The 54,909-nt window shown below is 70.4% G+C and carries 55 protein-coding genes, 1 tRNA gene, 1 other RNA gene and 2 pseudogenes (2 of these 59 only partly in view); 23 read left to right on the forward strand and 36 right to left on the reverse strand.

Features of this window, described 5'->3' with window-relative positions; translation table 11 throughout:
* Positions 1-603: the 3' portion of an SDR family NAD(P)-dependent oxidoreductase gene (locus ACTJJZ_RS07670; protein ID WP_440720585.1), read on the forward strand. It extends 153 nt beyond the left edge of the window; only the last 603 of its 756 coding nucleotides appear in the window; its start codon lies off the left edge, out of view; it ends in the stop codon at positions 601-603.
* A gap of 78 nt (positions 604-681) precedes the next feature.
* On the opposite strand, the gene ACTJJZ_RS07675 is transcribed toward ACTJJZ_RS07670, so the two are convergent.
* Complete coding sequence (locus ACTJJZ_RS07675; RefSeq protein ID WP_440720586.1) at positions 682-1,347, reverse strand: FadR/GntR family transcriptional regulator; 666 nt, start codon at positions 1,345-1,347, stop codon at positions 682-684.
* Between the two features lie 74 nt (positions 1,348-1,421).
* Between ACTJJZ_RS07675 and ACTJJZ_RS07680 the strand changes: the two genes are divergently transcribed.
* The 4 genes from ACTJJZ_RS07680 (at position 1,422) to ACTJJZ_RS07695 (ending at position 6,146) form a co-directional block, all read left to right on the forward strand.
* Positions 1,422-2,294, forward strand: a complete 873-nt coding sequence (locus tag ACTJJZ_RS07680) for an amidohydrolase family protein (protein WP_440720587.1) — start codon at positions 1,422-1,424, stop codon at positions 2,292-2,294.
* A gap of 139 nt (positions 2,295-2,433) precedes the next feature.
* The gene (locus ACTJJZ_RS07685; protein WP_440720588.1) at positions 2,434-3,474 is read left to right on the forward strand and encodes an iron ABC transporter substrate-binding protein; all 1,041 of its coding nucleotides are present in this window, start codon (positions 2,434-2,436) and stop codon (positions 3,472-3,474) included.
* Positions 3,475-3,531: 57 nt separating this feature from the next.
* Complete coding sequence (locus ACTJJZ_RS07690) at positions 3,532-5,025, forward strand: ABC transporter permease (protein ID WP_440720695.1); 1,494 nt, start codon at positions 3,532-3,534, stop codon at positions 5,023-5,025.
* The gene (locus ACTJJZ_RS07695; RefSeq protein ID WP_440720589.1) at positions 5,022-6,146 is read left to right on the forward strand and encodes an ABC transporter ATP-binding protein; all 1,125 of its coding nucleotides are present in this window, start codon (positions 5,022-5,024) and stop codon (positions 6,144-6,146) included. Before ACTJJZ_RS07690 ends, ACTJJZ_RS07695 begins: the two co-directional genes overlap by 4 nt.
* A gap of 64 nt (positions 6,147-6,210) precedes the next feature.
* On the opposite strand, the gene ilvC is transcribed toward ACTJJZ_RS07695, so the two are convergent.
* The 7 genes and pseudogenes from ilvC to ACTJJZ_RS07730 form a co-directional block, all read right to left on the reverse strand.
* Positions 6,211-7,239, reverse strand: coding sequence for a ketol-acid reductoisomerase (gene ilvC / locus ACTJJZ_RS07700; RefSeq protein WP_440720590.1), 1,029 nt, complete (start codon positions 7,237-7,239; stop codon positions 6,211-6,213).
* A 43-nt stretch (positions 7,240-7,282) separates the two neighbouring features.
* Positions 7,283-7,792 (reverse strand): acetolactate synthase small subunit, encoded by a 510-nt coding sequence (ilvN, locus tag ACTJJZ_RS07705; RefSeq protein ID WP_440720591.1) that lies wholly within the window; start codon positions 7,790-7,792, stop codon positions 7,283-7,285.
* 3 nt (positions 7,793-7,795) lie between these two features.
* Complete coding sequence (locus tag ACTJJZ_RS07710) at positions 7,796-9,598, reverse strand: acetolactate synthase large subunit (protein ID WP_440720592.1); 1,803 nt, start codon at positions 9,596-9,598, stop codon at positions 7,796-7,798.
* Positions 9,588-9,902: pseudogene (locus tag ACTJJZ_RS07715) on the reverse strand (hypothetical protein); the annotation flags it as partial. The pseudogene ACTJJZ_RS07715 and the gene ACTJJZ_RS07710, both read right to left, overlap by 11 nt.
* Positions 9,903-10,089: 187 nt before the next feature.
* The gene (gene otsB, locus ACTJJZ_RS07720) at positions 10,090-10,887 is read right to left on the reverse strand and encodes a trehalose-phosphatase (protein WP_440720593.1); all 798 of its coding nucleotides are present in this window, start codon (positions 10,885-10,887) and stop codon (positions 10,090-10,092) included.
* On the reverse strand, positions 10,884-12,302 hold the full coding sequence (locus ACTJJZ_RS07725; protein WP_440720594.1) for an alpha,alpha-trehalose-phosphate synthase (UDP-forming): 1,419 nt from the start codon (positions 12,300-12,302) through the stop codon (positions 10,884-10,886). The genes otsB and ACTJJZ_RS07725 overlap by 4 nt, the downstream gene beginning before the upstream one ends.
* Before the next feature lie 57 nt (positions 12,303-12,359).
* Positions 12,360-13,691 carry an MFS transporter gene (locus ACTJJZ_RS07730; protein ID WP_440720595.1) on the reverse strand — a complete coding sequence of 444 codons (1,332 nt, stop codon included), beginning with the start codon at positions 13,689-13,691 and terminating at the stop codon, positions 12,360-12,362.
* A 147-nt stretch (positions 13,692-13,838) separates the two neighbouring features.
* Between ACTJJZ_RS07730 and ACTJJZ_RS07735 the strand changes: the two genes are divergently transcribed.
* On the forward strand, positions 13,839-14,144 hold the full coding sequence (locus tag ACTJJZ_RS07735; RefSeq protein WP_440720596.1) for a hypothetical protein: 306 nt from the start codon (positions 13,839-13,841) through the stop codon (positions 14,142-14,144).
* A gap of 67 nt (positions 14,145-14,211) precedes the next feature.
* Here the strand turns inward: ACTJJZ_RS07735 and ACTJJZ_RS07740 are convergent, their stop codons facing one another.
* The 4 genes from ACTJJZ_RS07740 to ACTJJZ_RS07755 are packed head-to-tail and all read right to left on the reverse strand — an operon-like array spanning position 14,212 to position 17,349.
* Entirely contained in the window at positions 14,212-14,658 is a 447-nt protein-coding gene (locus ACTJJZ_RS07740) for an N-acetyltransferase family protein (RefSeq protein WP_440720597.1), read from the reverse strand.
* A gap of 30 nt (positions 14,659-14,688) precedes the next feature.
* On the reverse strand, positions 14,689-15,909 hold the full coding sequence (locus tag ACTJJZ_RS07745) for an acetyl-CoA C-acetyltransferase (protein ID WP_440720598.1): 1,221 nt from the start codon (positions 15,907-15,909) through the stop codon (positions 14,689-14,691).
* Positions 15,906-16,559 (reverse strand): 3-oxoacid CoA-transferase subunit B, encoded by a 654-nt coding sequence (locus tag ACTJJZ_RS07750; RefSeq protein ID WP_440720599.1) that lies wholly within the window; start codon positions 16,557-16,559, stop codon positions 15,906-15,908. Before ACTJJZ_RS07750 ends, ACTJJZ_RS07745 begins: the two co-directional genes overlap by 4 nt.
* Before the next feature lies 1 nt (position 16,560).
* A complete protein-coding gene (locus tag ACTJJZ_RS07755) occupies positions 16,561-17,349 on the reverse strand; it encodes a CoA transferase subunit A (protein ID WP_440720600.1) in 789 nt (262 codons plus the stop codon).
* A 105-nt stretch (positions 17,350-17,454) separates the two neighbouring features.
* Here ACTJJZ_RS07755 and ACTJJZ_RS07760 point away from each other — a divergent pair, with 105 nt between their 5' ends.
* The 9 genes and pseudogenes from ACTJJZ_RS07760 (at position 17,455) to ACTJJZ_RS07800 (ending at position 24,904) form a co-directional block, all read left to right on the forward strand.
* Entirely contained in the window at positions 17,455-18,252 is a 798-nt protein-coding gene (locus ACTJJZ_RS07760; protein ID WP_440720601.1) for an IclR family transcriptional regulator, read from the forward strand.
* 90 nt (positions 18,253-18,342) lie between these two features.
* On the forward strand, positions 18,343-18,804 hold the full coding sequence (locus ACTJJZ_RS07765) for a MarR family winged helix-turn-helix transcriptional regulator (RefSeq protein WP_440720602.1): 462 nt from the start codon (positions 18,343-18,345) through the stop codon (positions 18,802-18,804).
* Entirely contained in the window at positions 18,801-20,030 is a 1,230-nt protein-coding gene (locus tag ACTJJZ_RS07770) for an MFS transporter (RefSeq protein ID WP_440720603.1), read from the forward strand. Before ACTJJZ_RS07765 ends, ACTJJZ_RS07770 begins: the two co-directional genes overlap by 4 nt.
* A gap of 135 nt (positions 20,031-20,165) precedes the next feature.
* A complete protein-coding gene (locus tag ACTJJZ_RS07775) occupies positions 20,166-20,441 on the forward strand; it encodes a hypothetical protein (protein ID WP_440720604.1) in 276 nt (91 codons plus the stop codon).
* A gap of 22 nt (positions 20,442-20,463) precedes the next feature.
* Positions 20,464-21,321, forward strand: coding sequence for a transposase (locus tag ACTJJZ_RS07780; protein ID WP_440720605.1), 858 nt, complete (start codon positions 20,464-20,466; stop codon positions 21,319-21,321).
* Positions 21,322-21,416: 95 nt separating this feature from the next.
* Positions 21,417-21,722, forward strand: coding sequence for a DUF7882 family protein (locus tag ACTJJZ_RS07785; protein WP_440720606.1), 306 nt, complete (start codon positions 21,417-21,419; stop codon positions 21,720-21,722).
* A gap of 7 nt (positions 21,723-21,729) precedes the next feature.
* Positions 21,730-22,373, forward strand: a pseudogene (locus ACTJJZ_RS07790) (site-specific integrase).
* A gap of 156 nt (positions 22,374-22,529) precedes the next feature.
* Complete coding sequence (locus ACTJJZ_RS07795) at positions 22,530-23,969, forward strand: hypothetical protein (protein WP_440720607.1); 1,440 nt, start codon at positions 22,530-22,532, stop codon at positions 23,967-23,969.
* A 74-nt stretch (positions 23,970-24,043) separates the two neighbouring features.
* On the forward strand, positions 24,044-24,904 hold the full coding sequence (locus ACTJJZ_RS07800) for a DNA adenine methylase (protein WP_440720608.1): 861 nt from the start codon (positions 24,044-24,046) through the stop codon (positions 24,902-24,904).
* Positions 24,905-25,440: 536 nt separating this feature from the next.
* On the opposite strand, the gene ACTJJZ_RS07805 is transcribed toward ACTJJZ_RS07800, so the two are convergent.
* Positions 25,441-25,513, reverse strand: a tRNA-Lys gene (locus tag ACTJJZ_RS07805).
* Between the two features lie 154 nt (positions 25,514-25,667).
* Here ACTJJZ_RS07805 and ACTJJZ_RS07810 point away from each other — a divergent pair.
* Positions 25,668-26,477 (forward strand): inositol monophosphatase family protein, encoded by an 810-nt coding sequence (locus ACTJJZ_RS07810; protein WP_440720609.1) that lies wholly within the window; start codon positions 25,668-25,670, stop codon positions 26,475-26,477.
* Between the two features lie 42 nt (positions 26,478-26,519).
* Here ACTJJZ_RS07810 and ACTJJZ_RS07815 read toward each other — a convergent pair whose 3' ends face one another.
* Both ACTJJZ_RS07815 and ACTJJZ_RS07820 read right to left on the reverse strand, forming a co-directional pair.
* Positions 26,520-27,506, reverse strand: a complete 987-nt coding sequence (locus ACTJJZ_RS07815; RefSeq protein ID WP_440720610.1) for an aldo/keto reductase — start codon at positions 27,504-27,506, stop codon at positions 26,520-26,522.
* A 1-nt stretch (position 27,507) separates the two neighbouring features.
* Complete coding sequence (locus ACTJJZ_RS07820) at positions 27,508-28,422, reverse strand: helix-turn-helix transcriptional regulator (RefSeq protein ID WP_440720611.1); 915 nt, start codon at positions 28,420-28,422, stop codon at positions 27,508-27,510.
* Between the two features lie 136 nt (positions 28,423-28,558).
* Between ACTJJZ_RS07820 and ACTJJZ_RS07825 the strand changes: the two genes are divergently transcribed.
* Together ACTJJZ_RS07825 and ACTJJZ_RS07830 are read left to right on the forward strand one after the other, a co-directional pair.
* A complete protein-coding gene (locus ACTJJZ_RS07825; protein WP_440720612.1) occupies positions 28,559-28,888 on the forward strand; it encodes a carboxymuconolactone decarboxylase family protein in 330 nt (109 codons plus the stop codon).
* Positions 28,885-29,349, forward strand: coding sequence for a cupin domain-containing protein (locus ACTJJZ_RS07830; RefSeq protein WP_440720613.1), 465 nt, complete (start codon positions 28,885-28,887; stop codon positions 29,347-29,349). Before ACTJJZ_RS07825 ends, ACTJJZ_RS07830 begins: the two co-directional genes overlap by 4 nt.
* A gap of 34 nt (positions 29,350-29,383) precedes the next feature.
* Here ACTJJZ_RS07830 and ACTJJZ_RS07835 read toward each other — a convergent pair whose 3' ends face one another.
* Entirely contained in the window at positions 29,384-29,737 is a 354-nt protein-coding gene (locus ACTJJZ_RS07835) for a metalloregulator ArsR/SmtB family transcription factor (RefSeq protein WP_440720614.1), read from the reverse strand.
* Positions 29,738-29,820: 83 nt separating this feature from the next.
* Between ACTJJZ_RS07835 and ACTJJZ_RS07840 the strand changes: the two genes are divergently transcribed.
* Positions 29,821-31,143, forward strand: coding sequence for an NAD(P)-binding domain-containing protein (locus ACTJJZ_RS07840; RefSeq protein ID WP_440720615.1), 1,323 nt, complete (start codon positions 29,821-29,823; stop codon positions 31,141-31,143).
* Between the two features lie 91 nt (positions 31,144-31,234).
* Positions 31,235-31,546, forward strand: coding sequence for a DUF7882 family protein (locus ACTJJZ_RS07845; protein WP_440720616.1), 312 nt, complete (start codon positions 31,235-31,237; stop codon positions 31,544-31,546).
* Here ACTJJZ_RS07845 and treZ read toward each other — a convergent pair.
* The 7 genes from treZ to hflX all read right to left on the reverse strand — a co-directional run bounded on the left by treZ (position 31,541) and on the right by hflX (position 40,862).
* Positions 31,541-33,313: a malto-oligosyltrehalose trehalohydrolase gene (gene treZ, locus ACTJJZ_RS07850; RefSeq protein ID WP_440720617.1), complete on the reverse strand. Its 1,773-nt coding sequence runs from the start codon at positions 33,311-33,313 to the stop codon at positions 31,541-31,543. The two genes, ACTJJZ_RS07845 and treZ, sit on opposite strands and share 6 nt — an antisense overlap.
* Entirely contained in the window at positions 33,310-35,658 is a 2,349-nt protein-coding gene (treY, locus tag ACTJJZ_RS07855) for a malto-oligosyltrehalose synthase (RefSeq protein WP_440720618.1), read from the reverse strand. Before treY ends, treZ begins: the two co-directional genes overlap by 4 nt.
* The gene (gene glgX / locus ACTJJZ_RS07860; protein WP_440720619.1) at positions 35,655-37,865 is read right to left on the reverse strand and encodes a glycogen debranching protein GlgX; all 2,211 of its coding nucleotides are present in this window, start codon (positions 37,863-37,865) and stop codon (positions 35,655-35,657) included. Before glgX ends, treY begins: the two co-directional genes overlap by 4 nt.
* Positions 37,862-38,122 (reverse strand): hypothetical protein, encoded by a 261-nt coding sequence (locus ACTJJZ_RS07865; RefSeq protein WP_440720620.1) that lies wholly within the window; start codon positions 38,120-38,122, stop codon positions 37,862-37,864. The genes glgX and ACTJJZ_RS07865 overlap by 4 nt, the downstream gene beginning before the upstream one ends.
* Before the next feature lie 227 nt (positions 38,123-38,349).
* Positions 38,350-38,719: a transfer-messenger RNA gene (ssrA, locus tag ACTJJZ_RS07870) on the reverse strand.
* A gap of 183 nt (positions 38,720-38,902) precedes the next feature.
* A complete protein-coding gene (locus ACTJJZ_RS07875) occupies positions 38,903-39,244 on the reverse strand; it encodes a hypothetical protein (RefSeq protein ID WP_440720621.1) in 342 nt (113 codons plus the stop codon).
* 112 nt (positions 39,245-39,356) lie between these two features.
* Positions 39,357-40,862: a GTPase HflX gene (hflX, locus tag ACTJJZ_RS07880; RefSeq protein ID WP_440720622.1), complete on the reverse strand. Its 1,506-nt coding sequence runs from the start codon at positions 40,860-40,862 to the stop codon at positions 39,357-39,359.
* A 75-nt stretch (positions 40,863-40,937) separates the two neighbouring features.
* Between hflX and ACTJJZ_RS07885 the strand changes: the two genes are divergently transcribed.
* Complete coding sequence (locus ACTJJZ_RS07885; protein WP_440720623.1) at positions 40,938-41,579, forward strand: class I SAM-dependent methyltransferase; 642 nt, start codon at positions 40,938-40,940, stop codon at positions 41,577-41,579.
* Between the two features lie 84 nt (positions 41,580-41,663).
* Here ACTJJZ_RS07885 and dapF read toward each other — a convergent pair whose 3' ends face one another.
* Entirely contained in the window at positions 41,664-42,536 is an 873-nt protein-coding gene (gene dapF, locus ACTJJZ_RS07890) for a diaminopimelate epimerase (protein WP_440720624.1), read from the reverse strand.
* A gap of 169 nt (positions 42,537-42,705) precedes the next feature.
* On the opposite strand from dapF, the gene ACTJJZ_RS07895 reads away from it, so the two are divergent.
* Both ACTJJZ_RS07895 and ACTJJZ_RS07900 read left to right on the forward strand, forming a co-directional pair.
* A complete protein-coding gene (locus tag ACTJJZ_RS07895; protein WP_440720625.1) occupies positions 42,706-43,326 on the forward strand; it encodes a ClpP family protease in 621 nt (206 codons plus the stop codon).
* A gap of 1 nt (position 43,327) precedes the next feature.
* On the forward strand, positions 43,328-44,011 hold the full coding sequence (locus ACTJJZ_RS07900) for a ClpP family protease (RefSeq protein WP_440720626.1): 684 nt from the start codon (positions 43,328-43,330) through the stop codon (positions 44,009-44,011).
* Here ACTJJZ_RS07900 and ACTJJZ_RS07905 read toward each other — a convergent pair.
* The 12 genes from ACTJJZ_RS07905 to ACTJJZ_RS07960 form a co-directional block, all read right to left on the reverse strand.
* Positions 43,993-44,346: a helix-turn-helix domain-containing protein gene (locus tag ACTJJZ_RS07905; RefSeq protein ID WP_440720627.1), complete on the reverse strand. Its 354-nt coding sequence runs from the start codon at positions 44,344-44,346 to the stop codon at positions 43,993-43,995. The two genes, ACTJJZ_RS07900 and ACTJJZ_RS07905, sit on opposite strands and share 19 nt — an antisense overlap.
* 114 nt (positions 44,347-44,460) lie before the next feature.
* Entirely contained in the window at positions 44,461-44,910 is a 450-nt protein-coding gene (locus tag ACTJJZ_RS07910) for a GNAT family acetyltransferase (RefSeq protein ID WP_440720628.1), read from the reverse strand.
* Entirely contained in the window at positions 44,903-45,871 is a 969-nt protein-coding gene (gene miaA / locus ACTJJZ_RS07915) for a tRNA (adenosine(37)-N6)-dimethylallyltransferase MiaA (protein ID WP_440720629.1), read from the reverse strand. The genes ACTJJZ_RS07910 and miaA overlap by 8 nt, the downstream gene beginning before the upstream one ends.
* On the reverse strand, positions 45,868-47,418 hold the full coding sequence (miaB, locus tag ACTJJZ_RS07920; protein WP_440720630.1) for a tRNA (N6-isopentenyl adenosine(37)-C2)-methylthiotransferase MiaB: 1,551 nt from the start codon (positions 47,416-47,418) through the stop codon (positions 45,868-45,870). Before miaB ends, miaA begins: the two co-directional genes overlap by 4 nt.
* 54 nt (positions 47,419-47,472) lie before the next feature.
* Entirely contained in the window at positions 47,473-48,306 is an 834-nt protein-coding gene (locus tag ACTJJZ_RS07925) for a regulatory protein RecX (RefSeq protein WP_440720631.1), read from the reverse strand.
* 57 nt (positions 48,307-48,363) lie between these two features.
* Positions 48,364-49,413 (reverse strand): recombinase RecA, encoded by a 1,050-nt coding sequence (gene recA / locus ACTJJZ_RS07930; protein ID WP_440720632.1) that lies wholly within the window; start codon positions 49,411-49,413, stop codon positions 48,364-48,366.
* Positions 49,414-49,680: 267 nt separating this feature from the next.
* Positions 49,681-49,905 carry a DUF3046 domain-containing protein gene (locus ACTJJZ_RS07935; protein WP_440720633.1) on the reverse strand — a complete coding sequence of 75 codons (225 nt, stop codon included), beginning with the start codon at positions 49,903-49,905 and terminating at the stop codon, positions 49,681-49,683.
* Between the two features lie 4 nt (positions 49,906-49,909).
* Positions 49,910-50,218 carry a helix-turn-helix domain-containing protein gene (locus ACTJJZ_RS07940; RefSeq protein WP_440720634.1) on the reverse strand — a complete coding sequence of 103 codons (309 nt, stop codon included), beginning with the start codon at positions 50,216-50,218 and terminating at the stop codon, positions 49,910-49,912.
* Between the two features lie 120 nt (positions 50,219-50,338).
* Positions 50,339-50,875 carry a CinA family protein gene (locus ACTJJZ_RS07945; protein WP_440720635.1) on the reverse strand — a complete coding sequence of 179 codons (537 nt, stop codon included), beginning with the start codon at positions 50,873-50,875 and terminating at the stop codon, positions 50,339-50,341.
* Complete coding sequence (gene pgsA, locus ACTJJZ_RS07950; RefSeq protein ID WP_440720636.1) at positions 50,872-51,459, reverse strand: CDP-diacylglycerol--glycerol-3-phosphate 3-phosphatidyltransferase; 588 nt, start codon at positions 51,457-51,459, stop codon at positions 50,872-50,874. The genes ACTJJZ_RS07945 and pgsA overlap by 4 nt, the downstream gene beginning before the upstream one ends.
* Positions 51,459-54,293 (reverse strand): DNA translocase FtsK, encoded by a 2,835-nt coding sequence (locus tag ACTJJZ_RS07955; protein WP_440720637.1) that lies wholly within the window; start codon positions 54,291-54,293, stop codon positions 51,459-51,461. Before ACTJJZ_RS07955 ends, pgsA begins: the two co-directional genes overlap by 1 nt.
* A 118-nt stretch (positions 54,294-54,411) precedes the next feature.
* Positions 54,412-54,909, reverse strand: partial view of a ribonuclease J gene (locus ACTJJZ_RS07960; protein ID WP_440720638.1) — the 3' portion only. It continues 1,179 nt past the right edge of the window; the window shows 498 of its 1,677 coding nt (coding positions 1,180-1,677); its start codon lies off the right edge, out of view; it ends in the stop codon at positions 54,412-54,414.

Raw genomic sequence — 54,909 nt, forward strand, 5'->3', positions numbered from 1 at the left:
TTCACCGCCGACGTCTCGGACCGCGCGAGCGTGGACGCCGCGGTCGCCGCGATCGGCGAGCGCTTCGGCCGCATCGACATCGTCGTGAACAACGCGGGCATCGGCGCGCAAGGCGACGTCGCCGCGAACGACGACGACGAGTGGGCGCGCGTGCTCTCGATCAACGTCACCGGCATCGCGCGCGTCTCGGCCGCGGCATTGCCGTGGCTGCGTCGCTCCCCCTCCGCCGCCATCTGCAACACCGCGTCGATCGCCTCGACCACGGGCCTGCCGCAGCGCGCGCTCTACTCGGCGTCGAAGGGGGCGGTCTCGGCGCTCACGCGCGCGATGGCCGCGGATCACCTCCGCGAGGGGATCCGCGTGAACGCGGTCAACCCCGGCACCGCCGACACGCCCTGGGTGAGCCGGCTGCTCGACTCCGCACCGGATCCCGAGGCCGAGCGCGCCGCACTGAACGCCCGCCAGCCGCACGGCCGCCTGGTCTCGCCGGACGAGGTCGCCGGTGCCGTGCTGTACCTCGTCAGTCCCGCATCCGGGTCCACCACCGGAACCTTCCTCGAGGTCGACGGCGGCATGGCGCAGCTGCGCCTGCGTCCGGAGTAGCCGCCACCGGGCCCGTGCGCGCCGGCCCAGACGCCCACGCCCGGCCGGGCGCAGGGCACGGGGCGGACGACCTGCGGCTCAGGCCTGGGCTGCCTGGCGCAGCCAGCGCTCGACGCCCGCGATGTGGGCGGTGGCGAGCGAGGTGGCGAGGGCCGGATCGCGCTGCGCGANCGCGCGGTGCTCCGAGAGCGTGCGCTCCACCGCGCCCTGCTCGGTGAGCCCGCGCCACACGCGGGCGCGGATGGTCTGGCTGGAGAGGCTCTCGATCAGGCCGGCCAGGTAGCCGTTGCCCGTCATCCGCACGATGTCCTGATGGAAGCGGACGTCGTGCGCGACCAGATCGTCGATCGAGACGCCCGCGTCGACTCCCGCGACCTCCTCCTGCAGCGCCGCGATGGCCTCGTCGTCGCCGTGCGTGGCGGCCAGACCCGTCGCCTGCGACTCGAGCATCCGCCGCACCGCGAACAGCTCGAGCAGCGAGTCGTCGTCGTGCATGTCGATCACGAAGCTGATCGCCTCGAGCAGCAGGTGCGGTTCGAGGCTGGTGACGTAGGTGCCGTCGCCGCGGCGCACGTCCAGCACCCGGATCACCTCGAGCGCCTTGACCGCCTCGCGCATCGAGTTGCGGCTCAGGCCGAGGCGCTCGGCGAGCTCCTTCTCCGGCGGCAGTCGATCCCCCGGGCCGAGCTCACCCGACACGATCATCGCCTTGATCTTCTCGATCGCCTCGTCGGTCACTGCCATGGCGTCATCCTAAGGTCTCCGCGGACATCGGATGTCTGTGGCGCGCGGCGACCCCGATGCGCGAGGATGGCAGGATGCGCGTCCTGGACTCCCATCTGCACCTGTGGGATCCGTCCCGCCTCGACTACGAGTGGCTCGACGGCGCCCTCGCCCGGCGCTTCGCCGACGCCGAGCTGGCGCAGGCGGCGATCGACGGCACGGAGCGCACGGCAGCGGTGTTCGTGCAGGCGGAGTGCGTCGAGGCCCAGTTCCTCGACGAGGTGCGCTGGGTCGCCGAGAGCGCGCCCCGTACCGGAGTCGTCGGCATCGTCGCCGGGGCGCGGCTCGACCGCGGTGCGGCCACGAGTGCGCAGGTCGCGGTGCTCGCCGGGATCGCCGAGGTGGTGGGCGTGCGGCACAATCTGCAGGACGAGCCCGACGGCACGGCGCTCAGCCCGGCGTTCCTCGACGGCGCCGCGGCCCTCGTCGGCCACGGGTTGCGGTTCGACGCCTGCGTGCGCGCGCACCAGCTGTCCGATGTCTCGGCGCTCGCCGGTGCGGTGCCGGAGCTGCCGATCGTGCTCGACCACCTCGGGAAGCCCGCCGTCGGCACGGCCTCGGAACCGTTGCGCCCCGCGGCCGCCTGGCGGAGGGATCTGCGGGAGCTGGCCGAGCATCCGCAGGCGTGCGTCAAGCTGTCCGGGCTGCCCGCGGAGGCCGGCGGGCAGTGGAGCGCCGCCCAGCTGCACCCGTTCCTGGACGAGGCGGCCGAGGCGTTCGGCGCCGACCGTCTGCTGTGGGGCAGCGACTGGCCCGTCTCGGCCGTCGGCGGGGAGCTCTCCCCCTGCTACCGGTCCGACAGCCGCAGCGCCTGGGCACGGGCCGTAGCGGACTGGGCCGTGCAGCGCGGCATCGACGCGGATGCCGTCCTCTGGCGCAACGCGGCGCGGTTCTACGGTCTCGCGTGACGCTTCCGACAAGGCGGTGAGGCGGCGCCGCGATGCGCGGCCGCCGTTCACAGGAAGATCATCAGGTTGGCGAGTGAGGCTTGCCTTACCTATCATGTGATGCGCGGCTTCCCGCGCCACCCCGTTCGAAGGACATCCTGTGCATCGTTCCCTCCGTCTGCTCTCCGCCGCGACCGCGGCCGCCGTCGCCGCCCTCGCGCTCGCCGCCTGCAGCTCCGCGAGCCCTTCGCCGTCGGGCAGTGCCGGCGCCGGTGACACCATCACGGTCTACAACGCGCAGCACGAGGAGCTCACGCAGTCCTGGATCGACGCGTTCACGAAGGCGACGGGCATCAAGGTACAGGTGCGCAACGGCGAGGATCCCGAGGTGGCCCAGCAGCTCATCCAGGAGGGGGACCGCTCCCCCGCCGACGTGTTCCTCACCGAGAACTCGCCGTCCATGTCGGCGGTCGAGAAGGCCGGCCTGCTCGGCTCCCCCGGAGCAGAGGCGCTGAAGAACGTGCCCGCCGAGTACCGGCCGTCCTCCGGCAAGTGGGTCGGGATCGCTGCCCGCTCCACGGTGCTCGCGTACAACAAGAGCAAGCTCACCGAGGCGCAGCTGCCGGCCTCGCTGATGGATCTCGCCGACCCGTCCTGGAAGGGCCGCTGGGCCGCCTCCCCGTCCGGCGCCGACTTCCAGGCGATCGTGTCCGCGCTCGTCCAGCTGAAGGGCGCAGACGCCGCGGAGAAGTGGCTGACCGCGATGAAGGCCAACTCGGTCGCGTACAAGGGCAACTCCACCGCGATGAAGGCCGTGAACGCCGGCGAGGTGGACTGCGCCGTGATCTACCACTACTACTGGTTCGGCGACCAGGCGCAGACCGGCGAGAACTCGAAGAACGTCGCGCTGCACTACTTCAAGAACCAGGATCCGGGCGCGTTCGTGTCGATCTCCGGCGGCGGGGTCCTGAAGTCCAGCAAGCACCAGGCCGCAGCACAGAAGTTCCTCGCCTTCGTCACCGGCGTCGAGGGGCAGAAGATCCTGCAGACCGGCACCTCCTTCGAGTACCCCGTCGGCTCCGGCGTCGCCGCCAACCCGAAGCTCGTCCCGCTCGAGGACCTGCAGGCGCCCACCGTCGATCCGGCTACGCTGAACTCGAAGCAGGTCACGGATCTGATGACCAAGGCCGGCCTGCTCTAGGACAGGACATCACCACCACAGCCGCTTCCCGACGGGCGNCCGCCCGTCGGCGTCGTCCTGGCAGCCGCGATCGTGGCGGCGCTGTCCCTGCTGCCGCTGCTGTTCGTGATCACGACGACCGTGCACATCGGCGCCGCGGACTCGATCGCGTTGATCTTCCGCCCGCGGGTGGGCGAGCTGCTGCTGAACACGGTCCTGCTGGTGGTGCTCACGGTGCCGCTGTGCGCGGTGCTCGGCGTCGGCGGGGCCTGGCTCGTGGAGCGCACCTCTCTCGCCGGTCACGGATTCTGGGGCGCGGTCCTCGCCATGCCGCTCGCGATCCCCGCGTTCGTGAACTCGTACGCCTGGGTCTCCGCGATCCCGTCCCTCGCGGGCCTCGGCTCGGGCGTGCTGCTCGCGACGCTGTCGTACTTCCCCCTCGTCTATCTGCCCGTGCGCGCGGCGCTGGCCCGGCTCGACCCGGCGCTCGAGCAGGCGGCCGCGAGCCTCGGCCGGGGACCGGTGCGGGTGTTCTTCGGCACGGTGCTGCCGCAGCTGCGTCTCGCCCTGCTCGGCGGGGCGCTGCTGGTCGGGCTGCATCTGCTCAGCGAGTACGGCGCGTTCGCGCTGGTGCGCTTCGACACGTTCACGACGGCGATCATGGACCAGTACCGGTCCACCTTCAACGGCTCGGCGGGGAGCATGCTGGCCGGTGTGCTGACGCTGCTCTGCCTCGTGCTGCTGGTCGCGGAGAGCCGCGCGCGCGGGCGCGCCCGTTACGCCAGGGTCGGATCCGGCACCCCGGCTCCGCCGCGCCGCGTGAAGCTGCGCGGCTGGCAGGCCCCCGCGCAGCTCGTCCTCGCCGGGCTGGCGGCGCTCTCCCTCGGCGTGCCCGCGGTCGTGATCGGCGGCTGGCTGGGCTACGGCGGCGGTCGCGTGTGGCAGGCGCCCGAGCTCCTGCCCTCGCTCCTGCAGACCCTCGGGCTGGCGCTCGGCGGCGGCGCGGTCACGGTGCTCGCGGCGTTCCCGCTCGCCTGGCTCGCGGTGCGCCATCCCGGTCCGCTCAGCCGGATCCTCGAGCGCACCAACTACGTCACCAGCTCGATGCCGGGGATCGTGCTGGCGCTCGCGCTCGTCACGATCTCGCTGGGCTTCCTGCCGGCGATCTACCAGAGCGTGGTGCTGCTGCTGATCGCGTACGCGCTGCTGTTCCTGCCGCGCGCCCTCGTGCCGCTGCAGGCCGGGATCGCGCTCGCCCCGCCCAACCTCGAGGAAGCTGCGCAGGCGCTGGGACGGCCGCCGCTGCGCGCGTTCGCGGGCGTCACGCTCCGCCTCGTCGCCCCGGCCACCGCTGCGGCGCTCGCGATGGTGTTCCTCGCGGTCGCCGGGGAGCTCACCGCCACTCTGCTGCTCTCCCCGATCGGGGTGAGCACCCTGGCCACCCGGTTCTGGTCGCTGTCCACCGAGATCGACTTCGCCGGGGCCGCGCCGTACGCGCTGCTGCTGATCGTGCTGTCCGCGCCGATGACCTACCTCCTGTTCCGCCAATCCACGAAGGCGGTGGCTCGATGACCGCGCACAACCTGGGCTCCTCCGGTGCCGCACCCGCGGCGGGCACCGGGCCGCTTCCGACCGCGCATCTGCGGGTGTCCGGCGTCACCGCCTCCTACGGCGGACGCGAAGTGCTGCACGGCGTCGACCTCGCGGTGCAGCGCGGCGGCATCACGGCGGTGGTCGGAGCGTCAGGATCCGGGAAGACCACGCTGCTGCGGGTGATCGCCGGATTCACCAGGCCGGACGCCGGCGAGGTCGCGCTCGGAGCCACCAGGGTCGCCGGCGAGGGCGCCTGGGTGCCGGTGCACCGCCGCGGCATCGGCTACGTCACGCAGGACGGCGGACTGTTCCCGCACCTCTCCGTGGAGCGCAACATCGCCTTCGGTCTGGAGCAGCTGGACCGGCGCGCCCGCCGGGCCCGCGTCGCCGAGCTGCTCGACCTCGTCGCGCTGCCCAGGGACGTCGCCGAGCGCCGCCCGGACCAGCTCTCCGGCGGGCAGCAGCAGCGCGTCGGGATCGCCAGGGCGCTCGCGCGCAGACCCGAGCTGATGCTGCTGGACGAGCCGTTCTCGGCGCTGGACACCGGACTGCGCGCGGCGACCAGGGACGCCGTGGCCTCGATCCTCACCGACGCCGGCACGACGACCGTGCTCGTCACACACGATCAATCCGAGGCGCTCAGCTTCTCGGATCAGGTCGCCGTCATGCGCGACGGCCGGCTCGTGCAGACCGGCCACCCGTTCGTCGTGTACACCCGCCCGGTCGATCGGGAGGTCGCGGAGTTCCTCGGCGAGGCGATCGTGCTGGACGCGTGGCTGGACGGGTCCCTCGCATCCTGCGCGCTCGGCTACGTGCCCGTGCGCAACCCGCCGGCGCAGGGCCGGGTGCAGCTGATGCTGCGTCCGGAGCAGGTGCGGATCGTGGCCGATTCGCCGATCCGCGCCACGGTGCAGGGCGGCGTCTACTCGGGTGCGGAGACGTCGGTCCGGATCCGGCTGGAGCCGCGCCCCGACTCCGACCCGCGCCTGCCCGCCGAGCCCCCGGCGATCACGATCCGGCACTGGAACGCGGCCCTCGCACGGCACGGGCAGAGGATCGCGCTCCGCGTCGTCGGCGAGGGAGTCGCCTTCCCGGCGTGAGATCCGGCCGGAAAGCGAGAACGGGCGCCCCCGAAGGGACGCCCGTTCTCCGTGCCGCGACGGATCAGCGTGCGGCCGAGCCCTCGACGTAGTCCTCGTCGGTCTGCTTCCACGCGAACAGAGCGCGCAGCTCCTTGCCGGTGGCCTCGATCGGGTGCCCCTGCTCCTTCTCGCGCAGGGCGAGGAACTCGACGGCGCCGTTGTCCTGGTCCTCGATGAAGCGCTTCGCGAACGCACCGGACTGGATGTCCGCGAGGACGTCCTGCATGCGCTGCTTGACACCCGCGTCGATGATGCGCGGGCCCGAGACGTAATCGCCGAACTCGGCGGTGTCGGAGATCGACCAGCGCTGCTTGGCGATGCCGCCCTCCCACATCAGGTCGACGATGAGCTTGAGCTCGTGCAGCACCTCGAAGTAGGCGATCTGCGGCTGGTAGCCCGCCTCGGTGAGGGTCTCGAAGCCGGCCTGCACGAGGTGGCTCATGCCACCGCAGAGCACGGCCTGCTCGCCGAACAGGTCGGTCTCGGTCTCCTCGGTGAAGGTCGTCTTGATGACGCCGGCACGCGTGCCGCCGATCGCCTTCGCGTACGAGAGCGCAGTCGCCCAGGCGGTGCCGGAGGCGTCCTTCTCGACGGCGATGATGTCCGGGATGCCGCGGCCGGCGACGAACTCGCGACGCACGGTGTGGCCGGGGGCCTTCGGGGCGATCAGGATCACGTCGACGCCCTCGGGCGCGTCGATGTAGCCGAAGCGGATGTTGAAGCCGTGCGCGAAGGCGAGAGTCTTGCCCGCGGTCAGGTTCGGCGCGATCGACTCGCGGTAGATGCCGCGCTGGTGCTGGTCCGGCGCGAGGATCATGATCAGGTCGGCCCACTGCGTGGCGTCGGCGACGGTCTTGACCGCGAAGCCGGCCTCCTCGGCCTTGGCGATCGAACGCGAGCCCTCCTTGAGGGCGATCGCGACCTCGACGCCGCTGTCGCGCAGGTTCATCGCGTGGGCGTGGCCCTGCGAGCCGTAGCCGACGATGGCGACCTTCTTGTTCTGGATGATCGACAGATCGGCGTCGGCGTCGTAGAAGATCTCGGTGCTCACTGTTTTGTCTCTCCTTGTTGAGGGGTTCTTGAAGTTCGGGGGATCAGCCGCGCAGCACGCGCTCGGTGATGCTCTTGCCGCCGCGGCCGATCGCGAGCAGACCCGACTGGGCGAGCTCCTTGATCCCGAACGGCTCGAGGGCCTTGAGCAGCGCCTCGACCTTGCCCTTGTCGCCGGTGACCTCGACGACCAGCGCCTCCGGCGCATAGTCGACCACCGAGGCGCGGAAGAGGCTGACGACCTCGAGCACGTTCGAGCGGCTGTTGTTGTCTGTGCGCACCTTGATGAGCATGTGCTCGCGCTGCACGGACGCGCTCTGCTCCAGCTCGACGATCTTGATGACGTTGATGAGCTTGTTCAGCTGCTTGGTCACCTGCTCGAGCGGGAACTCCTCGACGTCGACGACGACCGTGATCCGGGAGATGCCCGGCACCTCGGTCACGCCGACCGCGAGGGACTCGATGTTGAAGCCGCGCCGGGCGAACAGGCCCGCGACGCGGGTCAGCAGACCGGGGGTGTCCTCCACCAGGAGGCTCAGCACATGCGTGGACATGGATCAGTCCTCCTCGTCGAAGGCGGGCGCGTGGTCGCGCGCGTACTGGATGTAGCTGTTGCTGACGCCCTGCGGCACCATCGGCCAGACCATGGCGTCGGCGCTCACGACGAAGTCGATCACGACGGGGCGGTCGTTGGTCTCGAGCGCGAGCTTGATCGCGGCGTCGATCTCCTCCTCCTTCTCCACGCGGATCGCGAGGCAGCCGTACGCCTCCGCGAGCTTGACGAAGTCGGGGATCCGGATCGTGCCGTGCCCGGTGTTCAGGTCGGTGTTGGAGTGCCGGCCCTCGTAGAACAGGGTCTGCCACTGCCGCACCATGCCGAGGGAGGAGTTGTTGATGATCGCGACCTTGATCGGGATCTCGTTGATGACGCAGGTGGCGAGCTCCTGGTTGGTCATCTGGAAGCAGCCGTCGCCGTCGATCGCCCACACCACCCGCTCAGGCTCGGCGACCTTGGCGCCCATGGCCGCGGGGACCGCGTAGCCCATGGTGCCGGCGCCCCCGGAGTTCAGCCAGGAGTTCGGGCGCTCGTACTTGATGAACTGCGCCGCCCACATCTGGTGCTGTCCCACGCCGGCCGCGTACACGGCCTCCGGCCCGGTGAGCTCGCCGATGCGCTGGATCACGTGCTGCGGGGAGAGCAGTCCGTCGTCCGGCTCCGCGTAGCCGAGCGGGAACTCGGCGCGCAGCCCGTCCAGGTACGCCCACCACTCCTCGATGTCGCCCTTCGCGCCGCCGGTGAGGCCGCGGAACGCGGTCTCCAGGTCGACGAGGACCTCGCGCACGCCGCCCACGATCGGCACGTCCGCGGTGCGGATCTTCGAGATCTCGGCCGGGTCGATGTCGACGTGCACGACCTTGGCGTCCGGGGCGAACAGCTCCGCCTTGCCGGTGACCCGGTCGTCGAAGCGGGTGCCGAGGGCGATCAGCAGATCGGCCTCCTGCAGCGCCAGGACGGCCGGCACCGTGCCGTGCATGCCGGGCATGCCGACGTGCTGCGGGTGCGAGTCGGGGAAGGCGCCGCGCGCCATCAGCGTGGTCACCACGGGCGCTCCGGTGAGCTCGGCGAACGCGAGCAGCTCGGCGGACGCGCGCCCGCGGATCACGCCGCCGCCTACGTACAGCACCGGCTTCTTCGCCTCGGCCAGCAGCGTGGCCGCCGCCTGGATCTGCTTGCCGTGCGCCTTCGTCACCGGGCGGTAGCCGGGCAGGTCGTACTTCGGCGGCCAGATGAACGGCGCGGTGGCCTGCTGCGCGTCCTTGGTGATGTCCACGAGCACCGGGCCTGGGCGGCCGGTGCCGGCGATCTCGAAGGCCGCGGCGAGCGCGCCGGGGATCTCGGCGGGGTCCTTGACCAGGATCGAGTGCTTGGTCACCGGCATCGTGATGCCGACGATGTCCGCCTCCTGGAACGCATCCGTGCCCATCAGCCGGGAGAACACCTGGCCGGTGATCGCCACGATCGGGATCGAGTCCATGTAGGCGTCGGCGATCGCGGTGACCAGGTTGGTCGCGCCGGGGCCGGAGGTGGCGATCGTCACGCCGACCTTGCCGGACGCGGTGGCGTAGCCCTCGGCGGCATGCCCGCCGCCCTGCTCGTGCCGCACCAGGATGTGGCGGAGCTCGGTCGAGCTCAGCAGCGGGTCGTAGACCTCCATGATCGCGCCGCCGGGGATCCCGAAGACGTCGGTGACCCCGAGGAGCTCGAGGGAGCGCACGACGGCCTGCGCACCCGTGAGAACGGGTGCGGTCGCCGGGCGGGCGGGCGGACGCGGGACGGCTGGAGCGGTGTCAGCGGTCATGAAGGTTCCTTGCGGTGATGGACGATCGGCGGGGCAGCACCCCGTCGCGGAGGACAGTCCGGCCGGCAGGGCCGTGCACGGGCCTCGCGGGTCGGAGATGCTGGGCTGGAACGCCTCGGGTGCAGCGCGGAGAGATCGGCTCGGCGCGTCGGGAACGCCCTCGACGGCGGGAGCCCGGCTCTGGCTCATCGACGAGTGGGTCGAGAGCGCGAGCCGCGATATCGACCCGAATCAGATCACCATCGCGCCCGGCGGCCTGGACGACGGCCGGAGCTCTGCGTCCGATCCGGGATCCGGTTGTGCCGATCACCGCTCGAACGTGCATCCAGCCTAACGCATGATCCGGGGCGCCCGAGTCAGGGCGGGCACCGTGCCCGACGGCCGCGCGCGCGAAGGCCGGACGGTCGGATCCGTGCAGCGCGCGCATGGAAGCAGTCTATTGCCCGGCGTCGGACGATCCGCGCGCGTCGCCCGGGCGGATCCGCAGGGCCTCAGCCCTGCGTCCGGCGCTCGGCGCGGAGATCCGCGAGAGCCGCGAGCAGGGCGGCGAACGCGTCCGGATCCGGCACGCGAAGGGTCGCGGCGGTCTCCCCCGGCCCGATCCGCACGCCGAGGTCATCGCCGACGAGGGTGCGCATGCCGTCCTCGTCGGTGACATCGTCGCCGGCGAACAGCACCGCCGAGGCGTTCACGTGCTCGCGCAGCCGCTTCAGCGCGACGTCCTTGCCCTCGGAGCGCCAGGAGTACTCGCGCAGGTGATGTCCGGTGCGGCGCCGCCAGGACGGGATCCGCTCAGGCGCCCACTTCTCCACGCGGACGAAGGCGAGCTCCTCCTGCCCAGGGGCGGCGGTGCGCGTGTGCACGCCGAAGCCGAACGTCTTCGGCTCGTACACGACGCCGTCGAGGTCGGCGATCAGCGAGCGCAGCTCGGAGATCACCTCCGCGCGGTCCGCGGGCTCCGTGGAGAGGTCGGTCTCCTCGCCGGTGTCGGGGAACCAGAACTGGGCTCCGTGGGATCCGGCGAGGAGCACGGACGACGCACCGTCGTGCTCGGTGATCTCCTGCAGGTCGTGCAGGCTGCGGCCGGAGACGTACGCGACGAACGTGTCGGGCAGCGCGGCGAGCCGGTCGACCGCCTGCACTGCGGCCGGCAGCGCCCGCGCGGTCATCGGATCGGCCACGTGCGGGGACACCGTGCCGTCGAAGTCGAGGGCGATCAGCAGCCGGGGGGCGTCGGCGAGGGCGTCGAGCGCCTCGTCCTCGGCGCCGGGGGTCCAGTCTCGGGTCATCGGGTCCTCCGCACATCGTCGAGCGCCGCGAGGAAGTCCCGCGACCAGTCGTTCACGTCGTTCTCGAGCACGCGCTTGCGCAGCGCGCGCATGCGCCGGGTCTGCTCGCGCGGGGGCATCTCCACGGCCTGCATGATCGCGTCCTTGAGCCCCTCGATGTCGTGCGGGTTCACCAGCACCGCCTGGCGAAGCTCGTCGGCTGCGCCGGTGAACTCGCTGAGCACGAGCACGCCGCGGTGGTCGCTGCGGGTGGCGACGTACTCCTTCGCGACGAGGTTCATGCCGTCCCGCAGCGCGGTGACCAGCATCGCGTCGGCGGCGAGGTAGAGCGCGACCATCTCCTCGCGCGGGAAGCCCTGATGCAGGTAGCGGATCGCGGTGTGCTCGACGGTGTCGTGATCGCCGTTGATCCGCGCGACCGCCAGCTCGATCTCGTCGCGCAGCTGCGCATACGCGTCGACGCGCTCGCGGCTCGGGCTCGCGACCTGGACCAGGGTGACCTCCTCGACGGAGAGCCGGCCGGCGTCGAGCAGCTCGCCGAACGCCTTGATCCGGTGGCCGATCCCCTTGGTGTAGTCGAGGCGGTCGACGCCGAGGAGGATCTTCTTCGGGTTGCCGAGGCCCTCCCGGATCTCCGCGGCCCGCGCGCGCACGTCGGGCCGCGCGGCGAGCTCGGTGTACGGGACGGTGTCGATCGAGATCGGGAAGGCGCGGGCGGTGACGACGCGGGGGCCTCCGTACGGCACGACGACCGAGGAGCCCTTGACCTCGAGGCGCAGCCGGCGCCGTACCGCGGTGAGGAAGTTGGTGGCGTCCTGGGCTCGCTGGAACCCGACCACATCGGCGCCGAGCAGGCCCTGCAGCACCTGATCCCGCCAGGGCAGCTGCGCGTACAGCCCGTGCGCCGGGAACGGGATGTGGTGGAAGTAGCCGATCGTGAGGTCGGGGCGCAACTCGCGCAGGAACGCGGGCACGAGCTGGAGCTGGTAGTCGTGCACCCAGACCGTGCCGTCCTTCGCGGTGGCCTCGGCGGCGCGCTCTGCGAATCGCCGGTTCACCCGCACGTAGGCGTCCCACCACTCGCGGTGGTACTGCGGCGAGGAGATGACGTCGTGGTAGAGCGGCCAGATGGTGTCGTTCGAGAAGCCCTCGTAGTACTCCTCGACGTCCTGGGCCGAGAGCGTGACCGGAAGCAGCCGGATGCCGTCGGCGCTGAACGGCGCCTGTTCCACGTCGGGCTGGCCGGCCCAGCCGACCCACGCGCCGTCGGCGGACTGCATGACGGGCTCCAGCGCGGCGACCAGACCGCCGGGCGAGCGCCGCCAGATCTCCTCGCCGTCGGGACCCTGCACGCGGTCGACGGGCAGCCGGTTGGCGACGATGACGAAGGACGCGGACGATGAAGCTGCGGACATGGGGTGCTCCTCACTGCAGCGGGATGGCCTCTCCAGGCTAACCAACCGGACGCCGGACTAAGCCACCGAGTCGGCCTGCGGAGCCGGCTGCGACGCTCCCGCCGGGTTCGGGCCGCGCCCCGGCTGAGACGCGCGCCCCGGCTGAGCCGCGTGCGCACGGCGCCGCCCGGCGAGCGCCAGCAGCGCGTCGCCGATCCCGGCGAGCAGCACGAACCCGGCGGCGAGCACCGGCAGCACGAGCGCGCTCTGCGCGCCGGCCGACTCCGAGACCTGACCGGTGACCACGGAGCCGATCGCCTGCCCCACGATCAGCGCGGATCCGAGCATCGTCATCACGGTCGCGGAGCGGTCGACCGGACCGAAGACGGTACCCAGGCTGAACTGGGTGACCAGGGTCGGCCCGATGCCGAAGCCCATGAGCGTGAGCGCGATGAGCATCGCGCTCACGTCGCCCACCGACAGCAGCAGCAGGCTGGCGCCGAAGAGCAGGCCGGCGAACACCAGCCAGCGGGCGGGCAGCGGGAACCGCGCGGGCAGGAACGCCACGCCGAGGGCCAAGATCGCAGATCCGACGCCCATCGCGCCGTACAGCAGGCCCGCCTCCTCGGGGCGTCCGCGCTCCGTCATGAACGCGGTCAGCGCGGTGAGCACCGCGCCGAAGAACAGCCCCACGCCGAACATGCCGGCCACCACGACGAGCAGCCGCGGCCGGAGCAGCGCGGAGGCCTTCGAGGCGGCGCGCCCGTCGGCTCCGCGCTGCACGGACACGTGCGCGGCGCTCGGGTGCAGCGCGAACGCGCCGACGAACACGACGATCAGCGCCGCAGCGACCGCGAGCGGCACCCACGGGGCGATCGTCGTCGCGAGCACGCCGACCAGGAACGGCCCGAACACGAAGACGGTCTCGTCCGCCGCCGATTCGTAGGCCATCGTCGCGGAGGTGGTCCTCGCACGGCGCCCGGCCGGGATCCGCTCGGCGACGATCGTGACCAGACGCGAGCGGGACATCGGCGAGACCTGCGGCGCGGTCGCGCCGATCGCGAAGGCGCTGAGCAGCACGAACGGCTCCGCGGCCGGCGAGTAGACGACGAGGGCGAACGCGATCAGGGCGGCCGCGTTCGCGACCGCCAGGGTCCCGAGGACGGCGCGCTGACCGTAGCGATCCGCGGCGGCGCCCAGCAGCGGTCCGAAGCAGGCGGTGCCGATGCCGACGGACGCGGGGGTGAGCCCGCCCAGCGACAGGGACTCACGGGCGGCGACCGCGAGGGTCAGGGTGCCGACGACCATCATCGCGAACGGCAGGCGCGCGACGAACGCGATCAGGAAGTACGGGAGCCCGGCGAGCCGGAAGAGGGTGGGCGCGGGGACGGAGGGCGGGGCCGGGGTCATGGCGGATCGACTCACGATTCTGCCGCGTGCACGGACGCGGTCCGGGTGCCGCCGCTGTCCGCCGGGGAGCCGGCGGCCGGTTGTTGCACAGCTGGTGCCTCCAGTCTAGATCGTTGCCGTTTCTCCTCGCTCGGGTACCGTGGACGCATGCGCAACTACGTCTTCGCCAGCGGCCTGTTCAGCGCTGTCTCCAGCGGCATCGCGCTCCTGCGCGGCACGCGCGACGCCCCGATCACGTGGCGGGCGGTGCTCGCCTGGCTGAGCTGGGGCATCACGATCGCGCTCGCGGTCGGCGCGATCGTCGACATGCGCAAGGACGAGCGCGGTGAGATCGTCTCCTACGACTCCCCCGTCGCGCCGACGCAGATGAAGCGCGCGAAGAAGACGCTGAAGGCCGAGGAGAAGGCGCTCAAGGCGCAGGAGAAGGCCGTGCGGGGGACGCGCAAGGCCTGACCCGGGGCCCCGGGAACCGGCCTGCCGGATCCGTCTCCGTCCAGCCCGAACTCCCGTCCAGCCCGATTCAGTCCAGCCCGATCTCGTAGTGCAGGAAGCCGGTGCGCTTCGCCACCCGGTCGTAGAGCGCCCGTGCCGTCGCGTTGCCCTCCTGCGTCAGCCAGTACACCTTGCCGCTGCCGCACTCCCGTGCCGCCTCGGCGACCTGCGCGATGAGCGCGCGGCCGACGCCTCCGCCGCGCACGTCCGGATCCACGAACAGATCCTCGAGATAGGTGTAACCGCTCTTCGACCACGTCGCGGGGTGCTCGAGCCAGTGCACGAACCCGATCGCCTGCCCCGCCTCGTCCCGCGCCAGCGCGGCATGCATCGGCACCGCCGGGTCCAGGAAGCGGGCGAAGGTCGTGTCCGTCACGTCGTCCGCCACCGTGGACTCGTAGAACTCGATGTAGGCCGCCCACAGGGGCTGCCAGTCGTCGCGGTCATCGGCGGTCAGCGGGTGGATGGTCGTCATCCGGCGATCCTATGCCGCCACCGCCGCCCGTCAGCGCGTGAGGACCAGCGCCTCGCCCTGCCCGCCGCCGCCGCACAGCGCGACCACCGCGGTGCCGGTGCCGCGCCGCACCAGCTCGTGCGCCACGTGCACGACGAGGCGGTTGCCGCTCGCGCCGATCGGGTGCCCGATCGCGATGCCCCCGCCGTGCACGTTGACGATCTCGGGATCGAGGCCCAGCTCGGTCGCCGACCGGGCGACCACGGCGCCGAACGCCTCGTTGATCTCCACGAGGTCGAGGTCCTGCACGGTGATGCCCTGCTTCTGCAGCGCGCGCTCGATCGCCCGCGCCGGCTGCGCCTGCAGCGAGTTGTCCGGCCCTGCGGTCTGCCCGCTCGCACCGATCGTCACGAGCACCGGCCACCCCTTCGCCTCGGCGTTCCCGCGTGTGGTGACGATGACCGAGGAGGCGCCGTCGGAGATCTGCGAGGAGTTGCCGGCGGTGATGGTGCCGCCCTCGGCGAAGGCGGGCCGGAGCCCGGCGAGGGATTCGACCGTGGTGTCCGGCCGGATCCCCTCGTCGGCCGTAAGCACGATCGGTTCCTGAGCCTGTCGCAGGGCGCCCTTGCGCTGCGGCACCATGACCGGCACGATCTCGGCGTCGAATACGCCCGCCGCACGCGCCGCTGCGGCACGCTGGTGCGAGCGGGCGGCGACCTCGTCCTGCGCCTCGCGGGTGAGCCCGAAACGCGGGTTGTGCCGCTCCGTCGACGCGCCCATGCTCTCGTCGTCGTAGGCGTCGGTGAGACCGTCGTAGGCCATGTGGTCCAGCACCTCGACGGATCCGTACGTCCACCCGTCGCGGGATCCCATCAGCAGGTGCGGGGCGCGGGTCATCGACTCCATTCCTGCCGTGACGACGGTGAGCGCATCACCGGTGCGGATCATCCGCACCGCGTCGATCACCGCGGTGAGGCCGGACAGGCACACCTTGTTCACGGAGTGCGCCGGCACGTCCCAGCCGATGCCCGCGCCGATCGCGGCCTGCCGGGCCGCGTTCTGCCCCGATCCGGCGGCGAGCACCTGCCCGACGATCACGGCGTCGATCTCGGCCGGGTCGATCCCGCCCTGCTCGAGCGCACCGCGGATCGCGAGCGCGCCGAGCTGCGGCGCCGTGAACGGGGCGAGCTGGCCCTTCAGCCGGCCCTGCGGGGTGCGTGCGGCTGCGACGACGACGACGTCCTCGGGGCTGTTCTCGTGTTCGCTGCTCATGCTCGCTCCTCGAGTTCTTCGGCCACGCGCAGTGCGGGTTCGGTGGCCTCGATCACATCCTGCACCGTCACGCCGGGGGCGAGCTCGGTCAGGAGCAATCCGTCCGGGGTGACGTCGATCACGGCGAGGTCCGTGATGATCCTGTCCACCACGCCGCGGCCGGTGAGCGGCAGCGAGCAGTCGACGACGATCTTCGGGGATCCGTCCCGCGCGACGTGCTCCATCAGCACGATCACGCGCCCCGCGCCGTGCACGAGGTCCATCGCGCCGCCGGGACCTTTGACCATCTTGCCGGGGATCATCCAGTTCGCGAGGTCTCCCATCGCGCTCACCTGCATCGCGCCGAGGATGGCCGCGTCGATCTTGCCGCCGCGGATCATCCCGAAGCTCAGCCCTGAGTCGAAGAACGCGGACCCCGGCAGCGTGGTCACCGTCTCCTTGCCCGCGTTGATGAGGTCGGGGTCGACCGCGTCGTCGGCCGGGTAGGGACCGACGCCGAGGATCCCGTTCTCGGACTGCAGCACGACGGTCACCCCGTCCGGCACGTGGTTGGGCACGAGCGTGGGCAGCCCGATGCCGAGGTTCACGTACGACCCGTCCGTCAGCTCGCGCGCCGCGCGCGCCGCCATCTCGTCCCGTGTCAGCGCCATCTCACACCTCTCCGGTCCCGGAGTCCGCCGAGCGCACCGTGCGGCGCTCGATCCGCTTCTCGATGCCGGGTCCGACCTCGACGATCCGGTGCACGTACACGCCGGGCAGGTGCACCCGGTCCGGGTCCAGCTCCCCGGGTTCGACGAGCCGCTCCACCTGCGCGATGCAGACGCGGCCCGCCATCGCGGCGAGCGGGTTGAAGTTCCGCGCCGCCTTGTTGAAGATCAGGTTGCCGTGCCGGTCCCCGACCGCGGCGTGCACGAGGGCGTAGTCCGTCGTGATCGCCTCCTCGAGGACGAACTGCCGGCGCATGCCGCGCACCTCGAACGCCCGCACGTCCTTCGCAGGGGACGCCACCGCGATCGTGCCGTCGGGTGCGTAGCGCCGCGGCAGGCCACCCTCCGACACCTGGGTGCCGACGCCGGTCTGCGTGTAGAACGCGGCGATCCCGGATCCCCCGGCCCGCAGCTTCTCGGCGAGGGTGCCCTGCGGCGTCAGCTCGAGTTCGAGTTCGCCGGAGAGGAACTGCCGCTCGAACTCCTTGTTCTCCCCCACGTAGGACGAGGTCATCTTGCGGATCCGGTGGGCGCCGAGCAGGATTCCGAGCCCCCAGTCGTCCACGCCGCAGTTGTTGCTGACCACGCTGAGGTCCTTGGTGCCCTGCGCGAGGAGCGCCTCGATCAGGGCGATGGGATTGCCGGAGAGCCCGAACCCGCCGACGGCGAGCGACGCGCCGTCGGGGATGTCGGCCACCGCGTCCGCGGCGGACGGCCATTGCTTGTCGATCACTCGCCACTCCTTCGTGAGGGATTCGGTTCCACCTTCCGCCCTCGGTGCCGCCGGCCTCAAGCGCGCGCTTGCGATGTGGGCGGGTTGCTCGCTAGCGTCCACATCATGGAACAGCGGTCCGCTGCACGGCGCACGGTGCCCGGTGCGCAGGCGATCGCCCGTGCCGCCGGGCTGCTGCGGCTGGTGACGGCGTCGGCCGATGGCGCCCCGCTGCACGAGCTCGCCGCGGGCTCCGGCCTCAGTCGCTCCACCGCGCACCGGCTGCTGTCGGCGTTGCGGGCCGAGGGCCTGGTCGATCAGGATCCGCACACCGCACGGTGGATGCCGGGGCCCGAGCTCTATCTCATGGGAACCGTGGCCGCGGCGCGGTACGACATCACCGGGATCGCCCGCGACATCGTGCGCTCGCTCGCGGTGAAGACCGAGGAGAGCGCGTTCCTCTCGGTGCGGCGTGCGGACGAGACCGTGTGCCTGCTGCGCGAGGAGGGAGCGTTCCCGATCCGGTCCTTCGTGCTCAGCGAGGGGGTGCGCTTCCCCCTCGGCGTGGCGAGCGCCGGCCTGGCGATCCTGTCCTTCCTGCCCGACCACGATGTGGATGCCTATCTCTCCCGGCACCCCGACCTCGGCGAGAGCTGGGGGCGCGCGCACGCCGAGACGCCGTTGCGCCGCCGGCTCGCCGAGACCAAGGCCCGCGGCTACGCGGTCAATCCCGGCCTCATCGTCGAGGGCAGCTGGGGCATGGGCGCGGCGGTGTTCGACCGGGACGGCCGGGCGGAGTGGGCGCTCAGCCTGACCGGCGTCGAGTTCCGCTTCGGGCCGGATCGGCTGCCCGCCCTCGGCCGCACCCTGCTCGCGCACGCCCACCAGCTCTCCGCACGGATCGCCGGTCGCGCCGCCCGGTGACGCGATCGGGACGCGCCCCTCTCCCCGGCTCGCCGCCGTCGATCCGGAGGAGCGCTTCCATTTAGATATCAGGTGTTATATACTTTTGGTATGAATCGCGGCGAGATCCTCCAATCGATCGTCTTCTCGACGCACGCCCTCACCCGGATCGCGGCCCATGAGGCCGGCAACGACACGCCCGCGGCGCAGTGGCGGGCCCTCAGCCTGCTGGACACCGCCGCAGACGGCGCCGCGGAGGACCGGGCTGCCGGGCTGCGCGTCGGCGAGCTGGCCAAGGCCAGTCGCACCACCCAGCCCGGCATGACGCGCCTGGTCGGCCAGCTCGAGCACGACGGCCTGGTCCGCCGCTCCGCGGACCCCGACGACTCCCGGGCCACCGTGGTGAGCATCACCGACGCGGGCCGGGAGTCCCTGCACACCTGGCGACAGGAGCTGCAGAGGATCCTCGAGCCGCGATTCTCGGATCTCGACGAGGCGGACTGGGAGCACCTCTCCCGCGCCGCCGAGATCCTGCACACGCATTCGCTTCTTCTGGAAAGGACAGCACGTTGAACTCCACCGGTTCGTCATCATCGATCTGGAGGCAGCCCGCACAGGTGTGGGCCGTGGCCTTCGCCTGCGTCGTGGCCTTCATGGGCATCGGCCTGGTCGACCCGATCCTCCCCGCGATCGCCGAGTCGCTGAAGGCGACACCGGTGCAGACCGAGCTGCTCTTCACCAGCTACCTGCTCGTCACCGGCGTGGCGATGCTGTTCACGAGCTGGATCTCCAGCCGGATCGGCACCAAGGCCACCCTGCTGGTCGGTCTCGCGCTCATCGTCGTGTTCGCGCTGTTCTGCGCCCTGAGCGGCAGCGTGGACGCGATCATCGGCTTCCGCGCGGGCTGGGGCCTCGGCAACGCGCTGTTCATCTCCACGGCGCTCGCGACGATCGTCGGCGCGGCCAGCGGCGGTTCCAGCGCCGCGATCATCCTGTACGAGGCCGCGCTCGGTCTCGGCATCGCGATCGGCCCGCTGCTCGGCGGCCTCCTCGGCGAGATCGCCTGGCAGGGCCCGTTCTTCGGCGTCGTGGTGCTGATGTCGATCGGCTTCATCGCGGTGCTGACGCTGCTGCGCGGCCCGTTCGAGAAGCGCGAGCCGGTGAAGTTCTCCGCGCCGTTCCGCGCGCTGGGCCGCCCGGCGCTCGCCGTGCTCGCCGTCGCCGCCCTGTTCTACAACATCGGCTTCTTCGTGCTGCTGGCCTTCTCGCCCTTCCCGCTCAAGTTCGGCGCGATCGGCATCGGCCTGACCTTCTTCGGCTGGGGCCTCGCGCTCGCGATCACGAGCGTGTGGGTCGCACCGATCCTGCTTCGCCGCATGCCGATCACCCGGATCATCGTCATCGTGCTGCCGCTGCTCGCGATCGACCTCTTCGTGGCCGGCGCCCTCGTGGCCACCGCGACGGCGCTCGTGGTCTGCATCATCGTCGGCGGCCTGCTGCTCGGCATCATGAACACCGTGCTCACCGAGGCCGTCATGGAGGCCACGGATCTGCCCCGTTCTGTCGCATCGTCGGCCTACTCGGCCGTCCGCTTCATCGGCGGCGCCGTGGCTCCGCCGCTCGCCGCGTTCCTGTCGCACCTGTGGGGCGACACGGTCCCCTACGTGTTCGCGGGCGTCTCGGTGCTGATCGCCGCGCTGGTGGTGCTGTTCGGCCGCAGGGCCCTGGCGCACATCGACACCGGATCGCACGACGCCGCCGAGGACGCGGAGGCGATCCTCATCGGCGACGCCGCCTGAGGATCCGCGCCCGGCCCGAGGGCGCTGCAGACGGCCCGTCCCGCACAACGGTGCGCGGGGCGGGCTTCGTCGTGCCGACGGCGCCGTCACGCCTCGCCGATCCGCGGTGTCGCCGGGGCGCTCTACGCTGGAGACATGCTGATCGGTGTCATCCGTCCCGTCGAGTCCAAGACCGCCACCGTGCAGGCCGAGGAGCTGGACGAGATCCAGGACCTGCTCGCCGCGCAGACGCCGGAGGGATGGCAGCTGGCCTCCGCCCCGGTCGTGATGGCGAAGAAGGACACGGTGCTCACCGCCGAGGGCACGATGGTCCGCCGTGACGGCGTGCGGGAGATCGAGGCCGACGACATGACCGCGCTCGTGGCGAAGGTGCCGGAGGGGTACCAGCTGCTCTCCGTGCGCCGGGTCTGAGCGCACGCGCCGGGAGACGATCGTGACCGGTATCGAGCAGATCGCCGCGGAGCTGTACGCCGGCCCTCCCCGCGACTTCGTGGCGACCAGGAACGCGCGCGCCAAGGACGCGGGAGACGCGGAGCTGGCAGCGCAGATCCGGGCGCTGCGGAAGCCGAGCGTCGCCGCGTGGGTCGTGAACCTGTTCGCCCGCGAGCGGGCGAGCCGGCTCGGCGAAGCGCTCCGCCTCGCCGAAGAGGTGCGAGAGGCTCAGGCCGATCTCGACGCGGCCGCGCTGGCGCAGCTCGGCCGGGAGCGTCGGGCCCTCACGAACCGGCTCGCAGCGGATGCCGTCGCGCTCGCGAAGACACGAGGCGAGCGGATCACGGACGCGACCCTCGAGGCGGTGCGGCAGACGATCGCCGTGGCGTTCTTCGATCCGAGCGCCGCGGCGGCCGTCGCGTCGGGACGGCTCGTGCACGACCTGGATCCCTCCGGAGATCCCGCCGACCACGATGCCGCCGTGGCCGGAGGCGCCCCCGGCTCCCCCGCGGCCTCGCCCCCGCCGGCCGATGAGGTGGCGGCGCGGCGGGAACTCCGGAAGGCGGAAAGCGTCCTGCACGACGCGCAGCAGAGTCTCTCCCGAGCCCGGCTCGACCATTCGAAGGCGGAACAGGCCGCGCGAGACACCGAGCAGCGCGTGAAGACGCTGGCCGCGCGGATCGCCGAACTCGAAGCCGAGCTGGACGCCACCCTCGTCTCGGCCGACACCGCACGAGAAGACGTCGCCCGCAGCGAAGAGCGGGTCGCCGAGACGGCCGAGCGCCTCGCCGCCGGGGAGGAAGCGGTGGACGCCGCACAGCGCGCCGTGGACCGGCGACGCGGGAGGACGTCGAGCTGAGACGGCGCTCGCCGGTTCCGCGCACCGGCCATCAGCCGGGCGACATATGGCGTCAGCCGGACGGGCGATCTCCGAGGTCCACCTACTGTTGAAGCATGGGAATACTGTTCTACGGCAGCTCTGAGCACGCCATCGAGATCGACGACACCGCTCTCGCCCACTTGAAGGTCGTCATCGCGACCAAGCTTCGCCGCAACGAGAGCTTCACCCTGTCCTGGCGGCATGACGTCGGTCAGCCCCTCGGACGCTCGACGGTCTGGCTGCACCCGTCCATCCCGCTCCGATTCGAGTTCCACGAGCCGAGCGTGCCCGAGCTCGATCAGAAGCGCATCCAGCTGTACGCGCACTCCGCCAACACCTCGGGAGGCCTCCGCGTCCCGGACAAGCACATCCTCGGCTGACCGCGAAGTGCGGGGCGCGCTGCGCGGCGGAAAGGCTCAGCTTGAGGCGCTGACAGAGGCGGCGAGAGAGCACGCGACGCACTCGGATGCAACGTTGGTCGCTCTCATGGGAAACGCCGGTCTGCGTCCCGGCGAAGCGGTCGCGCTGACGATCGACGATGTGGACCTGAAGCGTCGGCGCGTCTCGGTGACTAAGACGATCACGACGGATGCAGACGGCAAGATGATTGTGGATACCGCCCCGAAGACCGACGCCGGGAACCGTGAGGTTCCGATCCCTCTGCACCTGATCCCCGACCTGAAGCACCTTATGAAGGATCGACCGCCGACCGCTCCCCTCTTCACCACACGGTCAGGTACGGGACTGAACCTGTCCAACGGACCTGGAAGACGATCACGACGGCGGCAGGATCCCCCATCGGTCTGACGCCGAAGGGACTCCGGCACACGGCGGCGTCCCTCGCCATCGACTCCGGCGCGGATTTACTCATGGTGCAGAAGATGCTCGGTCACGCCGACGCGACAGAGACGCTGAACACCTACGCCAAGCTCTTCCCTAACCGGCTGGACGAAGTGACCGCGCGCATGTCGAAAGCGCGTGAGAAGGCGCTGAAGAAGGCGAAGAACCAGAGTGATCCTGAACCTAACTGACCGGACTGCTCGTCAGGACGCATCTGGTTTCCACGGTCTCCTTTGGGCTGTGTCGCGTGCAACGCGCCCAATGTCTACTCTCCGGATGGGTTGCCTCGTCGGTGCACATGCGTATGGATAGGATGCGCGTGACGGCTTGAATGCGATGGGGGAGACATGCCGAAGCGCGTAACGATTGATTGGGCAGACCTTGCCGACCTGGACCTCGACCCAGACAATCCGCGACATGAACCCGGCATGTCTCGACGGGACATCATCCGCTACTTGGTCGAGAAGGAGAGCGTCCTCGGGCTCGCACGTGACATCGCTAAGTACGGGCTGAGCCCGCTCGACATGTTCGGAGCAGTAGCGGCCCCTGAGGGCGGCTACACCATCCTGGAGGGCAACCGTCGCCTCTGCGCGCTCATCCTTTTGCATGATCCGACCCTGGCTCCGCCCAAGGAACGCAAGATCTTCGAACGCCTGAGCCGCGATCTCGATCCCGACAACATCGTCATTGAGCTGACTGTCTTCGATGACGAGAACGAAGCCGATGTCTGGATCGACCGCAAACACGCCGGTCCTGGTAACGGCAACGGCCCGAAGCCATGGAACCCCGTGCAGCTGGCCAGGCGCTATGGCGACCGAACGGGTAACGCCCTCGCACTCGCGCTTCTGGAGTACGGACAGAGCCACGGGATGCTCACTAAAGCACAGTCAACGGATATCCTCACCACGATCACTCGATTTATCTCCAACCCGTTCGTTCGTAAGCACGGTCTCGGTATCACGACAAGCGCCTCCGAACCCGAGTTCAAGATCTTGGGCACCCAGTCGCTGTTCGACCTTCGTCTGCGACGCCTGCTCAGTGACATCGTCGCCCGGGCGAATGGAGCGACATCCCGAACTAACAGCGCCGATCGTGCGAAGTACGCGCAGGAGCACCTCGTAAACATCACCGAGCCGGTTGGCCCGACTCCGGAAGACGCCGAGGCGAGCAACGATGAAACGGTGCATTCCGGGGGCTCTGGCGAGACGACTGCCGATAAGGGCGATGAGCCGGCATCGAACGATCCGTCCGCGGAGAACGGCGCGGCCGAGCCCGAGGGCACTTCAAGCTCTGGAGGCGGGACTCACCCCGACAAGCGACTAAAACTCGTACCGGAAGCATTCGCGCCGAGTCTCCGAGATGAGCGCCTTAAACGAATCCTCGCGGAGCTAAAGTCGGTTCGCCGGTTCAGCCCATTGGCCGCTGCGCTGATCGTGCGTGTTTTCCTGGAGTCGGTCACCGTCAAGTATCTCGAGACTCGCGGCACGCAGATCGGGCAGAACGACAAGCTGCACCTCCTGGTTCACAACGTACTGACGCACATCGAGAAGGAGAAGAGGAGCGGTGCGATCCACCTCACCAAGGCTGAAGCGGGCGCGCTCGGTCTTCTGAAGGGGCAGGTCTCGAATCCCACGTACGTCTACAGCGCCTTCTACCTGGGTCTGATCGCCCATGGGTCTGCTTTCCCTGACTGGGCGACCCTCACCAAGAAGTGGGATGAAGTGGAACCGATCCTCAGTTTCATCGCATCGAACGCTGAGCCGCCAATCGAACCCGACCACCCGTAACAAGTCCGCGCTGGCCAACGTCACCGAGACGCTGTAACGTTCGAGAGGTCCCGCCAGCAACATGAAGTGAGCCCATGCCCATCACGCCTTCACCTCTTCGGTACCCGGGCGGCAAGACCGCGTTGTTCAAGCTCGCGTCACCGCTCCTCGAATGGAACGGCCTCCGCAAGACGACCTATGCCGAGCCGTTCGCCGGGGGCGGAGGGCTCGCTTTGTCCCTCTTATTTGAGGGAGTTGTTCGCCGGATCGTGCTCAACGACATCGACCCCGGCATCTACTCGCTCTGGGATGCGATGCTCAACGACACGGACGAACTCGTTCGCCTCGTCACAGACACGCCGGTCACGATCGATGAGTGGTACAAACAACGCGAGAATTACCGAACGATGAAGCACGAGCCATCGCTCGAACTCGCGTTCGCCACCCTCTTCCTCAATCGGACCAACCGCTCCGGAGTTATCAAGGGTGGTGTCATCGGAGGGACGAATCAGACGGGCAACTACAAGCTGGACTGCCGGTTTCCGAAGGACGTCATCGTAGACAAGATCGAGCGCATCGCCCGCTACAGGCGCTCTATCTCGATCTCGCGGGAGGACGGCAAGGACTTCCTGCGTGGTATGTCCGAGCGGTCAGATCGGGTCGTCCATTTCATCGACCCGCCGTACTACGGCAAGGGTTCTGGACTCTACACGAACTTCTATACGGACACGGACCACGCCGAACTGTCGACGGTCGTACGCGGGCTCACGCAGCCCTGGGTCCTCACGTACGATCTAGTGCCTCAGATTCAAGAGCTGTATGAAGGTTGTCCACAGTATGCGTTTGACCTGAATTACACCGCGGCAGTGAAGCGGGTAGGAACCGAACTTATGGTTACAAGCCCCGACATCTCCATCGCCGGCATTACTCAACTCAGACAGGTGTCGGCTGCGTAAGCTGTGTGAACTCACTGATGTTGACGCACATCGAACCGGATGCCGGTACATCGCCGTCTGAGCCTCACGCGCGAACCGGACAGCGTAGTGAGGGGCCCGCGATAAGCGCCTGGTGACAAAGACAGGACAGACCGCGCCAGAGCCATCCGTGGACGGCCCGGTAATCTCCTGCACGCTCACCGTCGTGAGCGTAGCCGGTCAGCAGACCGGTCATCTTTTCGACCATCGCTCCGCACTTGGGACACGCCAACAGGACACCATAGCCTGGGAAGCGCTCCATACGGACGTCCATTCGTCCAGCGCATGCCGCATCGCGATCAAACCGCTAGACGACTGCCGCTCTCCTCGCCACAGCCCAGGTGATGCGCGCGCAATTGGGGGCCGTTCCTTCAGTCTCTGGTCCGGTACGGCGATTGCCTGCAGCGAAGCGAATCCTGACCAAATCCTGACTGGGCGCAAACGACGCGTCCTTGATTCATGACTGGCCGGCAGCAGAAAAGCCCTGATAGATGGCGAGATCTATCAGGGCTTATCCGTGCACCCCCTGGGACTCGAACCCAGAACCCACTGATTAAGAGTCAGTTGCTCTGCCGATTGAGCTAGAGGTGCTCGGCGTGCCGGTTGCCCGGCCGAGGAATCACATTACCAGCGGATCCGGCGGACGCGAAATCCTGCGCCGGCCGTCCCGCATCCCTGGCGTGTCGGGCGCCAGGAGTGCGCGGGCTGGCCCCGATCGCCGCATCCCGGCCCGTATCCTGGAGGCGTGCCTGAGACCCGCGCCGATGCCGACTTCCAGAGCGACCTCGAGCTCGCTCTCCGCCTTGCCGACGCCGCCGACGCGCAGTCGCTGCCGCGTTTCGACGCCGCCGATCTGAGCGTCTCGCTGAAGGCGGACCACTCGCACGTCACCGATGCCGACCTCGCGACCGAGCGCGCCATCCGAGAGATCCTGCAGGCCGAGCGCCCGGAGGACGGCATCCTCGGGGAGGAGTTCGGCACCTCCGGCGACACGCATCGGCAGTGGATCGTGGACCCGATCGACGGCACCGCGAACTTCCTCCGCGGTGTGCCGCTCTGGGGCACGATGATCGGCCTCGCGGTCGACGGCGTCGCCCGCGTCGGCGTGGTGAGCATGCCCGCGCTCGGACGCCGCTGGTGGGCCGCGCCCGGTCTCGGCGCCTGGGCGTCCACGGACGCGGAGCCGCGCGCGATCCGGGTGTCGCAGGTCGATTCCCTGGACGATGCGAGCGTCAGCTTCCAGAGCATCGCGCAGTGGGACGAGGCCGGTCAGCTGGACCAGCTCGTCGCGCTCTCCCGCCGGGTGTGGCGCGACCGCGCCTACGGCGACGTGTTCTCGTACATGATGCTCGCCGAGGGCCGCATCGACATGGTCGCCGAGTTCGGCGTGAAGGAGTACGACATCGCGGCGGCGTTCGCGATCGTCGCCGAGGCCGGCGGCACGGCGACGGCGTTCGACGGCACCGCCACGCTCGCGGGCCGCTCGGCGCTCGCGACGAACGGCGTGCTGCACGCCGCGTTCCTGGCGCAACTGCACGGCGCGGAGAGCCGCTGACCGGACTCTCCCGGCCGGCGGTCGCCGTCCTCTCCGCCGCCCTCAGCGGTTGATGTGCGCCATGTGCTCGGCGTTGTAGCGGTCGCCCTGCACGCCGATGGTCTGCGTGATCCGGTTGAGGTCGTCCAGCTCGTCCGGAGAGAGGCCGACCTCGGTGGCGCCGGCGTTCTCCGCGATCCGTTCGATGCGCCGGGTGCCGGGGATCGGCACGATCCACGGCTGCTGCAGCAGCAGCCACGCCAGGGCGATCTGCCCGGGGGTGACGCCCTTCGAGGCGGCGAGCAGCTCGACGTGCTGCACGAGCGCGGTGTTGGCCTCGAGGTTATCCTGGGCGAAGCGCGGGATCCGGGCGCGGATGTCGTCCTTCGCGAAGGTCGCGGTCGGCGCGACGGTGCCGGTGAACAGCCCTTTGCCGAGCGGGCTGAAGGGCACGAGTCCGATGCCGAGCTCGGCGAGGGTGCGCAGGATCTCCCCTTCCGGATCACGCGTCCACAGCGAGTATTCGCTCTGCAGCGCCGTCACCGGCTGCACGGCATGCGCCTTCCGGATCGTCTCGGCCGATGCCTCGGAGAGCCCGAAGTGCTTGACCTTGCCCTCGGCGACGAGCTCGGCCACGGTGCCGGCGACCTCTTCGATCGGCACCTCCGGATCGACGCGGTGCTGATAGAACAGGTCGATCACGTCGGTCCGCAGGCGCCGCAGGGACTCCTCGGCGACGCGGCGGATCTGCTCGGGCCGGCTGTTCAGTCCCACGCTCCGCCCGTCTTCGATGCGCCACCCGAACTTGGTCGCGATCACGACCTGGTCGCGGATCGGCTCCAGCGCCTCTCCGACGAGCTCCTCGTTGACGTAGGGGCCGTAGACCTCCGCCGTGTCGTAGAACGTCACTCCCTGATCCACCGCAGCGCGGAGGACCGCGATCATGTCCTCGCGCGTGCCGGGGTTGGGGCCGTAGCTCTGCGACATGCCCATGCAGCCCAGTCCGACGGCCGACACCTCCAGGCCCTGACCCAGTCGTCTCGTGTGCATCTCAGTCCTCCTGTGTGGTTCTCGCCGCGTCGAGCCTCGCTCCGGCTTCGCGGACGTCCGTGTCGTGCTGCTGGTTGGTGGCCGCCCAGCTGGCCAGCAGGTCGAGCCGCTCCTGGCTCTCCGACCCGGGCTGCGCGGTGTAGATGAGGAAGGACAGGCCGGGTTCGGCCGTCAGCTCCAGCCCCTCGTAGGAGAGGGTGAGGTCGCCGACCAGGTGATGGTGGAACCTCTTCGTCCCCGCGCCGTGCCGGCGCACGTTGTGGGCCCCCCATCTCGTGCGGAACGCGTCGGAGCGGGTGGAGAGCTCGCCGACGAGGTCGTGCAGCTGCTTGTCGCGCGGATCCCGGCCGGCTTCCGTGCGCAGGATCGCGACGCTGACATCCGCCGCGGCTTCCCAGTCCGGGTAGAAGTCGCGGGAGCGCTCGTCCAGGAAGTTGAACCGGGCGAGGTTGCCCTGGCCGGGACCGTCGAAGACGCGGTCGTAGAACGCGGCACCGAGCGGGTTGGTCGCCAGGACGTCCATGCGGGCGTTGCGCACGAACGCCGGACCGCCGGTGATGACCTCGAGCGCGCGCAGCAGGCCGGGTCGCGGCACCCACTTCGCCGGTGTGCGGCGCCTCACGGTCTCCGCTCCGTCATGGGCGACACGAGCGAGATCGAACAGGTGCTCGCGCTCGGCGTCGTCGAGCTGCAGCGCCCGCGCGACGGCCTCCAGGACCCCGTCGGAGACGCCCGCGAGATTGCCGCGCTCGATCTTCGAGTAGTACTCGACGCTCACGTCCGCGAGCGTCGCGACCTCGTTGCGCCTCAGCCCCGCCACCCGGCGGTTGCCGGAGACGACCAGCCCCGCCTGCCCAGGCGTCAGCTGGGCGCGCCGGGACATGAGGAACTCCCGCACTTCGGCCCTGTTGTCCATGCCCCAACGGTACGCACAGACGCGTCGTTCAGGGATCCCCTGCCCGTACACCCTTCGCCAGGGACTCCCTGCGCGCCCGGGAAAGGCGTTGTATGGACGCAGTCCCGATGATCCATTGCGAGCTGAGGAGAGAACGATGACCGAGACCACCGGCTGGACCGGCGGGAAGAACGCCTTCGGCGACTTCGCGCCCGGCCTGGTGCACTACACCGACCGGGTCCTCTTCGACGAGGTCTGGGAGCGCGAGGCGCTCTCCAAGCGCGACCGCAGCCTGGTCACCGTCTCCGCCCTGACCGCGCTGGGCAAGCTGGATCAGCTCCGCTTCCATCTCGCCTTCGCGCGGCAGAACGGCGTGAGCGACGAGGAGCTGAAGGAGGCCCTCCTGCAGCTCGCGTTCTACTCCGGCTGGCCCAACGGCATGGGCGCGACCGCCGTGCTGAAGAGCATCATCGAGGACGAGGGATGACCGAGAAGAGAGACCGAGGAGACACCATGACCGACGACGGCTTCGACCAGATCTTCCCGCTCGGGGAGCCGAACGACGCGTACGCCCAGTACTTCATCGGGCAGAGCTACAACGCCCCGCTGACCGGCGGAAGCGTTCCCGTCGCCAACATCACCTTCGAGCCGGGCTGCCGCAACAACTGGCACGTCCACCACGGCACCGAGGGCGGCGGCGACCAGATCCTCATGTGCACGGCCGGCAGCGGCTGGTTCCAGGCCGAAGGCGAGGATCCGATCAGCATGCAGCCGGGCAGCGTGGTCCGCGTCCCCGCCGGCACCAAGCACTGGCACGGTGCGAAGGCCGGATCGTGGTTCAGCCACCTCGCCTTCATCACCCCGGGCGGTGACGTCCGCAACGAATGGCTCGAGCCGGTCGCCGACGAGGAATACGACAGGCTCGCGCAGAGCGGAGACCACGCATGAGCATGCGCGCGAGACCCGCACACTCGCCAACGGATCACGAAGCGGCGAGAACCTGCGTGACCCTCTCGAGAGCGTCAGGGACGAGCCGGTAGTACGCCCACGTGCCGCGCTTGGAGCGGGTGAGGTATCCCGCCTCGGCGAGCACCTTGAGGTGGTGGGAGACAGTCGGCTGGGACAACCCGACCGGGTCGACGAGGTCGCACACGCACGCCTCCTGGTTCTCGCTGGAGGCGACGATCGACAGCAGCCGCAACCGAGCCGGATCCGCGAGGGCCTTGAGGCGGCCGGCGAGCTGCTCGGCGTCGTCCTGGCCGAGAGGCTCCTTGACGAGCGGGACGCAGCACGCCGTCTTCGCGGAGACATCGGCGACCTCGAGCATGGAAACCATACATCGATGATAGTCGATATTGACACTCGTCGATAGATACGTCCATACTTGCATCGACGTTCATCGATGCGACGGAGGTTCCGATGGTCACACTGGTCGATCTCACTCGCCGGCCCGCCGCGACCGACCGGCTGGCGACGCTGCCGGTCGTGATCATCGGTGCCGGCCCGATCGGTCTCGCCGCCGCCGCGTATCTGGTCGAGCGGGACATCGACTTCACGATCCTCGAGGGCGGCGGCCGGGTCGCCGCGTCCGTCCGGCTCTGGGGGCACACGCGCCTCTTCTCCCCCTGGAAGCACCTGGTCGATCCTGCGTCCATCCGGCTCCTGGAAGCAGCCGGATGGACGATGCCCGTGGACGAGGGACGCGCGCCGACCGGGCAGGAGCTCGTCGAGGACTACCTGATCCCGCTCGCGGAGCTTCCCGCGATCGGCTCGCGGATCCGGTTCGGGCAGCGGGTCGTCGCAGTGTCCCGCGAGGGCATGGACCGCACCCGCACCGCCGGGCGCGCACAGACGCCGTTCCTGCTGCGCGTCGCGCACGCAGACGGGCAGGTCACCGAGACGACGGCGCGGGCGGTGATCGACGCGTCAGGGACCTACACCTCGCCGAACCCGCTGGCCTCCTCCGGCCTCGCGCCGCTCGGGTTCGAGCAGGTGGCCGACCGGGTCCTGCACGCCTTGCCCGATGTTCTCGGCACGGACCGTGACCGGTTCGCGGGCCGGCACACGGTGGTGGTCGGTGCAGGGCACTCGGCGGCGAACACCGTCATCGCGCTCGGCGCTCTCGCCGGCGACGAGCCTGGCACCCGGATCACGTGGGCCATCCGCAACACGTCCGCCGTCCGGGTGTCGTCGTCTGCGGACGATGAGCTCCCGGATCGGGCGAAGCTGGGCGCCCGCGTCGGCCGGCTCGTCGCCTCCGGGACGGTGTCGCTGGTCGACTCGTTCGAGATCTCGCGCGTCGAGCCCTCCGGCACCGGCGTCCGGCTGACCGGCGCACGGCACGGCGAGCCGGTGTTCCTGGACGCCGACCTCGTGGTGAACGCGACCGGTTTCCGCCCCGATCTGGACCTGCTCCGCGAGCTCAGGCTCGAGCTGGACGACGTCGTCGAGGCCCCGAAGCGGCTGGCCCCGCTGATCGACCCGAACATCCACTCCTGCGGCACGGTCGAACCGCACGGGTACCGCGAGCTCGCGCACCCCGAGCACGGGTTCTTCATCGTCGGGATGAAGTCCTACGGCCGCGCGCCGACGTTCCTGCTCGCCACCGGCTACGAACAGGTCCGCTCCGTCGCCGCGTGGATCGACGGGGACATGGCCGCGGCGTCGCGGGTCGCGCTGACGCTGCCGGCGACCGGGGTCTGCTCCACCGGCGACAGCAGCGGCGGCTCCTGCTGCTCATGACCCCGCCCGGCCGCACGCCGATCTGCGCCCTCCCGGCCGAGATCCTGCGACGGGCCTGGGGAATGCCGCGGAACAGGCATACCGTGGGGCGATGGGTACCCTCTTCTACGACAACTCCGGCCGCTCCATCGAGATGGACGACATCGTTCTCGCCCACTTGAAGGTCGTGATCGCCACCAAGCTGCGTCGTAACGAGAGCTTCACCCTGTCCTGGCAGCACGACGAGGAGGAGCCCGGCGGGAGGTCAACGATCTGGCTGCACCCCGCCATACCGCTGATGTTCCAGTTCGACGATCCGAACCCGCCGGAGCTGGACCCGCGGCGGATCCAGGAGTACGCGGACTCGGCGAACACCTCCGGCGGCATCCTCATCCCGGACGGGCACGTGCGCGCAGGATCATGAAGGATCGGCCCGGCCGCTCCTGACGATCGCCGCCGAATCCGGTCCGAGGGCGAGCGCCTCGCCGTCCCGCTCCGGCGACCTGGTCGACAGCAGGACCTCGTGGCCCGGCGGGACCGGGAAGGAGACAGGTTCCGCGGTCAGGTTCACGAGGACCTCCAGCCCGCCGCGGCCGATGCGCCAGGCGCGCCGCGCGGGTCCGCCGTCGACGACCAGGGTCACTTCGTGCGTGGAGGTGGCGGGGTCCGTGAGTTCGGGGCAGGAGCGGCGCAGGGCGATCAGCTCCCGGTGCAGCGCGAGCAGGCGATCGTGCGGAGGCGCGGCGACCTCGCCCCAGTCGAGATGCGAACGCACGAAGGTCTGCGGGTCCTGCGGATCGGGGACGATGTCCGGATCCCAGCCCATCCGCGCGAACTCGGCGATCCGTCCCTCCGCGGTCGCACGGCCGAGCTCGGGCTCCGGGTGCGCGGTGAAGAACTGCCACGGGGTGGAGGCGCCCCATTCCTCGCCCATGAACAGCATCGGCGTCCCCGGCGCGGTGAGCACGAGCACGGCGGCGACCGCGAGCCGGTCCGGCGAGAGCGCGGCGCTCAGCCGGTCCCCGACGGCGCGGTTGCCGATCTGGTCGTGATCCTGCGCGAACGTGACCAGCCGCCAGGCCGGCACCTCCGCAGGGATCGGCGCACCGTGCGGGCGTCCTCGGAACGTGGAGAACGTGCCGTCGTGGAAGAAGCCGCCGCGCGTGACCTTCCCGAGCGCGTCCGGGGCGGCGAAGTCCGCGTAGTAGCCGTTGGTCTCGCCGGTGAGCGCCACGTGGACGGCGTGATGCCAGTCGTCCGACCACTGGGCCGTGAGCCCGTACCCGCCCGCCTCGCGGGGCAGGATCAGGGTGGGGTCGTTGAGGTCCGACTCCGCGATGAGGGTGAGCGGGCGGCCCTGCTGGGCGGAGAGGGCGTCGACGCGCTCCGCGAGCTCCTTCAGGATGTGGGTCGGCTGCGTGTCGTGCAGCGCGTGCACGGCGTCCAGCCGCAGCCCGTCGACGTGATGGTCGCGGAGCCACATCAGCGCGTTCTCCACGATGAAGGATCTGACCGCGGGCTGGTCGAGATCGATCGAGTCGCCCCAGGTGTTGCGAGAGCCCTCCCGCAGGTACGGGCCGAACTCCGGCAGGTAGTTGCCGCTCGGGCCGAGATGGTTGTACACGACGTCCTGGATCACGGCGAGGCCACGGGCGTGCGCGGCGTCGACGAAGCGCTGGTAGGCGTGCGGGCCGCCGTATCCCGCGTGCACGGCGTACCAGAGCACGCCGTCGTATCCCCAGTTCCACGCCCCGTTGAACGCGTTGACCGGCAGCAGCTCGACGTGCGTGACGCCGAGGTCGGCGAGATGGTCGAGCCGCTCGATGGCGGAGTCGAGCGTTCCCTCCGGCGTGAACGTGCCGATGTGCACCTCCGAGATCACCGCCCCGGCGAGCGGGCGTCCATGCCAGGAGCCATCCGTCCAGGCGAACGCGCGCGGGTCGAAGAAGGCCGACGCCTCGTGCACGCCGTCGGGCTGCCAGCGCGAACGCGGATCCGGCCGCAATCGCTCGTCATCGCCGAGCAGGTACCCGTAGCGATCGCCCTCACGCAGCCGGACGTCGCCGTGCCACCATCCCGCGCATCCGTCGTCCTGCGCAGGGACGAGCGCTCGCTCCTCGCGCGTCCCGCCGGTCTCGTCGAGCACGCGCAGACGCACTCGTCCGGCGCGCGGCGCCCAGACGGCGGTCATCGCTCGTCCCGCAGCAGGGCGACCGGATAGTCGGCCAGCAGATCGGCGATGCGGACCGAGCCCGAGGCGAACCGCCGCCCCGTCAGCACGTCGACGGCCGGCAGCTCCGAGCGGAGCAGCGCGGTGTCGCGCCAGCCGCCCGCTGCGGCCAGACCGACCGGCAGCCTGGTCGCGACCGCCGTCACTCCCCCGCGGTCCACGGCGACGACGTGCGCGGCGGCCGCGCCCGCCGTGGCGACCGGGCGATAGACCTCGAACAGCTCCGGATGGTCCCGGCGCAGCCGCAGGACGCGCGACGTCACCAGCAGCTTGGCGAGGCCGGTGTCGTCGACGGGCGGCAGCTCGCCGCACGCGACCTGAGCGTCCAGACGGGCCAGCAGCGTCCGGCGCTCGGCGAAGTCCACAGCGCGGCGGTTGTCGGGATCGACCAGGGACAGGTCCCACAGCTCCGTGCCCTGATAGACGTCGGGGACGCCCGGACCGGTCAGCTGCAGCAGTTTGGCGGAGAGCGAGTTCGATCGGCCGAACCCGACGATCTCGTCGACGAAGCCGGCGACGACCTCGCGGGCCGCCCCGTTCGCCGCCTCCGCGACCCGGGCGAGCCCGGCCTCGAACTCGGCGTCGGGATCCTGCCACCCGGTCGCCTCTGCCGCCTCCCTGGCCGCCTTGGTCGCGTACGCGAGGAGCCGATCGGACGGGATCGGCCAGGCGCCGACCGCCGCCTGCCAGAGCAGCGCGTCGAGGGGTCCGTGGCCGGTGGTCGCGATCGCGCGCAGGTCCTCCAGTACGGCGGCCCAGCGCTCCGGCACCTCGGACAGCACGGCGAGGCGGGCCCTGACGTCCTCGGAGCGCTTCGTGTCGTGGGTGGACAGCGTGGTCATCGAGTGCGGCCAGGCCGCGAGACGTGCCTGCTGCGCGGAGTGGAACTCCGCCGGCGTGAGCGCAGGGGCCGAGGGGTCGCCGCCGACCTCGGTCAGCGTGCCGAGCCGGGTGAAGCGGTAGAACGCGGTGTCCTCGACGCCCTTGGCCATCACGGCGCCGCTCACCTGAGGGAACCGCTGGGCGATCTCCGTGGCGGGGTCGAGGAGCAGCGGTTCGAGCTCCGCGATCGCGGTGCGCAGATCGGGGCGGCGGCGCACCGCCTCCGCGATGGCCGCTCGCAGATGCTCCGCACCGGCGGGCAGGTACGTCCGGTACACCGGGAAGCAGGCGAGCAGCTCGGCGAGGGCGTCCACCGCTCCCACGATGCCGAAGGGAAGAACCTTCACGAGACGACGCACCTCGGACTGGAGCAGCTCGTCGGCGACCATCCGCTTCGTGTCGTGCGTGAGATCGGGCCAGGACGGCACCGGCGGCAGCCCCGTCTCAGCACGAAGCTGTGCGTCCAGCTCCGTCAGCGCGTCGACGCCGGAGGGATCGATCAGGAGCCGGTCGAACTCGACGAGAGCCTCGTAGCCGGTGGTCCCGTCGGTGCGCCACCACGAGGGCAGCTGTTCGCCGGGCTCGAGGATCTTCTCGACGAGGGTGTAGACGGCGCCGGTGGCGTCCGCGAGCCGTTCCAGGTAGCCGGTGGGGTCGGCGAGCCCGTCCGGATGGTCGACGCGGATGCCGTCCACGAGACCCTCGCGCACCCAGCGGAGGATCTCGGCGTGCGAGCGGGCGAAGACGTCGGGCAGCTCCACCCGGATCGCGGCGAGGTCGGAGACGGCGAAGAAGCGCCGGTAGTCGAGCTCGGTGTTCTGATCCTTCCAGTACCGCAGGTCGTAGTGCTGCGCCGCGATCAGCGCGCGGAGGTCGTCGCGGAGCGCGGCTGTTCCGGGCGCGAGCGGAAGGACGTGATCGAAATAGCCGAGTGTGCCGTCCGGGGCGTCGTCGGCCGGCGTCGGGTCCACGACGAACCGCCCGTCGGCGATGGCGTCGTCCAAGGAGGAGCCGAGGATCGGCAGGGTCACCTTTCCGCCTCCGCGGCGCCAGTCGATGTCGAACGCGACGGCGTGCGGCGACTCCCGGCCGAGCCGGAGGACATCCCACCACCACGGGTTCTCCCGAGGCGCGGAGACCCCGACGTGGTTCGGCACGACGTCGACGAGGACGCCCAGGCCCTGATCGTGGGCGCGGGCGGCGAAGGCCCGCAGGCCTTCGCGTCCTCCCCGGGCGGGATCCACACGGGAGTGGTCGACCACGTCGTAGCCGTGATCCGACCCCTGCGTCGCGGCGAGCAGCGGGGAGACGTAGACCCAGGACGCGCCGAGGTCCCGGAGATAGGTGACCACGTCCGCGGCGGCCGTCAACGGGAACGAGGGGCTGATCTGCAGACGGTACGTGGAGCAGGGGCGTCGGGTCATGCGCGGCTCTCCGGTTTCGGTGCGGGGGCGGGCGGCTCGGCGAGCTGGTCCTGGATGCGCAGAGAGGCCTCCACGGAATCGTCGTGGACGCTCTCCGAGTCGTCGCTCTGCCGGAGCACCAGCAGGGAGCCGGCCGCGATCGCGGTGCCGGCGCCCGCGGCCAGCGGCGACGAATCATCGACCTCCCCGGCGGTATCCACCACGACGTCCCAGCGTTCGCCGTGGCGAGCATCCGGCAGGACGAGATCGACGCCGCCGGCCCCGCTGTTGAAGTAGACGAGGAAGTTCTGGTCCGTGATCGCGCGCCCCTGGCGGTCCCGCTCCCGGATCCCCTGGCCGTTGAGGAACATCCCGACCGCGAGGCCGAACCCCGAGTCCCAGTCCTCCGGTTGCATCGGACGTCCGTCCGGGCGCAGCCACACCACGTCCGGAACGCGCGCGCCATCCTCCTGACGCACCGGGCGGCCGTCGAAGAAGCGGCTGCGGCGGAAGGTCGGGTGCAGCCGGCGCAGCCGCGCGAGGGCGGCGGTGAACTCGATCAGCGGAAGGTCGGCGGCATCCCAGTCGACCCACGTCGACTCGTTGTCCTGCGCGTAGCCGTTGTTGTTTCCTCGCTGGGTGCGGCCCATCTCGTCGCCGTGCGAGATCATCGGCACGCCCTGCGACAGCAGCAGCGTGGCCAGGAAGTTCCGCTGCCTCCGTGCGCGGCGCCGGTTGATCTCGGGGTCGTCGGTCGGGCCCTCGACGCCCATGTTGTCGGAGCGGTTGTTGGATTCGCCGTCGGCGTTGCCCTCGCCGTTCGCCTCGTTGTGCTTCTCCGTGTAGCTGACGAGGTCGCGCAGGGTGAAGCCGTCATGCGCGGTGACGAAGTTGATCGACGCGACAGGGCGACGCCCGGAGTGCTCGTAGAGGTCCGCGGACCCGGTCAGCCGGGACGCGAACTCGCCGAGCGCCTGCGGCTCCCCGCGCCAGAAGTCCCGCACCGTGTCGCGGTACTTGCCGTTCCACTCCGACCACTGCGGTGGGAAGTTCCCGACCTGATAGCCGCCGGGACCGACATCCCAGGGCTCGGCGATGAGCTTCACCTGGGAGACCACCGGATCCTGCTGCACCAGCTCGAAGAACGTCGCGAGGCGGTCGACGTCGTAGAACTCGCGCGCGAGGGTGGACGCGAGGTCGAAGCGGAAGCCGTCGACGTGCATCTCGGTCACCCAGTAGCGCAGGGAGTCCATGATGAGCTGCAGGGCATGCGGGTTGCCCGCGTTCAGGCTGTTCCCCGTGCCGGTGTAGTCGGTGTAATAGCGGCGGTCCTTCTCGAGCCGGTAGTACGCCTCGTTGTCGATGCCGCGCATCGAGAGGGTCGGGCCGAGGTGGTTGCCCTCCGCGGTGTGGTTGTAGACCACGTCGAGGATGACCTCGATGCCGGCGGTGTGCATCGCCTGCACCATCGCCTTGAACTCCTGCACCTGCTGGCCCCGCTCGCGACCGGCGGCGTAGGCGTTGTGCGGCGCGAAGAAGGCGAGCGTGTTGTAGCCCCAGTAGTTCGAGAGCCCCTTGTCCTCGAGCGCGCTGTCGTGGACGAACTGGTGCACCGGCATCAGTTCGATCGCGGTGGCCCCGATCCGGGTGAGGTGCGCGATGATCGCCGGGTGCGCGATCCCCGCATACGTCCCGCGCAGACGCTCGGGCACGTCGGGATGCCGGACGGTGAGACCCTTCACGTGGGCCTCGTAGATGACGCTCTGCGCGTAGGGGGTCTTCGGAAGTCGGTCGCCCGACCACTCGAAGAACGGGTTGATGACGACACCTTTGGGCATCAGCGCCGCGGAGTCCTCGTCGTTGCGGGAGTCCGGATCGCCGAAGTCGTAGCCGAACAGCGCCTGCCCCCAGCGCACCCTCCCGTCGACCGCCTTCGCGTACGGGTCGAGCAGGAGCTTGTTCGGGTTGTACCTCTTCCCGGTCGCCGGATCGTAGGCGCCGTGCACCCGGTAGCCGTACAGCTGCCCGGGTTGCACTCTCGGGAGGTATCCGTGCCAGACGTAGGCGTCGACCTCGAGGAGCTCGACGCGCTCCTCGTCGCCCTCATCGTCGAACAGGCACAGCTCGACGCGCTCCGCTCCCTCGCTGAAGAGGGCGAAGTTCGTCCCCTGGCCGTCGAAGGACGCGCCGAGGGGGTGCGCGGAGCCGGGCCAGACCTCCGGGTTCATCCGTGGGTCCGGGACGACCGGGCCCGGGCCGCGCGTTCCTGCACGAGCCGCACCGAGGCGTCGAAGTCGTGGAGCTGGGCGATCTCGATCGCCTTCGCGTACGGGTGTCCCAGGTAGCAGACGAAGAGCGGCGGCACGACGTCAACGTACCCGATCGTGCTCTCCAGCAGAACCGCGTAGCGGTCGATGTCGACCAGCTCGTAGGCCGCCGGCCCGAGCTCGTCCTCCGTGCGGATCCGGCTGATTCTCACGGTCATGATCTCGTCCCCTCTCGAGGGGGCGCATACCCGGCCTCGTGTCAGACGATAGGGACAGTGTTCTCGTACCACCATGGCGTTGACGCGACGCCTGCCAACCGCTATGCGTCACGGAACCCGGAAGCACCGGTTCGCGTTACGGGCTGCAGGAGGGAATCCCCCGAACAGGAAAACCCCAGGTCACACTGACCTGGGGTTTCCTGTTCCATGACATCGCGACAGCGGTTCGGTGGAGCTGGGGGGAATCGAACCCCCGTCCAACGCTGAGTCTCCACGCCTTCTCCGGGCGCAGTCTGTGCAGACGTTCTGCTCGGCTCCGACCTTTGTCACAGACACCTAAGTCGACAAGCCCAGCCTGGGAAGAGTCCCGTACGACGTCCAGACGCCGTCGCACAGCAAGATTCCTAGATGACGCCAGGATCCGTATCGGAATCACATACGGCCTGACGGACTATCGGGCTCGCTTACGCAGCGAGGGCGAAGTCAGTGCGCTTTGCGTTGGCACTTATTGTTTTGCAGGGAGCGTTCACGAGATAACCCTGCATCCTCGGCCCGCTTCTCGTGGATTCACAGGCGCTGTCGAAACCGATCAGCCCCGTGGTCCTTCTTGCGAAGGAGCCGCTGTCGCACTATGGAATTACCAGCGGGCGCACACGCGCCCGAGCATCACAGACTACAACGGTTCGTGCGCCTTCGCCATTCCCCGGCCCGGGAGCACCGGCGCCTCGGAGCCAGGCTCCGAGGCGTCGTCGCTGCACCGCCGACGGCGATGTCGAGCGGTCACTCCCCGGGAGCGTTCCCGCGGCACGCCATTCCCGGCGATGGCACGTAGGCCTTGAGTCCGGCCTTCACGAACGATCCGTAGGACTGCACGCCGTGATACCTGTCCACGCCGCCGGGGCTCTGGTTGCCTCGCACCGCGATCGCGTCGTCGTCGAACCCCGGAGGGTTGTTCTCGAGCGCGTCCGCTTTGTCGAGGCCTGAATATGCGCATTCCGACGAGGCGTGCGCCGGCCCGGACGTCGGGTCCCCGTTCCCGGTGTACTCACCGGCATAGGCCGCGCTGGATCCTGCTGCAACGAGCCCCAGCGCGATCGCACAGCCGATCGCCAATCGTTTCATCAGTCGGTCCTCCTTCACAGTGTTCTTCCCCAAGGCGCGACGCGGAGATGCGTCGCGATGCGCGCATCCTACGCGCGTGCCGGGCGTGCGGGAAGAGAGGACCGACAGTCCGTCAGACCGAGAACGGGGCGAGCTCTGCGGCGAGCCGCTCGCTCACGTGCGCGTGGATCCTGGTGCCGTTCTCCTCGTGCGCGACCTCGAGCAGCAGCCCGCTCTCGTGCACGGCGGCGACCAGGTCGCCCCGGTCGTAAGGCACCACGGCGCGGATCTCGACGGCCGGCATGGGCAGGATCGCGTCGATCGCGGCGCGCAGGTCCTCGATGCCCTCGCCGGTCCGCGACGACACGAAGTGCGCCCCGGGGACCAGCCCGCGCAGCACCATCCGCTCGTCCTCGTCGAGGAGGTCGGCCTTGTTGAAGACGACGATCTCGGGGAGGTCGCGCGCACCCACGTCGCCCATGACGTCGCGGACGGTCTTGATCTGCCCGGCCGGATCCGGGTGGGATCCGTCGACGACGTGCACGATGACGTCGGCGTCACCGACCTCCTCGAGCGTGGAGCGGAACGCCTCCACCAGCTGGTGCGGCAGGTTGCGCACGAACCCGACGGTGTCGGTGAGCGTGTACACCCGGCCGTCGGCGGTCTCCGCACGGCGCACGGTCGCGTCCAGCGTCGCGAACAGCGCGTTCTCGACCAGCACGCCGGCGCTCGTGAGGGCGTTCAGCAGGCTGGACTTGCCGGCGTTGGTGTACCCCGCGATCGCGACGGAGGGGATCGTGTGGCGCTTGCGCTCGGCGCGCTTGGCCTCGCGTGCGGGCTTGAAGTCGCGGATCTGCTTGCGCAGCATGGCCATCCGGGTGCGGATGCGGCGACGGTCGAGCTCGATCTTCGTCTCACCCGGTCCGCGCGATCCCATGCCCGCGCCGCCGGCGCCGACCTGGCCACCGGCCTGCCGGCTCATCGACTCGCCCCAGCCGCGCAGACGCGGCAGCAGGTACTCGAGCTGCGCGAGCTCGACCTGGGCGCGGCCCTCGCGGCTCTTGGCGTGCTGGCTGAAGATGTCGAGGATCACCGTGGTGCGGTCGATGACCTTCACCTTGACGACGTCCTCCAGGGCGCGACGCTGGGACGCGGCGAGCTCGGTGTCGGCGATCACGGTGTCGGCGCCGACCGCGGCGACGATGTCCTTGAGCTCCTGCGCCTTGCCGCGACCGAGATAGGTCGCGGGATCCGGATGCGGACGGCGCTGCAGCAGCCCGTCCAGGACCACGGCCCCGGCCGTCTCGGCGAGCGCGGCGAGCTCGCGCAGCGAGTTCTCCGCGTCGTCCTGCGCCCCCTGCGGGTACACCCCGACGAGCACGACGTTCTCCAGACGGAGCTGCCGGTACTCGACCTCGGTGACGTCCTGGAGCTCGGTGGAGAGCCCGCCGACACGACGCAGCGCGTGGCGCTCCTCGAGGTCCCACTGTTCGCCGTCGGCCGACCCGTGCCCGGCGGTCGCGGTGTCCTGCAGAGCCTGCGCGGATCCGAAGACGTGCGATTCCGCACGCCGCTCCGCTGCGGCCAGAACGCGCTCGACCGCGTCGTCGTGTTCGTCATGTGTTGTGGACTGCGTCATCCGCACCTTTCTTGTGCCCGCCGAAATCGGTCGGGCGCCTTAACTTTAGCTGGGAGTGTCCGGTACGCTCGCTCCATGGGCTCGGACCACTACTTCACTGCGGCTCCCGCCAGCCCCGAGAACCTCCGCAGGATCAAGGTCACGCTCGCGGGCCGAGAGGCCGAACTCACCACCGCGGCCGGTGTTTTCAGCCCGGATCACGTGGATGTCGGCACGTCCGTGCTCCTCGCGAACACGCCGCCGCCCCCTCCGAGCGGCCACCTGCTCGATCTGGGCTGCGGCTGGGGGCCGATCTCCCTGTCCCTCGCGCTCGCGTCCCCGCACGCCACCGTCTGGGCCGTCGACGTGAACGAACGGGCGCTCGATCTGGTGCGCCGCAACGCCGCCGAACTCGGCCTCCACAACGTCAACGCCGTCACGCCCGAAGATGTTCCCGCCGACGTGTCGTTCCGCACGATCCGCTCCAATCCGCCCATCCGCGTCGGCAAGAGCGAGCTGCACGACCTCTTGGAGCGCTGGATCCCGCGCCTCGACGAACGCGCAGACGCCTGGCTCGTGGTGAGCCGCAACCTCGGCGCCGATTCGCTGCAGCGCTGGATGGCGTCCACCTTCGACGGCGGCTACAGCGTCTACCGCGCCACCACGGGCCGCGGCTTCCGGGTGCTCAAGGTCCGCCGGCACGGCACGCCGCCGACGGAGGGCATCGCGCTGCCCTAGAGCCGCTCGATCGAGGGGCGCTCGCTGTCGACGGGAACCCCATCGCCGTCGCACACCACGGGGCGGGTGTCCTCCGGCGCCAGGTCAGGCGAGGTCGATCTCGCCGGAGTAGGCGAGCTGCGCGGGTCCGGAGAGGAACGCGTGCTCGCCGTCCGCGGCGGGCGCCATGCGCACGCCCAGCGTGCCCCCCGGGACCTCGACCGTCCACTCGTCCGGCGCGCCGGCGCCGGCCCAGTGCCGCACCGCCAGCGCGGTCGCGACCACGCCGGTGCCGCAGCTGAGCGTCTCGCCGACGCCGCGCTCGAACACGCGCATCCGCACCCGGCCGACCCCATCCTGCACGAGGGGCTCCGCAGGCACGACGAACTCGACGTTCGCGCCGTGCTCGGGCATGGGGGCGAGCTCGGGACCGTGCGCGAGCTCGAGGCCGTCCAGCTCGGCGTCGGACGCGATCGCGACCACGACATGCGGGTTGCCGACGTCGATGCCGAGTCCGGGCCGCGGCACGCTCAGGCCCGTCGCCCGCGCGAGCGGGTCGTGACCGGAGAGCCGCCAGGGGCCGATGTCGACGCGGTAGCCGTCCTCGCTGCGGGTCACATCGCGCACGCCGGCGCGGGTGCCGATCGGGAGGGATCCGCCCTCCGCAAGCTCCGCGAGGCCGGTGCGCAGCAGATAGTGCGCGAACACCCTGGCACCGTTGCCGCACATCTCGGCGACGGATCCGTCCGCGTTGCGGTAGTCCATGAACCACTCGGCCGCGGGGTTCTCGGCGAGCGCGGCAGCGCCCTCCGGAAGCGCTGCGGAGCGGACGACGCGCAGCAGGCCGTCGCCGCCGATGCCGAAGTGGCGATCGCAGAGGGCGGCCACCTGCTCCGGGGTGAAGTGCAGCGCGCCGTCGGGGTCGGCGACGATGACGAAGTCGTTGCCGGTGCCGTGCCCCTTGGTGAATGCGACCATGCGTCGATTCTAGGGCGGAGCGTGTGTGCCGATCGCGCCGGACGCCGGCCGGCGACCGGTGGCCCTTCGTCTCGCTCCGTCCGGAGTCCGAAGAGTCGTCCGCCGTGGGCGGATCCGCCGGAGGCAGATCCGCTCGCCTCCGCGGCGATGCCGGGCGCACGCTGAGGGCATGACCGACGAACAGACCCGCAACCTCTTCGACGCCGACACCCGCCGGATGCTGTTCGCGCGCCGGATCCTCGTCCTCGACGGGGTCCTCGACGACGACAACGGCGTGCTGCTGATGGCGCAGCTGCTCGCCCTCGCCGCAGACGATCCCACCGCGGAGGTCACCCTGTGGATCCACTCCCCCGGCGGATCCGTCCCGGCGATGCTCGCGATCCGCGATCTCATGCGCACCGTCCCCTGCGGCGTGGCCACCGTCGCGTTCGGGCTCGCCTGCAGCGCGGGCCAGTTCCTGCTGTCCGCAGGCATGAAGGGCCGGCGACGCGCGCTGCCGCACAGCCGGATCCTGCTGCATCAGGGATCGGCCGGCATCGGCGGCACGGCGGTCGACGTCGAGCTGCAGGCCGCGGATCTGCGGCACACCCGCGACACCGTGCTCTCCCTGATCGCGGAGGACACCGGCCAGCCGATCGAGCGCGTGTTCGAGGACTCGCTGCACGACCGCTGGTACAGCGCCGAGGAGGCGCTCGCCTACGGCTTCATCGATGAGATCGCCACGGACTTCGCCGCGGTGCTGCCGCCACTCACCCGCCGAAGCATCGGCCTGACCGCAGAAGGAGCCTGAGATGGCCTCGTTCCTCGTCCCCAACGTGATCGCGACCTCGCCCCGCGGAGATCGCGTGCTCGACGTGTACTCGCACCTGCTCTCCGAGCGGGTGATCTACCTCGGCACCCCGCTCGATGCCGACGTCGCGAACGTGCTCGTCGCTCAGCTGCTGCACCTCGACTCCGAGGGCGGCGACCGCGACATACAGCTCTACATCAACTGCGAGGGCGGCGACCCCAGCGCCATGCTCGCCGTCTACGACACGATGCGGTTCATCCGCTCGGACGTGGCGACGTTCTGCGTCGGCCAGGCCGTGGCCGTCGGCGCCGTGCTGCTCGCCGCGGGCGCGGCCGGCAAGCGCGCCGCACTGCCGCACGCCCGGGTGATCCTGCACCAGCCCGCGGCGCAGGGGCGCGGCACGATCCCGGACCTGATCCTGCAGGCGGACGAGGTGGTGCGGGTGCGCGACGACCTCGAGCGGATCCTGGTCGCGCACACCGGACAGACCGCCGAGCGTCTGCGCGCAGACACGGATCGCGATCTCGTGCTGACCGCCGAGGGCGCTCGCGAGTACGGGCTCGTCGATCAGGTCGTCGTGCAGTCTCCTCCGATGCGCCCTGCGCGCACGATCGACGGCGCCGGACGCCCCGCCGGCGGGGCTCCGCACGAGGACGGAACGACGGCTCAGGCGGCTAGCGCGTAGGCCGCCCGGCCGACGGCGGGCGAGAGCTGCGCCGCCCGCCCGTCGGGCCCCGCGGATCCGGCGATCCGCTCCGCCACGCCGAGGGTGAGGTCGAGCAGTGACAGCTCGAGGGCGCCGGAGACCGCGGCCAGCATCTCGCTGGACGGCTCCTTGCGCCCGCGCTCCATCTCGGACAGATACTGCGGCGAGACGCCGGCCCGGCGCGCGGTCTCGGCGAGGGTCTCACCGCGGTCGGCACGGGCGTCGCGGAGCAGCTCGCCGACCACCGAACGCCAGAGCCGCTCGGGTTCACCGGGGCTGCGAGCGGTGCGCGGATCCTCATGCATCGTGGTCATGGCGCCATGCTAGGCAGGCGGTTCCGGAGCGCGCGAGCGGATCCGCTCTGAGCAGAATCGAGGGGTCCGCGCCGTCGCGGCGGATCCGCCGGATGCCGGGTCCGCCGCTTCTGCTCAGGCGTCGGCGATGAGGCGCTTGCCGGTGTTGCTGACGGTGAAGCGCTCGTAGCCGAGCGCGTCGTAGAAGCCCAGCACCTGCTCGTTGCCCTCGCGGACCATGAGCTGCACCTTCGGGCAGCCCATCGCCCGCAGCAGCCGCTCGGACTCGGCCACGAGCGCCCGTCCGATCCCCGCGCCCCGCCGCTCCGAGGTGCTCGCGAGGTAGTACAGCCAGCCGCGGTGCCCGTCATATCCCGCCATGACCGAGCCGACGATCCGAGCGGTGCCGTCGGCCGGAGCCGGCTCTTCGGCGACCAGGAAGAGCTCCGGCCGCACGGCGAGCTTGCGCTCGATGTCCGCACGCGGGTCGTTCCACGGCCGGGTCAGTCCGGCGTCCTCCCAGAGCGCGATCACCGCCTCGGTGTCGCCGCGCTGGAAGGCTCGGATCCCGAAGCCGTCACTCATGCATCGTCTCCCGTTCCACGATCCCGGACATGTCCACCGACTCCCGCGCGTCGAGCCACTCCGCCTCGGCGTACCGCCGGAACCAGGACACCTGCCGCCGGGCGTACCGGCGGGTGAGGGCCTGGGTCTCGGCGATCGCCTCGTCCTGCGCGAGCGTCCCGGAGAGCTGCGCCAGGGCCTGCGCATAGCCGATCGCGCGGCGGGCCGTCGTGCCCTGTTCGAGGCCGGCCGCGCGCAGCCGCTCCACCTCGTCCACCATGCCCTGCGCCCACATCCGCTCGACCCGGCGATCCAGACGCTCGACCAGGGCGGCGCGGTCGACGCCGAGTGCGAGCACCCGGGTGCGCGGCGCCCACGGCACGGGCTGCGCCGGCAGTGCGGCGCCGTGCGTGCTCTCCCCCTGGGCCAGCACCTCGAGCGCTCGGACGATGCGCCGGCCGTTCTTCGGGTCGATCCGGGCCGCGGTCGCCGGGTCCTGCTCCTGCAGGCGGGCCAGCAGAGGCACAGGACCGTGCTCCGCGAGCTCGGCCTCGAGCCGTGCGCGCAGGGCTTCATCGCGGGGCGGGAAGCGGAAGTCGTAGAGCACGCTGGAGACGTAGAGGCCGGATCCGCCGACGACGATCGCGTCGGCGCCGCGCGCGTGGATCGCCTCGATGGCGCTGCGCGCCCGCGGCTGATACCAGGCGACCGCCGCGTCCTCGGTGACGTCGAGCTCGTCGAAGAGATGGTGCGGGATGCCGCGGCGCTCCTGCGCCGGCAGCTTGGCGGTGCCGATGTCCATGCCGCGGTAGAGCTGCATGGCGTCCGCGTTCACGACCTCGGCGCCGATGCCGTGCTGGCCGAGCGCCTCCGCGAGATCGAGCGACAGATCGCTCTTGCCGGTGCCGGTCGCGCCGACGATCGCCCAGAGACGCGGCGACCTGGTCTCCGCCTGCGAGACCGCAGTCGGATCCGCGCTCACACGCCGACGCGCAACGTCGGCAGCCCCAGCGACACCGCCCGGGGCGCGCCGTCGGCGGCCGGTGCGGCCGGGACAGCGCACGACTCGGCCTGCGCCCGGTCCCAGGCGTCCCCGCCGCGCGTGCGCCGGATGCGCAGCGGTGCGCCGTCCGGCGCGTCCGCGAGCAGGTGGAACGGAGCCGCGTGGGTGATCGTCACGGTCACCACGTCGCCCGGACGGGGCCGATCCGATCCCTCGGGCAGCTCGAAGTGCACCAGACGGTTGTCCTGCGCGCGCCCCGTGAGGCGGTGCGTCTCGGCGTCCTTCTTGCCCTCGCCGACGGACACGACGACCTCGACCTCTCGGCCGAGCTGCTTCTGGTTCTCCTCCAGGGAGATGCGCTCCTGCAGCGCGATCAGACGGTCGTAGCGCGCCTGCACGACCTCCTTGGGGACCTGGTCCGCCATGGTGGCGGCGGGTGTGCCCTCGCGGATCGAGTACTGGAACGTGAACGCGCTCGCGAAGCGGGCCTGCTCCACCACCCGCATCGTGTCCTCGAAGTCCTCCTCCGTCTCGCCGGGGAAGCCGACGATGATGTCGGTCGAGATCGCCGCGTTCGGGATCTTCGCGCGCACCCGGTCGAGGATGCCGAGGAACTTCTCGCTGCGGTAGGAGCGGCGCATGGCGCGCAGGATCCGGTCGCTGCCGGACTGCAGCGGCATGTGCAGCTGCGGCATCACGCTCGGCGTCTCGGCCATGGCGTCGATGACGTCGTCGGTGAAGGCCGCCGGGTGGGGACTCGTGAAGCGGATCCTCTCCAGCCCGTCGATCTCGCCGGCGGCGCGCAGCAGTTTGCCGAACGCCTGCCGGTCGCCGAACTCGACGCCGTAGGAGTTCACGTTCTGGCCGAGCAGGGTGACCTCGATCGCCCCGTCCTCGACGAGCAGGCGGATCTCGTTCAGGATGTCACCGGGCCGGCGGTCCTTCTCCTTGCCGCGCAGGCTCGGCACGATGCAGAACGTGCAGGTGTTGTTGCATCCGACCGAGATCGACACCCAGCCGCTGTGCGCCGAGTCACGTCGCGTCGGCAGAGTGGAGGGGAAGACCTCGAGCGACTCGAGGATCTCGAGCTCGGCCTCCCCATTGTGGCGGGCGCGTTCGAGCAGTCCGGGCAGGGACCCCATGTTGTGCGTGCCGAAGACCACGTCGACCCAGGGCGCCTTGTCGAGCACGGCCTGCTTGTCCATCTGGGCGAGACACCCGCCGACGGCGATCTGCATCCCGGCGTGCTTGTCCTTGCGGGACTTGAGGTGCCCGAGCGTGCCGTAGAGCTTGCCCGCGGCGTTGTCGCGCACCGCGCAGGTGTTGATGATGACGATGTCGGCCTCGTCGTCCGCCTCGACGCGGACGTAGCCGGCGCTCTCCAGAGAGCCGGAGAGTCGCTCGGAGTCGTGCACGTTCATCTGACAGCCGAAGGTGCGCACCTCGTAGGTGCGCGGACGCCCGGTCTCATCGTGCGCGGCCGCGGAGGGCGCGATGATCGTGGGTTCGCTCAGGGGAATGGTCATGATGACAGCCATTCTACTTTCGACGTCCGCACCCGAGGGCGGGACAGCGCGCGCTCAGTCCGAATCCTCGAAGCGCACCCGGCCGCGGGCTGCGCCGGGCTGCGTCTCGCGCCAGGCCGTGCGTGCGGCGTTCAGCGCGACGCTCCCGCCGTAGCCGCGACGAGACAGCTGCCCGACCAGCCGACGGATCGCGGTGTCCTCGTCGTACCGGCGAAGGCCAGCCACCTTCGATCGCGCGTAGTCGAGTGCGCGCTCGGCGTCGTCGTCCTCGAGCCTCGAGAGCGCCTCGTCGGCGATCTCCCTGGGGATGCCGCGCTGTGCGAGCGTCCGCGAGATCGCGACCCTCCCCTGGCCCTTGCGATCCGACCCCGAGGTGACGAGATGCTCCGCCAGCGCGACGTCGTCGAGGTACCGGCGCTGTTCGAACTCCGCGACGATGAGGTCGCGGTCGTCCGCCGCGACGCCCAGCCCGCGCAGCACGTCCGTGGCCTCTCGGCTCGTGAGCTGCTTGGTGCGGAGCTTGCGGACGAGCACCTCCTTGGCCTCGCCGAGCGGATCCGCTGCGGCGGGCGCCTGGTCGCTGTGCCGGCCGACCGCCCGGAGCCGGGTGCGACCGTGTTCGGCCTCATCCCCGCCGTCGTCGCGCTCGGGGAGGGCGACGTCCGCCTGCGGCCGCAGTGCTCCAGCCGCAGGGTGGCGGGGCCCCGGGCCGCGACGCGCAGCCGCGGACTCCTCGGCCCAGGTCGAGCGCCACTCCGCGGCCGGGGACGACGTCTTCTCCGCCGGCGCCTCCGTGGCGCCCGCGGCAGAACCACCCCGCGCCCCGAAGAGCGGAATGACCGGGGCGAGGCGATCGTCCTGCGACGATGCCCCGTCCCCGTCACGCACGGCTCACCCCGGTTGTCGAGCGACGTCGAGACACGGTTGTCGAGCGACGTCGAGACATCAGGCCGGGCGGCGCTGCGCCAGCTCGTCGGCCGCGGATGCCGGCGCCGCCGCACCGCCGATGCCGAGCTTCTGCTTGATCTGGGTCTCGATCGTCGCCGCAATGTCCGGGTTCTTCAGCAGGAAGTTGCGGGCGTTCTCCTTGCCCTGCCCCAGCTGGTCGCCGTCGTAGGTGTACCAGGCACCGGACTTCTTCACGATGCCGTGCTCGACACCGAAGTCGATCAGGCTGCCCTCGCGGGAGATGCCGATCCCGTACAGGATGTCGAACTCGGCCTGCTTGAACGGCGGGGCCATCTTGTTCTTGACGACCTTGACACGCGTACGGTTTCCGACCGCGTCCGCGCCGTCCTTCAGCGTCTCGATGCGACGGATGTCGAGGCGGACCGAGGCGTAGAACTTCAGCGCCTTGCCGCCGGCGGTGGTCTCCGGAGACCCGAAGAACACGCCGATCTTCTCGCGCAGCTGGTTGATGAAGATCATGGTGGTGTTGGTCTGGTTCAGGCCACCGGTGAGCTTGCGCAGGGCCTGCGACATCAGACGCGCCTGCAGACCCACGTGCGAATCGCCCATCTCGCCCTCGATCTCGGCGCGCGGCACGAGGGCCGCCACGGAGTCGATCACGACGAGGTCGATCGCACCGGAGCGCACGAGCATGTCGGCGATCTCCAGGGCCTGCTCCCCGGTGTCCGGCTGGGAGACCAGGAGGGCGTCGATGTCGACGCCGAGCTTCGCCGCGTAGTCCGGGTCGAGGGCGTGCTCCGCGTCCACGAACGCCGCGATGCCGCCGGCCCGCTGCACGTTCGCGATCGCGTGCAGGGTCAGCGTCGTCTTGCCGGAGGACTCCGGTCCGTAGATCTCGATGATGCGGCCACGGGGAAGACCGCCCACGCCGAGCGCCACGTCGAGGGCGATCGATCCGGTGGAGATCACCTCGACAGGGGCGCGCTCGTCACTGCCCAGCCGCATGACCGAGCCTTTCCCGAATTGCTTGTCGATCTGGGCGAGTGCCGTTTCGAGGGCCTTCTCGCGGTCTGCGGGTGAGGGCATGACGTGCTCCTTCGTGCTCGTGAACTGCCGCCTGTAGGCTGTCGCGGCTGCTCCGGCTGGGGCGAGCTCTCCGACAAGGCGAATGACCTCGTGGTCATGCCGAACACGCTAGGAGCGGCCACCGACATTGCGGCGCCGGCTCCGGGAACCGTGGACGATCCGATCACGAAACCATCTGTGCAGGACGATACCCGCTCCTCGAACATGTCTTCGACGACACGCCGGGATGGCCGGCGTACGGATCGAACACGACAAGCGCGCGTGCGCTCAGGCGCGCTTGCGCTCCAGCCTGCCGACACCGTGGCGGCGCTCCTCCGGGACGTCCGTCTCGGCGCACAGCGCCAGCCACACATCGCGCGGCGGCACACCGGCGTCCAGCGCCTGGGCGGCAGTGCGGCCGCCGACGGCCGCCAGCACCAGATCGGCGGCCAGCGCGTCTCCGCGCGCGCCGAACTCCGCGCTCACCGCGCGGAGGAATTCGCTGCGCCGCATCCGATCAGCGCAGCGAGAACTCGGACTCGACCGACGCCACCAGGTCGTCCGGGACGACGTCCGGGATCACCTGCAGACCCTCGAGCTCGGCGATCCGATCGCCGACTTCGCGCATGATCGTCGAGATCGGGACGTCCAGAGCCTCGGCGACGGACGCGAGGATCTCGCTCGACGCCTCCTTCTGACCGCGCTCGACCTCGCTGAGATATCCGAGGGCGACGGAAGCCTTGCCCGCGACCTGACGGAGCGTCCGACCTTTCTGCAGACGGAAGTCCCGCAGCACGTCGCCGATCTCCTGTCGTACGAGAATCATCGGGACCTCCTCTCCCCCACCGAGCCGGTCGAGACGCCGGACCGGATGGTCAGTCTAACTCGCCTCAACGGATTCGATTCTAGTGTTTCGTCCTGTGCGTTGAATGTGAGCACACTCGACTCAACTTCGAGAACCGGCCTGGTATTCCCCCGCGGCCGAAGGATCTTCTGCGAGGAGGTCGACGAGCAGGGCGAGGGCCGCCTCGACGGTCGCGGCCCTGATCTCCGCACGGTCGCCCTCGAAGCGGAACGACCGGCTCACGGTTCCGCCTGCCCGGCTCACGCCGATGTGCACAGTGCCGACGGGCTGACCGCCCTGCGCGGTGGGCCCTGCCACGCCGGTCGTGGCGACGCCGACATCGGCAGCGCGTCCGTCGACGGCGAGGGCGGAACGCGCTCCCTCGGCCATCTGCCGCACCACGTCGGGGTCGACCGGCCCGCGTGCCGCGAGAAGCATCGGATCCACGTTCAGAAGGCTCGCCTTGACCGGTGTGGCGTAAGCGACGACCGCACCGTTCAGGACAGCCGACGCACCCGGAACCGAGACGATGGCGGCGCTCAGCGCCCCTCCGGTGAGCGACTCCGCGACGGCGAGACTTAGCCCGCGGACGCGGAGTGCCTCGACCACCGCCTCGGCGCGGGGCGACGGCTGCGTCACTCGGTCGCGTTCCGGTCGGCGCGTGCACCGCGGAGCTGCGCGGCGATGTAGTCGATGCCGCTCGCGATCGTGAGGATCAGCGCCACGATCATCAGCACGGTGGTCGTGATCGACCATGCCGGAAGCCCGATCCACACGTGCAGGGGCAGCAGCGCCCAGGACAGCGCCACCGCCTGCACCGCGGTCTTGATCTTGCCCATCCACGCCGCGGCGACGATGTGCTCCTTGGCGACCAGGAAGCGGTGCACGGTGATGCCCCACTCCCGCACCAGGATGACCACGACGAGCCACCACCACACCTCGCCCAGGAGGGCGAGGCCGATGAACCCGGCGCCGGTGAGCAGCTTGTCGGCGATCGGATCCCAGAGCTTGCCGAAGTCGCTGACCAGGTCGTACCGACGCGCGAGATAGCCGTCGACCCAGTCCGTCGAGATGGCGAGGATGAACAGCGCCGCCGCCACCCAGCGCAGGGCGAGGTGCGGCAGGCCGTCCGTGCCGCCGAGCAGCAGCAGGACGAAGAAGATGATCGCGAGCGGGATCCGCGCCACCGTGATCGCGTTCGGGAGCTGCCGCGGGATGTCCATCAGTCGCGCCCGGTGAGGCCCCAGGCGTCCTCGTCCGTCTCCGCCTCGACCTCGGGAAGGCCGCGGTACTGCGCCTCCAGAGGATCCTCGCCGTAGCGGTCGTCCGCGTAGCCGCCGGCCGGCGCAGCGGGCGGCAGGGGCGGTGCGGGAACGGGCGGGGCGGTCGGAGCGGGAGCGTGAGCGGACGAGGCGGCATGGGCGGACGGGGCGTGGGCCGAGGGCTGGTCGTCACCGCGGAGCTTGGCCAGCACGCCGGGCAGCTGCTCGGGCGTGACCAAGACGTCGCGGGCCTTGGACCCTTCGGACGGGCCGACGATCTCGCGGGACTCCAGCAGGTCCATGAGCCGGCCGGCCTTCGCGAAGCCGACGCGCAGCTTGCGCTGCAGCATCGACGTCGAGCCGAACTGGGACGACACGATCAGCTCGGCGGCGGCGAGGAGCAGTTCGAGGTCGTCGCCGATGTCCTCGTCGACCTCCTTCTTCTTGCCCTCCACGGCCTCCGCCACATCCGGGCGGTACTCGGGCCTGGCCTGGCCGGTGACGTGCTTGACGACCGCGTCGATCTCGCTCTCGTCCACCCAGGCGCCCTGCAGGCGGAACGGCTTGGAGGATCCCATCGGCGAGAACAGCGCGTCGCCCTGGCCGATGAGCTTGTCCGCGCCGGGACTGTCCAGGATCACGCGGCTGTCGGTGACGCTGGTGACCGCGAAGGCGAGACGCGAGGGCACGTTGGCCTTGATCAGACCGGTGACGACGTCGACGCTCGGGCGCTGGGTCGCGAGCACGAGGTGGATGCCGCTCGCGCGGGCGAGCTGGGTGATCCGGACGATCGAGTCCTCGACGTCGCGCGGTGCGACCATCATCAGGTCGGCGAGCTCGTCGACCACGACGAGGAGGTACGGGTACGGCTTGAGCACGCGCTCGCTGCCCGCGGGGACCTCGACCTCGCCGGCGCGCACGGCGCGGTTGAAGTCGTCGATGTGGCGGAAGCCGAACGACGCGAGGTCGTCGTACCGCATGTCCATCTCCTTCACGACCCACTGCAGCGCCTCGGCGGCCTTCTTCGGGTTCGTGATGATGGGGGTGATCAGGTGCGGCACGCCCGCGTAGCTGGTGAGCTCCACGCGCTTCGGGTCGATCAGCACCATGCGCACGTCGGCGGGGCGCGCCCGCATCAGCAGGCTCGTGATCATCGAGTTCACGAAGCTGGACTTGCCCGATCCGGTGGATCCGGCGACGAGCAGGTGGGGCATCTTGGCGAGGTTCGCGACCACGAAGTTGCCGCCGACGTCCTTGCCGACGCCGATCGTCAGCGGATGCGTGCTCTTGTGCGCCGCGGCGGAGCGCAGCACGTCGCCGAGCGCGACGGTCTCGCGGTCGGCGTTCGGGATCTCGATGCCGATCGCGCTCTTCCCGGGGATCGGCGAGAGGATCCGCACGTCGTTCGACGCGACCGCGTAGGCGAAGTTGTTGCTGAGCTGCAGGATCTTCTCGACCTTGACGCCGTGGCCGACCTCGACCTCGTACTGGGTCACCGTCGGTCCGCGGGAGAAGCCGGTCACCTTGGCGTCGATGTTGAACTGGGTGAGCACGTTCGTGAGCTGCTCGACGACCCGGTCGTTCGCCTCGGAACGGGCCACGGACGGCGGACCGGCCTTGAGCACGCCGGGCGACGGCAGGATGTACGGGGCGACGGGCGCCTGCGGCCCCCTCTGCCCCGGCCCCGCCGTGCCGAACCCGTCGAACCCGCCGAGTTCGTCGAGCTCGCCGGTGTCGCCGTCGTCGAGGAGCGCGGTGGTCTGCTGCTCGGCGAGCGCGTCCGCCACGGAGCGCACGTCGGTGAGCACCTCGGTCGCGGCGTCGTACGGATCGGCGTCGGTGATGACCGCCTTGTCGTACGCGGTCGCCACCGTGGGCACGTCGTCCTGCGCGGTGAGGAGCTCGGTGAGGTCCTGCGAGCCCGCGCCGCTCTCCGGATCCTCTTCACGCCCGGTCTTGTTGCGACGCCACCACGGCAGGACGTCGGGATCGTCGACCTTGTCGGCCGGATCGATCGCCGCCTCCTCCACGGGTTCGGCCTTGGGGGTCCGCTCCGCGTCGAACATCCAGGCGTAGAGGTCGCCGAGGCGCGCGCCGATCCGGTTCGGCGGGGTCTTCGTGAGGATCAGCACGCTCAGCGCGGCCAGCAGCGACAGCACGATGTAGGCGGGGATGGCGGTGAGGTAGCTCAACGGCTGCCCCAGCATCCAGCCGAACAGGCCGCCCGCGGCGCTCAGCGCCACCATGCCCTGCTTGGGCTGCGGCATGCCGCCGGCGACATGGCAGAACCCGGCCAGCGCGATCACGAACAGGCCGAAGCCGATCCCGATCCGGCCGTTGTCGTGCACCGATGACGGATGCCGGAACAGCCAGCCGGCGAGCAGCAGCAGCAGCACGGGCGCCACGAAGGCGACACGGCCCACCAGAGCGCCCACGGAATAGGCGCTGATGTTGCTCGCGACCGCGGCCCCGATGAAGAACCACTCGTTGACGGCGCCCGCGATGGCGAGCAGCACGAGCAGGAACGGGAAGCCGTCGCGGCGCTGATCCTTCTCGAGCGTCTCCGGCCCGAACGCGCGGAACAGCCCCCCGACGCCGTGCGCGATGCCCATCCAGGCGCGCGCGATCATCGGAGGCTTCTCCGGCTCGTCGACGTACCTCTTCGGGGCGGGAGCGGCCTTGGCCGCCGTGCTGCGCGGCTTCGTCCCGGACGCGGCGCCGGAGCGGGCGCGCGCCGAAGGCTTCTCCGCCGCACTCCTCTTCTCGTGAGTGGTCGCGTTCGAACTCCTGGGCATGCTCCCACGCTACGGCCGGGCGCAGACATCGGGCCGCAATGACGCGGCTTTCCGCGGGATCCCGCGCGGATCGGCCCCGACCGAGGGCGAGGGGCCGATCCGAGGACGTGGATCGCGGTCAGGCCTCGATGACCAGCGGCACGATCATCGGACGGCGGCGCAGCTTCTGGTTCACCCAGCGGCCGATCGTGCGGCGGACGACCTGGGACAGCGCGTGCGTGTCCCGCACGCCGTTGCCCGAGGCCTCCTTGAGCGCGGCGATGATCTTCGGCGCCACGTCGTCGAACACCGAGTCGTCCTCGGCGACGCCCTTGGCGTGGATCTCCGGGCCGGAGATGATCGCGCCGGTCGCCGAGTCGACCACGACGATGACGGACACGAAGCCCTCCTCGCCGAGGATCCGGCGATCCTTGAGGTCGGCGTCGGTGATCTCGCCGACCGTGGAGCCGTCCACGTACACGAATCCGAGGTCGAGCTGGCCGGCCACCCGGGCGACCCCGCCCTTGAGGTCGATCACGGTGCCGTTGGAGCCGATGATGGTGCGCTCGGCCGGGATCCCGGTGTCCTGCGCGAGCTTGGCGTTCGCGATCAGGTGCCGGTACTCGCCGTGCACGGG

This window comes from Microbacterium sp. 22242, assembly GCF_052045495.1.
GTDB lineage: Bacteria > Actinomycetota > Actinomycetes > Actinomycetales > Microbacteriaceae > Microbacterium.

What these genes read in the sequence shown, in the direction of transcription:
- ACTJJZ_RS07680 (WP_440720587.1), top strand. Translation starts at nt 1,422, where the DNA reads ATGCGCGTCCTGGACTCCCATCTGCACCTGTGGGATCCGTCCCGCCTC.
- ACTJJZ_RS07695 (WP_440720589.1), top strand. Translation starts at nt 5,022, where the DNA reads ATGACCGCGCACAACCTGGGCTCCTCCGGTGCCGCACCCGCGGCGGGC.
- ilvN (WP_440720591.1), bottom strand. Translation starts at nt 7,792, where the DNA reads ATGTCCACGCATGTGCTGAGCCTCCTGGTGGAGGACACCCCCGGTCTG.
- ACTJJZ_RS07710 (WP_440720592.1), bottom strand. Translation starts at nt 9,598, where the DNA reads ATGACCGCTGACACCGCTCCAGCCGTCCCGCGTCCGCCCGCCCGCCCG.
- otsB (WP_440720593.1), bottom strand. Translation starts at nt 10,887, where the DNA reads ATGACCCGAGACTGGACCCCCGGCGCCGAGGACGAGGCGCTCGACGCC.
- ACTJJZ_RS07725 (WP_440720594.1), bottom strand. Translation starts at nt 12,302, where the DNA reads ATGTCCGCAGCTTCATCGTCCGCGTCCTTCGTCATCGTCGCCAACCGG.
- ACTJJZ_RS07730 (WP_440720595.1), bottom strand. Translation starts at nt 13,691, where the DNA reads ATGACCCCGGCCCCGCCCTCCGTCCCCGCGCCCACCCTCTTCCGGCTC.
- ACTJJZ_RS07735 (WP_440720596.1), top strand. Translation starts at nt 13,839, where the DNA reads ATGCGCAACTACGTCTTCGCCAGCGGCCTGTTCAGCGCTGTCTCCAGC.
- ACTJJZ_RS07740 (WP_440720597.1), bottom strand. Translation starts at nt 14,658, where the DNA reads ATGACGACCATCCACCCGCTGACCGCCGATGACCGCGACGACTGGCAG.
- ACTJJZ_RS07745 (WP_440720598.1), bottom strand. Translation starts at nt 15,909, where the DNA reads ATGAGCAGCGAACACGAGAACAGCCCCGAGGACGTCGTCGTCGTCGCA.
- ACTJJZ_RS07750 (WP_440720599.1), bottom strand. Translation starts at nt 16,559, where the DNA reads ATGGCGCTGACACGGGACGAGATGGCGGCGCGCGCGGCGCGCGAGCTG.
- ACTJJZ_RS07760 (WP_440720601.1), top strand. Translation starts at nt 17,455, where the DNA reads ATGGAACAGCGGTCCGCTGCACGGCGCACGGTGCCCGGTGCGCAGGCG.
- ACTJJZ_RS07765 (WP_440720602.1), top strand. Translation starts at nt 18,343, where the DNA reads ATGAATCGCGGCGAGATCCTCCAATCGATCGTCTTCTCGACGCACGCC.
- ACTJJZ_RS07775 (WP_440720604.1), top strand. Translation starts at nt 20,166, where the DNA reads ATGCTGATCGGTGTCATCCGTCCCGTCGAGTCCAAGACCGCCACCGTG.
- ACTJJZ_RS07785 (WP_440720606.1), top strand. Translation starts at nt 21,417, where the DNA reads ATGGGAATACTGTTCTACGGCAGCTCTGAGCACGCCATCGAGATCGAC.
- ACTJJZ_RS07795 (WP_440720607.1), top strand. Translation starts at nt 22,530, where the DNA reads ATGCCGAAGCGCGTAACGATTGATTGGGCAGACCTTGCCGACCTGGAC.
- ACTJJZ_RS07800 (WP_440720608.1), top strand. Translation starts at nt 24,044, where the DNA reads ATGCCCATCACGCCTTCACCTCTTCGGTACCCGGGCGGCAAGACCGCG.
- ACTJJZ_RS07815 (WP_440720610.1), bottom strand. Translation starts at nt 27,506, where the DNA reads ATGCACACGAGACGACTGGGTCAGGGCCTGGAGGTGTCGGCCGTCGGA.
- ACTJJZ_RS07820 (WP_440720611.1), bottom strand. Translation starts at nt 28,422, where the DNA reads ATGGACAACAGGGCCGAAGTGCGGGAGTTCCTCATGTCCCGGCGCGCC.
- ACTJJZ_RS07825 (WP_440720612.1), top strand. Translation starts at nt 28,559, where the DNA reads ATGACCGAGACCACCGGCTGGACCGGCGGGAAGAACGCCTTCGGCGAC.
- ACTJJZ_RS07830 (WP_440720613.1), top strand. Translation starts at nt 28,885, where the DNA reads ATGACCGAGAAGAGAGACCGAGGAGACACCATGACCGACGACGGCTTC.
- ACTJJZ_RS07835 (WP_440720614.1), bottom strand. Translation starts at nt 29,737, where the DNA reads ATGGTTTCCATGCTCGAGGTCGCCGATGTCTCCGCGAAGACGGCGTGC.
- ACTJJZ_RS07840 (WP_440720615.1), top strand. Translation starts at nt 29,821, where the DNA reads ATGGTCACACTGGTCGATCTCACTCGCCGGCCCGCCGCGACCGACCGG.
- ACTJJZ_RS07845 (WP_440720616.1), top strand. Translation starts at nt 31,235, where the DNA reads ATGGGTACCCTCTTCTACGACAACTCCGGCCGCTCCATCGAGATGGAC.
- treZ (WP_440720617.1), bottom strand. Translation starts at nt 33,313, where the DNA reads ATGACCGCCGTCTGGGCGCCGCGCGCCGGACGAGTGCGTCTGCGCGTG.
- treY (WP_440720618.1), bottom strand. Translation starts at nt 35,658, where the DNA reads ATGACCCGACGCCCCTGCTCCACGTACCGTCTGCAGATCAGCCCCTCG.
- glgX (WP_440720619.1), bottom strand. Translation starts at nt 37,865, where the DNA reads ATGAACCCGGAGGTCTGGCCCGGCTCCGCGCACCCCCTCGGCGCGTCC.
- ACTJJZ_RS07865 (WP_440720620.1), bottom strand. Translation starts at nt 38,122, where the DNA reads ATGACCGTGAGAATCAGCCGGATCCGCACGGAGGACGAGCTCGGGCCG.
- ACTJJZ_RS07875 (WP_440720621.1), bottom strand. Translation starts at nt 39,244, where the DNA reads ATGAAACGATTGGCGATCGGCTGTGCGATCGCGCTGGGGCTCGTTGCA.
- hflX (WP_440720622.1), bottom strand. Translation starts at nt 40,862, where the DNA reads ATGACGCAGTCCACAACACATGACGAACACGACGACGCGGTCGAGCGC.
- ACTJJZ_RS07885 (WP_440720623.1), top strand. Translation starts at nt 40,938, where the DNA reads ATGGGCTCGGACCACTACTTCACTGCGGCTCCCGCCAGCCCCGAGAAC.
- dapF (WP_440720624.1), bottom strand. Translation starts at nt 42,536, where the DNA reads ATGGTCGCATTCACCAAGGGGCACGGCACCGGCAACGACTTCGTCATC.
- ACTJJZ_RS07895 (WP_440720625.1), top strand. Translation starts at nt 42,706, where the DNA reads ATGACCGACGAACAGACCCGCAACCTCTTCGACGCCGACACCCGCCGG.
- ACTJJZ_RS07900 (WP_440720626.1), top strand. Translation starts at nt 43,328, where the DNA reads ATGGCCTCGTTCCTCGTCCCCAACGTGATCGCGACCTCGCCCCGCGGA.
- ACTJJZ_RS07905 (WP_440720627.1), bottom strand. Translation starts at nt 44,346, where the DNA reads ATGACCACGATGCATGAGGATCCGCGCACCGCTCGCAGCCCCGGTGAA.
- ACTJJZ_RS07910 (WP_440720628.1), bottom strand. Translation starts at nt 44,910, where the DNA reads ATGAGTGACGGCTTCGGGATCCGAGCCTTCCAGCGCGGCGACACCGAG.
- miaB (WP_440720630.1), bottom strand. Translation starts at nt 47,418, where the DNA reads ATGACCATTCCCCTGAGCGAACCCACGATCATCGCGCCCTCCGCGGCC.
- recA (WP_440720632.1), bottom strand. Translation starts at nt 49,413, where the DNA reads ATGCCCTCACCCGCAGACCGCGAGAAGGCCCTCGAAACGGCACTCGCC.
- ACTJJZ_RS07935 (WP_440720633.1), bottom strand. Translation starts at nt 49,905, where the DNA reads ATGCGGCGCAGCGAATTCCTCCGCGCGGTGAGCGCGGAGTTCGGCGCG.
- ACTJJZ_RS07940 (WP_440720634.1), bottom strand. Translation starts at nt 50,218, where the DNA reads ATGATTCTCGTACGACAGGAGATCGGCGACGTGCTGCGGGACTTCCGT.
- pgsA (WP_440720636.1), bottom strand. Translation starts at nt 51,459, where the DNA reads ATGGACATCCCGCGGCAGCTCCCGAACGCGATCACGGTGGCGCGGATC.
- ACTJJZ_RS07955 (WP_440720637.1), bottom strand. Translation starts at nt 54,293, where the DNA reads ATGCCCAGGAGTTCGAACGCGACCACTCACGAGAAGAGGAGTGCGGCG.